Annotated in this window: 47 protein-coding genes and 1 tRNA gene; 15 read left to right on the forward strand and 33 right to left on the reverse strand. The window is 71.5% G+C overall.

Annotation, left to right across the window (positions count from 1 at the left end):
- Positions 1-31 precede the first annotated feature (31 nt).
- Positions 32-931: a pantoate--beta-alanine ligase gene (gene panC, locus OO014_RS03155; protein ID WP_272460816.1), complete on the reverse strand. Its 900-nt coding sequence runs from the start codon at positions 929-931 to the stop codon at positions 32-34.
- Positions 928-1,827, reverse strand: a complete 900-nt coding sequence (locus OO014_RS03160) for a Rossmann-like and DUF2520 domain-containing protein (protein ID WP_272460817.1) — start codon at positions 1,825-1,827, stop codon at positions 928-930. Before OO014_RS03160 ends, panC begins: the two co-directional genes overlap by 4 nt.
- A 32-nt stretch (positions 1,828-1,859) precedes the next feature.
- Here OO014_RS03160 and OO014_RS03165 point away from each other — a divergent pair, with 32 nt between their 5' ends.
- The 4 genes from OO014_RS03165 to OO014_RS03180 all read left to right on the forward strand — a co-directional run bounded on the left by OO014_RS03165 (position 1,860) and on the right by OO014_RS03180 (position 5,015).
- Entirely contained in the window at positions 1,860-2,837 is a 978-nt protein-coding gene (locus tag OO014_RS03165) for an SAM-dependent methyltransferase (protein ID WP_272460818.1), read from the forward strand.
- Between the two features lie 4 nt (positions 2,838-2,841).
- Positions 2,842-3,414, forward strand: coding sequence for a copper resistance CopC family protein (locus OO014_RS03170; protein ID WP_272460819.1), 573 nt, complete (start codon positions 2,842-2,844; stop codon positions 3,412-3,414).
- A gap of 87 nt (positions 3,415-3,501) precedes the next feature.
- Positions 3,502-4,692 carry an NADH-quinone oxidoreductase subunit D gene (locus OO014_RS03175; RefSeq protein WP_272460820.1) on the forward strand — a complete coding sequence of 397 codons (1,191 nt, stop codon included), beginning with the start codon at positions 3,502-3,504 and terminating at the stop codon, positions 4,690-4,692.
- 8 nt (positions 4,693-4,700) lie between these two features.
- Entirely contained in the window at positions 4,701-5,015 is a 315-nt protein-coding gene (locus tag OO014_RS03180) for a hypothetical protein (protein ID WP_272460821.1), read from the forward strand.
- A 6-nt stretch (positions 5,016-5,021) separates the two neighbouring features.
- Here OO014_RS03180 and OO014_RS03185 read toward each other — a convergent pair whose 3' ends face one another.
- The 10 genes from OO014_RS03185 to OO014_RS03230 all read right to left on the reverse strand — a co-directional run bounded on the left by OO014_RS03185 (position 5,022) and on the right by OO014_RS03230 (position 14,853).
- Positions 5,022-6,014 (reverse strand): hypothetical protein, encoded by a 993-nt coding sequence (locus OO014_RS03185; protein ID WP_272460822.1) that lies wholly within the window; start codon positions 6,012-6,014, stop codon positions 5,022-5,024.
- Positions 6,015-6,049: 35 nt separating this feature from the next.
- The gene (locus OO014_RS03190) at positions 6,050-6,553 is read right to left on the reverse strand and encodes a DUF3180 domain-containing protein (RefSeq protein WP_272460823.1); all 504 of its coding nucleotides are present in this window, start codon (positions 6,551-6,553) and stop codon (positions 6,050-6,052) included.
- Complete coding sequence (folK, locus tag OO014_RS03195; RefSeq protein WP_272460824.1) at positions 6,550-7,437, reverse strand: 2-amino-4-hydroxy-6-hydroxymethyldihydropteridine diphosphokinase; 888 nt, start codon at positions 7,435-7,437, stop codon at positions 6,550-6,552. Before folK ends, OO014_RS03190 begins: the two co-directional genes overlap by 4 nt.
- Positions 7,434-8,333, reverse strand: a complete 900-nt coding sequence (gene folP, locus OO014_RS03200) for a dihydropteroate synthase (protein WP_272460825.1) — start codon at positions 8,331-8,333, stop codon at positions 7,434-7,436. Before folP ends, folK begins: the two co-directional genes overlap by 4 nt.
- 34 nt (positions 8,334-8,367) lie before the next feature.
- Positions 8,368-8,940, reverse strand: coding sequence for a GTP cyclohydrolase I FolE (gene folE / locus OO014_RS03205; protein ID WP_272460826.1), 573 nt, complete (start codon positions 8,938-8,940; stop codon positions 8,368-8,370).
- A 3-nt stretch (positions 8,941-8,943) separates the two neighbouring features.
- The gene (ftsH, locus tag OO014_RS03210) at positions 8,944-11,034 is read right to left on the reverse strand and encodes an ATP-dependent zinc metalloprotease FtsH (protein ID WP_272460827.1); all 2,091 of its coding nucleotides are present in this window, start codon (positions 11,032-11,034) and stop codon (positions 8,944-8,946) included.
- A gap of 135 nt (positions 11,035-11,169) precedes the next feature.
- On the reverse strand, positions 11,170-12,030 hold the full coding sequence (locus tag OO014_RS03215; protein ID WP_272460828.1) for a DUF1028 domain-containing protein: 861 nt from the start codon (positions 12,028-12,030) through the stop codon (positions 11,170-11,172).
- 8 nt (positions 12,031-12,038) lie between these two features.
- Positions 12,039-12,590 (reverse strand): hypoxanthine phosphoribosyltransferase, encoded by a 552-nt coding sequence (gene hpt, locus OO014_RS03220; protein WP_272460829.1) that lies wholly within the window; start codon positions 12,588-12,590, stop codon positions 12,039-12,041.
- A gap of 87 nt (positions 12,591-12,677) precedes the next feature.
- Positions 12,678-13,679 (reverse strand): tRNA lysidine(34) synthetase TilS, encoded by a 1,002-nt coding sequence (gene tilS / locus OO014_RS03225; protein ID WP_272460830.1) that lies wholly within the window; start codon positions 13,677-13,679, stop codon positions 12,678-12,680.
- Between the two features lie 19 nt (positions 13,680-13,698).
- Positions 13,699-14,853, reverse strand: a complete 1,155-nt coding sequence (locus OO014_RS03230; RefSeq protein ID WP_272460831.1) for a zinc-dependent metalloprotease — start codon at positions 14,851-14,853, stop codon at positions 13,699-13,701.
- A gap of 238 nt (positions 14,854-15,091) precedes the next feature.
- On the opposite strand from OO014_RS03230, the gene OO014_RS03235 reads away from it, so the two are divergent.
- Positions 15,092-15,541, forward strand: coding sequence for a nuclear transport factor 2 family protein (locus OO014_RS03235; RefSeq protein WP_272460832.1), 450 nt, complete (start codon positions 15,092-15,094; stop codon positions 15,539-15,541).
- A gap of 15 nt (positions 15,542-15,556) precedes the next feature.
- On the opposite strand, the gene OO014_RS03240 is transcribed toward OO014_RS03235, so the two are convergent.
- Positions 15,557-17,023: a D-alanyl-D-alanine carboxypeptidase/D-alanyl-D-alanine-endopeptidase gene (locus OO014_RS03240; RefSeq protein WP_272460833.1), complete on the reverse strand. Its 1,467-nt coding sequence runs from the start codon at positions 17,021-17,023 to the stop codon at positions 15,557-15,559.
- Between the two features lie 132 nt (positions 17,024-17,155).
- Between OO014_RS03240 and OO014_RS03245 the strand changes: the two genes are divergently transcribed.
- Entirely contained in the window at positions 17,156-17,674 is a 519-nt protein-coding gene (locus OO014_RS03245) for an inorganic diphosphatase (RefSeq protein ID WP_272460834.1), read from the forward strand.
- Between the two features lie 104 nt (positions 17,675-17,778).
- Here the strand turns inward: OO014_RS03245 and OO014_RS03250 are convergent, their stop codons facing one another.
- From OO014_RS03250 to OO014_RS03265, 4 genes are all read right to left on the reverse strand, one after another.
- On the reverse strand, positions 17,779-20,067 hold the full coding sequence (locus OO014_RS03250) for a sodium-translocating pyrophosphatase (RefSeq protein WP_272460835.1): 2,289 nt from the start codon (positions 20,065-20,067) through the stop codon (positions 17,779-17,781).
- A gap of 144 nt (positions 20,068-20,211) precedes the next feature.
- On the reverse strand, positions 20,212-20,562 hold the full coding sequence (locus tag OO014_RS03255) for a DUF202 domain-containing protein (protein WP_272460836.1): 351 nt from the start codon (positions 20,560-20,562) through the stop codon (positions 20,212-20,214).
- Positions 20,559-20,957 (reverse strand): YidH family protein, encoded by a 399-nt coding sequence (locus tag OO014_RS03260; RefSeq protein WP_272460837.1) that lies wholly within the window; start codon positions 20,955-20,957, stop codon positions 20,559-20,561. The genes OO014_RS03255 and OO014_RS03260 overlap by 4 nt, the downstream gene beginning before the upstream one ends.
- Positions 20,954-21,325 carry a GNAT family N-acetyltransferase gene (locus tag OO014_RS03265; RefSeq protein WP_272460838.1) on the reverse strand — a complete coding sequence of 124 codons (372 nt, stop codon included), beginning with the start codon at positions 21,323-21,325 and terminating at the stop codon, positions 20,954-20,956. Before OO014_RS03265 ends, OO014_RS03260 begins: the two co-directional genes overlap by 4 nt.
- Positions 21,326-21,361: 36 nt before the next feature.
- Here OO014_RS03265 and OO014_RS03270 point away from each other — a divergent pair, with 36 nt between their 5' ends.
- Both OO014_RS03270 and OO014_RS03275 read left to right on the forward strand, forming a co-directional pair.
- Positions 21,362-22,339 (forward strand): pirin family protein, encoded by a 978-nt coding sequence (locus OO014_RS03270; RefSeq protein ID WP_272460839.1) that lies wholly within the window; start codon positions 21,362-21,364, stop codon positions 22,337-22,339.
- A gap of 64 nt (positions 22,340-22,403) precedes the next feature.
- A complete protein-coding gene (locus tag OO014_RS03275) occupies positions 22,404-23,330 on the forward strand; it encodes an LLM class F420-dependent oxidoreductase (RefSeq protein ID WP_272460861.1) in 927 nt (308 codons plus the stop codon).
- 43 nt (positions 23,331-23,373) lie between these two features.
- Here OO014_RS03275 and OO014_RS03280 read toward each other — a convergent pair whose 3' ends face one another.
- A complete protein-coding gene (locus OO014_RS03280) occupies positions 23,374-24,720 on the reverse strand; it encodes an MFS transporter (RefSeq protein ID WP_272460840.1) in 1,347 nt (448 codons plus the stop codon).
- A 14-nt stretch (positions 24,721-24,734) separates the two neighbouring features.
- Positions 24,735-26,156 (reverse strand): NAD-dependent malic enzyme, encoded by a 1,422-nt coding sequence (locus OO014_RS03285; RefSeq protein WP_272460841.1) that lies wholly within the window; start codon positions 26,154-26,156, stop codon positions 24,735-24,737.
- Positions 26,157-26,331: 175 nt separating this feature from the next.
- Between OO014_RS03285 and OO014_RS03290 the strand changes: the two genes are divergently transcribed.
- Both OO014_RS03290 and OO014_RS03295 read left to right on the forward strand, forming a co-directional pair.
- Positions 26,332-28,752, forward strand: a complete 2,421-nt coding sequence (locus OO014_RS03290; protein WP_272460842.1) for an HAD-IC family P-type ATPase — start codon at positions 26,332-26,334, stop codon at positions 28,750-28,752.
- Positions 28,739-29,947: an MFS transporter gene (locus OO014_RS03295; protein ID WP_272460843.1), complete on the forward strand. Its 1,209-nt coding sequence runs from the start codon at positions 28,739-28,741 to the stop codon at positions 29,945-29,947. The genes OO014_RS03290 and OO014_RS03295 overlap by 14 nt, the downstream gene beginning before the upstream one ends.
- Before the next feature lie 64 nt (positions 29,948-30,011).
- On the opposite strand, the gene OO014_RS03300 is transcribed toward OO014_RS03295, so the two are convergent.
- From OO014_RS03300 to OO014_RS03355, 12 genes are all read right to left on the reverse strand, one after another.
- Entirely contained in the window at positions 30,012-31,550 is a 1,539-nt protein-coding gene (locus OO014_RS03300; RefSeq protein ID WP_272460844.1) for a fatty acyl-CoA synthetase, read from the reverse strand.
- A gap of 24 nt (positions 31,551-31,574) precedes the next feature.
- The gene (locus OO014_RS03305; RefSeq protein WP_272460845.1) at positions 31,575-32,372 is read right to left on the reverse strand and encodes an enoyl-CoA hydratase/isomerase family protein; all 798 of its coding nucleotides are present in this window, start codon (positions 32,370-32,372) and stop codon (positions 31,575-31,577) included.
- Positions 32,373-32,485: 113 nt separating this feature from the next.
- Positions 32,486-33,001 carry a GNAT family N-acetyltransferase gene (locus OO014_RS03310; RefSeq protein WP_272460846.1) on the reverse strand — a complete coding sequence of 172 codons (516 nt, stop codon included), beginning with the start codon at positions 32,999-33,001 and terminating at the stop codon, positions 32,486-32,488.
- Positions 33,002-33,150: 149 nt separating this feature from the next.
- Positions 33,151-34,701, reverse strand: a complete 1,551-nt coding sequence (locus OO014_RS03315) for a M28 family metallopeptidase (RefSeq protein WP_272460847.1) — start codon at positions 34,699-34,701, stop codon at positions 33,151-33,153.
- 154 nt (positions 34,702-34,855) lie between these two features.
- Entirely contained in the window at positions 34,856-37,144 is a 2,289-nt protein-coding gene (gene katG, locus OO014_RS03320; protein ID WP_420485472.1) for a catalase/peroxidase HPI, read from the reverse strand.
- A gap of 57 nt (positions 37,145-37,201) precedes the next feature.
- Positions 37,202-37,861 (reverse strand): potassium channel family protein, encoded by a 660-nt coding sequence (locus OO014_RS03325; protein WP_272460849.1) that lies wholly within the window; start codon positions 37,859-37,861, stop codon positions 37,202-37,204.
- The gene (locus tag OO014_RS03330) at positions 37,851-39,227 is read right to left on the reverse strand and encodes a TrkH family potassium uptake protein (protein ID WP_272460850.1); all 1,377 of its coding nucleotides are present in this window, start codon (positions 39,225-39,227) and stop codon (positions 37,851-37,853) included. Before OO014_RS03330 ends, OO014_RS03325 begins: the two co-directional genes overlap by 11 nt.
- A gap of 102 nt (positions 39,228-39,329) precedes the next feature.
- Positions 39,330-39,674, reverse strand: coding sequence for a hypothetical protein (locus OO014_RS03335; protein WP_272460851.1), 345 nt, complete (start codon positions 39,672-39,674; stop codon positions 39,330-39,332).
- Between the two features lie 225 nt (positions 39,675-39,899).
- Positions 39,900-39,976: transfer RNA gene (locus tag OO014_RS03340), tRNA-Thr, on the reverse strand.
- A 135-nt stretch (positions 39,977-40,111) separates the two neighbouring features.
- Complete coding sequence (locus OO014_RS03345) at positions 40,112-41,770, reverse strand: alpha/beta hydrolase (RefSeq protein ID WP_272460852.1); 1,659 nt, start codon at positions 41,768-41,770, stop codon at positions 40,112-40,114.
- Positions 41,764-43,479 (reverse strand): alpha/beta hydrolase, encoded by a 1,716-nt coding sequence (locus OO014_RS03350; protein ID WP_272460853.1) that lies wholly within the window; start codon positions 43,477-43,479, stop codon positions 41,764-41,766. Before OO014_RS03350 ends, OO014_RS03345 begins: the two co-directional genes overlap by 7 nt.
- Entirely contained in the window at positions 43,473-45,029 is a 1,557-nt protein-coding gene (locus OO014_RS03355; RefSeq protein ID WP_272460854.1) for an alpha/beta hydrolase, read from the reverse strand. Before OO014_RS03355 ends, OO014_RS03350 begins: the two co-directional genes overlap by 7 nt.
- A gap of 152 nt (positions 45,030-45,181) precedes the next feature.
- Here OO014_RS03355 and tmk point away from each other — a divergent pair, with 152 nt between their 5' ends.
- Positions 45,182-45,850 (forward strand): dTMP kinase, encoded by a 669-nt coding sequence (gene tmk, locus OO014_RS03360; protein ID WP_272460855.1) that lies wholly within the window; start codon positions 45,182-45,184, stop codon positions 45,848-45,850.
- Positions 45,847-46,998 (forward strand): DNA polymerase III subunit delta', encoded by a 1,152-nt coding sequence (locus tag OO014_RS03365; RefSeq protein WP_272460856.1) that lies wholly within the window; start codon positions 45,847-45,849, stop codon positions 46,996-46,998. Before tmk ends, OO014_RS03365 begins: the two co-directional genes overlap by 4 nt.
- A 391-nt stretch (positions 46,999-47,389) precedes the next feature.
- Here OO014_RS03365 and OO014_RS03370 read toward each other — a convergent pair whose 3' ends face one another.
- Positions 47,390-48,424, reverse strand: a complete 1,035-nt coding sequence (locus OO014_RS03370; protein ID WP_272460857.1) for an aspartate-semialdehyde dehydrogenase — start codon at positions 48,422-48,424, stop codon at positions 47,390-47,392.
- 41 nt (positions 48,425-48,465) lie between these two features.
- Entirely contained in the window at positions 48,466-49,839 is a 1,374-nt protein-coding gene (locus tag OO014_RS03375) for a phosphoribosyltransferase family protein (RefSeq protein ID WP_272460858.1), read from the reverse strand.
- Positions 49,840-50,002: 163 nt separating this feature from the next.
- Here OO014_RS03375 and OO014_RS03380 point away from each other — a divergent pair, with 163 nt between their 5' ends.
- The 3 genes from OO014_RS03380 to OO014_RS03390 form a co-directional block, all read left to right on the forward strand.
- Complete coding sequence (locus OO014_RS03380) at positions 50,003-50,839, forward strand: tryptophan-rich sensory protein (protein ID WP_272460859.1); 837 nt, start codon at positions 50,003-50,005, stop codon at positions 50,837-50,839.
- A 13-nt stretch (positions 50,840-50,852) separates the two neighbouring features.
- Positions 50,853-52,175, forward strand: a complete 1,323-nt coding sequence (locus tag OO014_RS03385; RefSeq protein ID WP_272460862.1) for an NAD(P)/FAD-dependent oxidoreductase — start codon at positions 50,853-50,855, stop codon at positions 52,173-52,175.
- 215 nt (positions 52,176-52,390) lie between these two features.
- The coding region (locus OO014_RS03390) for a DUF4397 domain-containing protein (protein WP_272460860.1) at positions 52,391-53,186 on the forward strand (796 nt) is incomplete at its 3' end.

The raw sequence follows: 53,186 nt of genomic DNA on the forward strand, positions 1-53,186 counted from the left end.
GTGGCTCAGTCCTTCGGTCGTGCCGGGAGGGTCAGTCGTGGGTGAAGGTCTCGAGGGGCCCGCCGCCGGGGCCGACCATGACGGGCAGGTTGTCGATGAGGCGGGTCGTGCCGACGCGCCCGGCGACCGCCAGGAGCGCCTCGCCGCGATACCACTCGGGCACGTCCTGCAAGGTCTCCGGGTGGACGAGGACGAGGTAGTCGACGAGGGCGAGCGGCTCGTGGACGAGGACCTCGCGGGCCGCGCGTCGGATCGCTGAGGGACCCTCGATGGCGGCGCCGGCCCCGGCCCGGAGGGCGCGGGAGAGGCACAGCGCCGTCTCCCGGTCGGAGGCGGTGAGGTAGGTGTTGCGGCTCGACATCGCCAGGCCGTCGGGCTCACGCACCGTGGGCACCGACACGACGCGGACCGGGAAGTCGAGATCCCGCACCATCCTGCGGATCAGGAGCAGCTGCTGCGCATCCTTCTGGCCGAAGTAGGCGGAGGTGCACCGGGTCAGGTGCATGAGCTTGGCGACGACGGTGAGCATGCCGTCGAAGTGGCCCGGCCGGGACTGGCCCTCGAGGACGTCGCCCAAAGGCCCGGCGGAGACACGCACCCCGGGGTCTCCCTCGGGGTAGATGACGTCCGGGGTGGGCGCGAACACGAGGTCGACGCCGGCCGCGGAGCAGATCTCGAGGTCGGAGTCGAAGGTGCGCGGGTAGCGGGACAGGTCCTCCTTCGGCCCGAACTGGAGCGGGTTGAGGAAGATCGTCACGATGACGTGGGCGTGGGTCTCGCGGGCCCGTCGGATCAGCGTGGCGTGGCCGTCGTGGAGAGCGCCCATCGTCATGACGACGGCGACGTCGCCGTCGTCGAGGGCCGCGCGGGCCGTGCGCAGCTCGTCGCGGGTGCGGGCCACGACGGGGCCGTCCGTTGGTTGCGTGGTCACGACTTGTCCTCCTCGTCGGCGAGCAGATCGAGCAGCGGCTCGGCGGCTGACGGCTTCAACCTGCCGCTGAGCAGTGCTCGTTGTGCGGTAGCGCGGGCGAGCGCCAGATAGGTCGGTCGGATGTCGGGGGCGACGTCCCGGAGCAGCGCCACGTGCCCGGCAACGGTACCGGCATCTCCTCGGGCGACCGGTCCGGTGAGGGCTGCGTCACCCTGTTGCAGCGTGTTGGCCAGGGCCGCCGACAGGAGCGGCTCCAGCACTCGGGCCGGCTCCTCGATACCGGTCGAGCGCAACAGGTCCATCGCCTGGCTGACGAGGGTCACCAGGTGGTTCGCACCGTGGGCGAGGGCCGCGTGGTAGGTCAGCCGCTCCTCCTCCGGCACCCACACGGGGTCGCCGCCCATCTCGATGACGAGCGCCTCGGCCAGGGGGCGCGCCATGTCGACCGTCGTGACGCCGAAGCAGCAGTCCTGGAGTCGCTCGATGTCGACCGCCGTCCCCGTGAACGTCATCGCCGGGTGCAGCGCGAGGGGCACGATGTCCCGCTCGGCCGCCGCCTCGAAGACGGCGATGCCGTGGGCCCCCGACGTGTGCAGGACCAGCTGCCCGGGCGTGAAGGTCGCCGTCGCTGCGAGGCCCGCGATGAGCTCGACCAGCGCGTCGTCCGGGATGGCGAGCACGACGAGGTGGGCGCCGGCGACCACCTCGGGGATCGGCCGCACCGGCACCCCGGGCAGCAGGGCCGCCGCGCGCTCCCGGCTCTGCTCACTGACGGCGGAGACGCCGGTGACGTGGTGCCCCGCCCTGCGCAGCGCCGCGCCGAGCACGGCGCCGACGCGGCCGGCGCCCACGATCCCGACGTCGAAACGGGCGGGGCGATCCTGCGGAGTGGTCACTCACCGCACCGTATCGCCTAGAGTCCGTGACCGTGGATCCCGTTCCCTGGCGTCAGGCGTGGCAGAGCGCGTTGTATGCCGCTGGGCTGGGTTTCTACGTCGCCCGCGGTGGACCCTCGGCGCACTTCACGACCGCGACCCACGGGGTGACCGGGGCGGTGCTCGCGCAGGCCCTGCTGGACCTGTGGCACCGGGAGCGCGGAGTGACGCCGCCCGCGCTCGTCGTCGACGTCGGAGCGGGGCGAGGTGAGCTGGCGACCCACCTGGCCGACGTGGTCGACCCGGTGACGGCCGTTCTCGCGGTCGACGTGGTGGCACGCCCCGACGGTCTCGACCCCCGAGTGGACTGGCTCGAGTCACCGGGGGGCGCAGGGCTCCCGAGCGGCCTCGTGGGCCTGTCCCACGCGCTCGTCATCGGGCACGAGTGGCTGGATGTCGTGCCCTGTGTCGTCGCCGAGGTCGACGAGTCGGGGCGGCTGCGCGAGGTTCTCGTCGATCCCGCCAGCGGCGGCGAGCAGCTCGGCGACGGCCTGCCGGCCGCCGACCTGGCCTGGGTCGGGGAGCACTGGCCCGCCGCAGCACCGGGCGACCGCGTCGAGGTCGGCCGGGCCAGAGACGGTGCATGGGCAGATCTGGTGGCGCGCGTGGAGTCCGGGCTGCTCGTCGCCGTCGACTACGGGCACGTCCGCGAGGCTCGCCCGCCCAGGGGCACCCTGACGGCCTATCGGTCCGGGACCCAGACCGAGCCGGTGCCCGACGGCAGCTGCGACATCACCGCCCACGTGGCGATGGACAGCCTGGACGCGGACCTGGTCACCACTCAGCGCGAGCTGCTCCGGAGCCTCGGGGTTCGCGGTGCGACACCGGACCATGCCCTGGCGATCCGGGACCCGATGGCCTACCTCCGCGCGCTGGAGCGGTCCGCCGCGGAGGCGGAGCTCATCAGGCCGGGCGGGTTCGGGGACTTCTGGTGGGCGCTGAAGCGGGTCGGGGCGCCGGACATACCCTGAGGGCATGCGTCGGCTCGTCACGGTCCTCCTTGCCCTCAGCACGTCCGCGGGGGTGACCATCGGCTTCGCGGCTGCGGCGATCATGGCCTTCCCCAGCACGGCCAGCGCACATGACGTCCTCGAGAAGACGACACCGGGCGAGGGCACCTCGGTCGAGCAGGTGCCGGCGGAGGTCGTGCTGGTGTTCAGCCAGGAACCCCTCGAGATCGGCCTGCAGGTCGTCGTCACCGGCCCGACCGGCAACGTGGCTCAGGGGGCCGCCGTCATCGAGGGGCGGGAGGTCCGTCAGGCCCTCTCGTCCGCAGCTCCCGCGGGCGACTACACCGTGGCCTACCGCGTGACGTCCGAGGACGGGCACCCGCTCACGGGTTCGTTCCGGTTCTTCGCGCTCACCGGGCTCGACGGGTCGACGGCGACAGTGGGGCCGTCGGCCCCCGTCGCCGCGCCGGAGGACCCCGAGGCAGAGGCCGCCAAGGACTCGCAGCTGGTCCCCGTCCTCCTCACCGCGGCCGGCACGGCCATTGCCCTCGGCCTGATCGCCTTCGTGCTGGTCCGAATGCGACGTCGGCAGTCCTGAGCGGCGCCCCGGGCGGCGACGAGGATCACTGAGACTCGGCCGACACCACCCTCTCGAAGCGAGGGGGGACACGGCATACTCGACCACATGACCGAGACCGCCGTGTCACACCGTTCCTCGCGTCAACGCGCCCTCACCGTCGGGGTCGGCGCCGGAGGGCTCGCAACGGCCGACATGGTCCTCAACATCGGCCCCCAGCACCCCGCGACACACGGCGTCCTCCGGCTGCGCATCGTCGTCGACGGCGAGCGGATCGTCACCGCTGAGCCGATCATCGGCTACATGCACCGCGGCGCCGAGAAGCTCTTCGAGGTCCGCGACTACCGGCAGATCGTCGTGCTGGCCAACCGGCACGACTGGCTGAGCGCGTTCTCCAACGAGCTCGGCGTCGTGCTCGGCGTCGAGCAGATGCTCGGCATGGAGGTCCCCGAGCGCGCAGTGTGGGCCCGCACGGCGCTCGCCGAGCTCAACCGCGTCCTCAGCCACCTGATGTTCCTCGGCAGCTACCCGCTCGAGCTCGGCGCCATCACGCCGGTCTTCTACGCGTTCCGCGAGCGCGAGGAGCTCCAGGCCGTCCTCGAGGAGGTCTCCGGCGGGCGGATGCACTACATGTTCAACCGCGTCGGCGGTCTCAAGGAGGACCTGCCCGCCGGCTGGCTCGGTCGGGTCGACAAGGCGATCGTCAACGTCCGCAAGCGGCTGCCGTCGCTCGAGCACCTCCTCGTCGGCAACGAGATCCTCGAGGCCCGCACCAAGGGCGTCGGCGTCCTGGCGCGGGAGACCGCCCTGTCCTACGGCGTGTCCGGCCCGATCGCCCGCGCCAGCGGCGTCGACGTCGACCTGCGTCGAGACGCCCCCTACCTCGCCTACGGCGAGCTGTTCGGGCCCAACGGTCCCGGCCGGGTGGTCACTCGGGAGGCCGGCGACTCGCTCGCCCGCCTCGAGGTGCTGCTCGAGCAGACCCGGGTCAGCCTCGACATCGCCGAGGCCTGCCTGGACCGGCTGATCCAGCTCCAGCCGGGCCCGATCAACGTCAAGCTGCCCAAGGTCCTCAAGGTCCCCGAGGGCGAGATCTACTGCGCGACCGAGAACCCGCTCGGCTTCAACGGCTACTTCCTCGTCTCGCGCGGGGACAAGACGCCGTGGCGGCTCAAGCTGCGCTCCGCCTCGTTCAACAACGTCGCCGTCCTGACGGAGATGCTGCCCGGGCAGCTCATCTCCGACATGGTCTCGATCCTCGGGTCGATGTTCTTCGTCGTCGGCGACGTCGACAAGTGAGGTCCCGTATGCCGCTGGGCTCGCTCACGCGCGCCCGCCGGCTCACGCTGCGCGCCCTTCTCGTTGCCCTGGTGCTGGCCGCGGTCGGTGGCACGGCGGCCTGCTCGGACGAGGACCTCGTGGACACCATCCCGCCCCCTCGCCCCAACCGGGGGGCGACGGCCCCGTCGATCCCGACCGGCCCGTCGGAGGACTCGACGACGTCCTCGACGACCCCGTCAAAGACCACGTCAGAGACCACGTCAAAGACCACGTCGAGGACCTCGACCGTCTCCCTGGTCGACGAGTCCACCGCGCCAGACGCGAGCACCAGCACGCCCTGACCGCCCTCAGGAGACCGGCATCCCCAGGAACCGCGGGGCGCCGGAGGCGATGTCGATGACGACCCGCTCCCCCAGTGGCTCGGCGAGCTGCAGGACCGTCGGGGACAGCAGGTACTGCATCGTGCACATCGTGCCCGGGTCGGGCGGCGTGAACGTGCCCCCGACGACGACGAGGTCGGGGAACTCGACCGCGTGCCCCGTCAGGTCGCGGTCGCAGGCCCCATGGCCGAGCTGCACGGTGATGGTCCGCCCGGAGACCGCCGACAGGGCGTCGGCCGAGCTGAGCCCGGGCTCGGCTGCGGGCAGGGACGGCAGCGGGGCCGGCTGCTGTGCGGGCGGCTCCAGGATCCCGGGCGCCGTGGCGACGATGACGATCGGCCGGGCCATCCCCTGGACGGTGAAGGACCACGCCGGGACCCTGGCCTCGCCCTCCGTCGTGGGCACTCGCGCCGTGGTGAGTTCGGCGTCAGTGAGCGTGAGCCGGCACTCGTCGGACGCAACGCCCGTGCAGTCACCGGTGGCGTCCTGAAGGGCCCTGGCCAGCGACTCATCCGGCGTGATCACGTCGACCGGACGCTCCGTCCCGTCGGGCAGGGTCATCGTCGAGACGCCGATCTCGTCCTTCGGGACGCCGCTGTCGAGCGTCACCCGGCCTGCGGCCCACGCGACCTTCTGGGCATCGGTCTCGAAGCCCAGGTCAACGACCCAGGACCCCAGCAGCACCGGGCCCTCCGGCTGCTGCGGCACCCCAGCCCTGCGGACGGCCTCGGCGACGATCTTCGCCCGGTCGACGAAGGACGGTGGCGCCGGCTCGGACGGAGCCGTCGTGGCCGAGGGGCCGGCGGGAAGGTCGACGGGGGCACCCGGCGTGGACAGGGTCGAACCAGTGGAGGCGGGGGCGGGCGACTCGACCTCGCCGCAGGCGCTGAGGGCCAGCCCGAGCGGGACGGTGAGCAGGACGAGAGTTCGCAGCCGGCGGCCGCGCGTGGGAAACGCCATGTCTCGGAGACCCCTGAGCCAGCGGGTTCGTTGCATCAACGGTCCCGAGCGTGGCCGTCCAGGTGGGGCACCTCGTCCTCGTCGCCCTCGTCCCGAGGTCGGACGCGGCACCACCGCTGGACGACCATGCCGGCGACGGCCAGCGCGAGAGCCACGACGACGTGGAGGGCGAAGGGCCACAGCCGGCTGCGCTGGGACTCGACGTCCGCGTCGGGCAGCAGGACGAGCACGATGGCGGCGTACCACCCGGTGAGGGCTGCGCCGGTCAGGGCCGCGGCCTGGCCGAGCACCAGGGTCCGGGCCGCGCGCAGTGCCGTCATCGACGGGGAAGGGGTGCCGTCCCGGAACTTCCGGACCTGCCAACCGGCCACGAGCACGCCACCGCCGAGGAAGAGCATGGCGGCTGCACCGACCCAGCCCGGGTCGGGAATGTTGCCGGTGGCCCCCTCGACCCAGCGCATCACCAGCCAGGCGAGCACGAGCACCACGAGCCCGGTCAAAGCCAGGGTCGTCACGCGGATGCCGGAGTGCCGCTTCACGGCTGCCCCCATTCGGGTCCGGGGCCGACCCCGGACTGGTCGAGCCCGCCGAGCAGCTCCCGAACGGGACGGATGCGTTCGTCGCCGGGTCCCAGCCGCAGGCGCGCGTGCGGGTCGACCGCGGCCCAGGGCACCAGGACGAAGGCGCGCTCCCCCGCCCGCGGATGCGGGAGAGTGAGTGACTCGTCCGTGCTCACGACCTCGTCCACCGAGCCGGGCGAGCCGAACTGGATCAGATCGAGGTCCAGGGTGCGGGCGCCCCACCGCACCTCGCGGGTTCGCCCGTGGGCGGCCTCGATGCGGTGCAGGGCCTCGAGCAGCTCGCGGGGTCCGAGGCGCGCTCGCCCGATCACCACGGCGTTGAGGTAGGGCGGCTGGTCGGGACCGCCGACGGGCTCGGTCTCGACGAGCGGCGACACGGAGGTCACGGTGAAGCCGGGCAGCTCACGGAGAGCGTCCACCGCGAGCGAGAGGGTCTGGCCCCGGTCACCGAGGTTGGACCCGAGCGCGATGACGGCGCGCGGACCCTGGCTCCTGCGGATCCGGACCTGGACGTCGCTGAAGGGATGGCCCACCGGAGCTTCCGGCTTGTGCACCACGACCTCGACCTCGTCGACGCGGTCGAAGGCGAGCACGTCGTCCGCGATGACCTCGGCCAGGCGCTCGATGAGGTCGAAGGAGGGTCCGGCGATGCGTGCCACGACGAGGGAGGCGACCTCCGCGTAGTTCACCGTCGCGGCGAGGTCGTCGCTGCGGCCGGCCGGCGCGAGGTCGAGCGTGAGGTGCACGTCGACGACGAAGGTCTGCCCGTCTCGTTTCTCCGACTCGAGGACTCCGTGGTGACCACGGGCCGTCACGCCCTGGAGAACGATGGCGTCGCTCACGAAGAGCCCGCCGCGGACGTGTCTGGGGTCTGCAGGTGGTCGAGCGCTGCACCGACGACCGACAGCACCCGCACCGTGGACGCCACGTCATGGACCCGGACACACCACAGGCCGGCCATGGCAGCCATGACCGAGGTCACGGTCGTCTCGAGGTCGCGCTCGGCCGGGGGCCGCGGCGGCTCGCCGGGGGCCAGGCCGACCCGGCCGAGGAACGTCTTGCGCGAGGCACCGAGCAGGACCGGGTGCCCCAGCTCGTGGAACTCCGGCAACGCGGCCATCAGCGCCCAGTTGTGCTCGGCGGTCTTGGAGAAGCCCAGCCCCGGGTCGAGGACGAGCAGGTCCGGGCTCATCCCGGCACCCAGCAGCTCGTCCCGACGGGCGGCGAGCTCACGGGACACCTCCGCGACGACGTCGTCATAGACGGCGAGTGACTGCATGTCGGCGCTGTGGCCGCGCCAGTGCATGGCGATGAACGGCACCCCGGCCTCGACGGCCAACGGGACCATCTCGGGGTCGGCCAGCCCGCCGGAGACGTCGTTGATGATCCCCGCGCCGGCCTCCAGGGCCGCGGCTGCCACGTCAGCCCGCATGGTGTCGATGGAGACGACGGCGCCCTGCTCGGCCAGATCCCGGATGACCGGCAGCACCCGGCGCAGCTCCTCCTCGACGGAGGGTCGGTCCGCGCCCGGCCGGGTCGACTCGCCCCCGACGTCGACGATGTCGGCGCCGGCCGCCAGCACTTCCCGCCCATGGGCGAGGGCCGCCTCGGGCTCGAACCAGACACCCCCGTCCGAGAACGAGTCGGGGGTGACGTTGACGACGCCCATGACGAGGGTGCGGTCACGCTCGGTGACGAGAGCGGCGGCCGCGAGCGCTGCGGCTTCGGAAGCGATCATGACCGCCATTCTGTCGTCGAGCAGGCCCGGGAGGTCACTTGTTGCCCTCGAGCATGAGCGCCATGGCCTCTGCTCGAGTGGCCGGGTTGCGCAGCTGGCCACGCACTGCGGAGGTGATGGTCGAGGCTCCCGGCTTGCGGATGCCGCGCATGGACATGCACAGGTGCTCCGCCTGGATCACCACGATGACCCCCTGGACCTCGAGGTGCTCGACGAGGGCGTCGGCGATCTGGGTGGTCAGTCGCTCCTGGACCTGCGGGCGGCGGGCAAAGACCTCGACGAGCCTGGCCAGCTTGGACAGGCCGGTGACCCGCCCGTCCTTGCCCGGGATGTAGCCGACGTGGGCGACGCCGTGGAAGGGCACCAGGTGGTGCTCGCACGTGGAGTAGAGCTCGATGTCCCGCACGATGATGAGCTCGTCGTGCTCGATCTCGAACGTCTTGTCGAGGACGTCCTCCGCCCTCATGTCCAGCCCGGCGAAGACCTCCGCGTAGGACCGCGCCACGCGCGCCGGCGTTTCCACGAGGCCGTCACGCTCCGGGTCCTCGCCGATCGCGAGCAGCAGCTCGCGGACGGCAGCCTCGGCCCGCGCCACGTCGATCGCCATCGATCAGGCCTTCTCGTCGGGGTTCACCGGCCGGTCGTCGGGGACCTCCACGACTGCCACCGGCGGGTGCTCCTCGGCGAGCGGGTGGGCGCCGACGGACGCCGCCTCGTCGATCTTCTCCTCGAGCTCCGGGTCCGGCGCCGTCGGCGGGGCCAGGTGGCCGTTCTGCTGCGCCGCGACCTCGGCAGGAGTGAGCACGGGCGGCCGGTCACCGGGCACCCGGGCCTGGGACGACAACCAGGTCGGACGCATCGACAGCTTGACGATGTCGTGGAAGACGCGCGCGATCTCGGCCTGGTTCAGGGTCTCCTTCTCGAGCAGCTCGAGCACCAGACGGTCGAGGACGTCGCGGTTGGTGTTGATCGCCTCGTAGGCCTCGTCATGGGCGTTCTCGATCAGCTTGCGGACCTCCTCGTCGACGACGCCCGCGATCTCCTCGGAGTAGTCGCGCTGGTGGCCGTAGTCGCGGCCGAGGAAGACCTCGCCCTGGCTCTGGCCCAGCTTGATCGCGCCGATCCGCTCGCTCATGCCGTACTCGGTGACCATCTTGCGGGCCATGCTCGTGGCCTTCTCGATGTCGTTGGAGGCACCGGTGGTCGGCTCGTGGAAGACGATCTCCTCGGCGACGCGGCCGCCCAGGGCGTAGGCCAGCTGGTCGAGGATCTCGTTGCGCGTGGTCGAGTACTTGTCGTCGACCGGCATGACCATCGTGTAGCCGAGAGCGCGGCCGCGCGGCAGGATCGTCACCTTGGTCACCGGATCGGTGTGGTTCAGCGCGGCGGCGACGAGGGCGTGACCGCCCTCGTGGTAGGCGGTGATCTTGCGCTCCTTGGCCGACATGATGCGGCTGCGCTTCTGCGGGCCGGCGATGACCCGGTCAATCGCCTCGTCGAGAGACTTGTTGTCGATGATCTTGCGGTCGCTGCGGGCCGTCAGCAGGGCCGCCTCGTTGAGGACGTTCGCGAGGTCGGCGCCGGTGAAGCCCGGCGTGCGGCGCGCGACAGCGAGCAGGTCGACGTCGTCGGCCATCGGCTTGCCCTGGCTGTGCACCTCGAGGATGCGGTGGCGGCCGATCATGTCCGGCGCCTCGACGGCGATCTGCCGGTCGAAACGGCCAGGTCGCAGCAGGGCGGGGTCGAGGATGTCGGGACGGTTCGTCGCGGCGATGAGGATGACGTTGGTCTTGACGTCGAAGCCGTCCATCTCGACGAGCAGCTGGTTGAGGGTCTGCTCGCGCTCGTCGTGGCCCCCGCCGAGGCCGGCTCCACGGTGCCGGCCGACGGCGTCGATCTCGTCGACGAAGACGATGGCCGGCGCGTTGGCCTTGGCCTGCTCGAAGAGGTCGCGGACGCGGCTGGCACCGACACCGACGAACATCTCGACGAAGTCCGAGCCGGAGATCGAGTAGAACGGGACGCCGGCCTCACCGGCCACTGCGCGGGCGAGCAGGGTCTTGCCGGTGCCGGGCTGGCCGTAGAGCAGCACGCCCTTGGGGATCTTCGCGCCCACCGCGAGGAACTTCGACGGCTCCTGGAGGAACTCCTTGATCTCCTGGAGCTCCTCGATCGCCTCGTCGCAGCCGGCGACGTCGGCGAACGTCACCTTCGGAGTGTCCTTGGAGGCGAGCTTGGCCCGGGACTTGCCGAACTGCATGACCCGGTTGCCGCCGCCCTGCATCTGCCCCATCAGGAACCAGAAGAGCGCAAGGATGATGATGATCGGCAGGATCGAGACGAGCAGCGTGCCGATCCAGCTGGGCTCCTCGATGAAGTCGGTGTAGTTGTTGGGCGGCATGTGCTTGTTGAGCGCCTCGACGACGTCGTCACCACGGGCCTCGACGTAGAAGGCGAAGACGGTCTTGGCGTCCTGGACCGTCTTGTCGGCCGAGGTGTAGGGCGTCTTGAGCGTCAGCTCCATGCGCTCGTTGTTGAGCAGCTTGGCCGACTCGACATTGCCAGAGGTGATCTGCTTCATCGCCTCGGACGTGTCGATGCGCGGGGCACCGGCATCCGAGAACATCATGCCGAAGACGAGCGCGCTGATGAGGACCATGATCCACACCAGGGGGGTGCGCAGAATCCGCTTTGCGTCCATGTACGTGCGAGGCCTGGCGGCCCCGGTCCTCCTGCTCGTCAGTGTGAGTGCACCGTGGTGTGCACGCGATCAACGTTCGGCGAACTCCCAGTGTTCCGCATCACGGCCCCCTGTGCCCAACCAGCCCACCGACTCTCAGGAGGGTGGGGCGCCTGCCGTTTCGCGGAGAGCCTGCAGGACGCGGCGGTCGATCCCGCCGGGCGCAAGGCGGGCCTCGTAGTTCACCTCGCCTGCCCACGCTGCCAGGGCAGCCTCCACACCAGCGGCTCCCTCACCCGCGGCCGGCGCGTGACCGAGCCGCTCCAGGAGCCGCCCGACCTCGGCGGCCAGCTCACCCTCGAGCGGCTGCACCCCCTCGGGCCGCCCGAAGTACATCTCCCACTCGTCGAGCAGACGGCTCAGCTCCGTGACCGGGTCGGCGTGGTCGTCGACGCGCAGGTCGGCTGCAACGCCGCTGCGGTCGTAGCCCGCACCGGGCTCGACGGCGTAGATTGCGGCGCTCTGCCGGCCGCGCGAGTCACCGCCGGCGGCGTCCCCAGCGACGAGCGCTGCGAGCAGGCGTTGCGGCAAGGTCGACCCGGCCGACGCGAGCCAGGCCCGCTCCATCTCGTCGACGACCTCGGGACCCACGAGGATGTTGCCCTGGATCGCGTAGGCGGACTCCCCGTCGTCGGAGGACCTGGCCACGCCCCCGCACCACGGGATGCACTCGTCCCCGGTGAAGGTCGCCACCGACTCGCGGCCCACGACTCCCACCTGTCGCGTCGCTCCGCCCGGGTCCATCGCCGTCACCGACTCCAGGGCAGAATCCGCCGGCTCGCCGGCCTCGAGCCGGGCCAGCAGCTCGGGGATGTAGGCGACCCGCGCCCACGACTGGGTCGCGACGGCGCCGACGCCGATGCGCGCGCCGGGCACCACCGCGCCCACGGCCAGGAACTTGCTCGCCACGGCCACGCCGTAGGCCTCGCCCAACCGGGCGACGATCGAGAACGTCATCCGGCGGGTCAGGCGTAGACGTGCGGCGCGAGCGTGCCGACGCAACGCAGGTTGCGATAACGCTCGTCGTAGTCCAGGCCGTAGCCGACGACGAACTCGTTGGGGATGTCGAAGCCGACGTACTTGACGGGGATGTCCACCTTGACGACGTCCGGCTTGCGCAGCAGCGTGCAGATCTCCACCGAGGCGGGGCTGCGTGACTCGAGGTTGGCCTTGATCCACGAGAGCGTGAGGCCGGAGTCGATGATGTCCTCGACGATGAGGACGTCCTTGCCGGTGATGTCGGCGTCGAGGTCCTTGAGGATCCGCACCACGCCGGAGCTCTTGGTGCCCGAGCCGTACGACGACACGGCCATCCAGTCCATCGGGGCCGTGCCCGGCAGGGCCCGCATCAGGTCGGCCATGACGACGACGGCGCCCTTGAGAACGCCGACGAGGAGCAGGTCCTTGCCCTCGTAGTCCCTCCAGATGTCCGCGGCCAGCTCCGCGAGGCGGGTCTGGATCTGCTCCTCGGTGAGGAGGACCTGGGCCAGGTCAGCTGCCATGTGCTCGCGGTCCACGAAGGCTCCTTGGAGTGGTGGTGGTGAGGGTTGGCCGTGCGGCACTATTCAACCCCACGCGACGGGGGTGTCCCCACTGCCCGGAGCTCAGTGGGTGTCCGCGGTCTCGCGGATCGGGCTGAACCGGATCGAGTCACCGGTGCGGGACACGGCGATGCCCCCCGGCACGTGGAGCGGCCCCTGCCCGTGCCATGAGGTCAACAGGGCGTCGAGCGACTCGACGTGGGCGGCGGTCACGTCCGAGATCGGCGCGCCCGCCTCGGCGGACAGGATGCGCCACACCCGGGTGCGGATGGCCCGCGGCAGCGCGGCGAGCGCCTGCAGGTCCACGCCAGGGTCCCCCGCCGTCGCCGGGAGGTCCTCGCGGGCGCGGATGGCCAGGCTCTCGAGGTAGTCGGCGTCCTCTCGCAGCAGGTCGGCCGACCGGGCGAGGGCCGCCCCGAAACCTGGCCCGAGATCGCCTTCGAGCGCCTCGAGCAGCCGGCGCGCGCGGACCCGGCGGAAGGAGGGGTCGGCGTTGTGCGGGTCGTGCCAGGGCTCGATGCCCAGCGCCTCGCAGGCGGCTCGCGTCGTCGCCCGCGGCAGGGCGAGCAGGGGCCGGACGAACCTCCCCCGGCGCAGCGGCATACCGCTCAGGGAGCGGGCGCCCGATCCCCGCGAGAGGCCCAGCAGCACCTGCTCGGCCTGGTCGTCCCGCGTGTGGCCGAGCAGGACCTGGCTGGCCCCGACCCGGTCGGCCACCGCATCGATCGCCTCGTAGCGGGCTGCGCGGGCGTCGGCCTCGAGCCCGGACCCGGTGATCCGGACCTCGGCCCGCGCGACCTCGACGGGGTCGAGACCCAGGTCGCGGCAGGTGCGCGCTGCCCGCTCGGCGACGACGTCGGAGTCCTCCTGCAGGCCATGGTCGACGACCACGGCGCCTGCGCGCAGACCCCCGCGAGGAGCCTCGAAGGCCAGTGCGGCAGCGAGCGCGAGCGAGTCGGTGCCCCCCGAGCAGGCGACGAGGACGAGGCCTCCTTCGGGAACGTCGGCGAAGTGCTGACGCACCGCGAGGCGGGTGGCTGCGACCGCCGGGTCCGGTCCGGTCATCTGGTCAAGGCCTCCTGTGTCAGCCGTGGACCCGGCGCACCCACGCGTCGGGGTCGAGGATCTCGGTCGGCTTCGGCAGGGTATCGGGAGCCGACCACACGGCGTTGAACCCCTCCCTGCCGACCTGGTCGGTGACCGCGCGGACGAAGACTGCTCCGTCGCGGTACTGGCGCATCTTGGCCTCGATGCCGAGCAGCTTGCGCAGCAGCCGGTCGAGGCCGACGGCGCCGCTGCGTCGAGCGTTGAACTTGCGCCGGATCTCGTCGACCGTCGGGATGACGCTCGGGCCGACGTCGTCCATGACGACATCCGCGTGGCCCTCGAGCAGGGACATCACGGCGGTGAGCTCGGCGATCCGCGCCTTCTGCTCGGGCGTGGCGAAGAGCTGTCCGAGGCCCTCACCCGAGGAGATCACCCCGGGCAGGTTCCGGGCGAGCTGGTCGAGCCGCTGCCCCACCTCCTCGGGCGTCGGAGCGAGGTCGACCGCGAGCGCCTGCGACGCGGCGATCAGGTGCTCGCGCAGCCACGGGACCGCGGTGAACTGCACGCGGTGGGTCTCCTCGTGCATCGCGACCCAGCGCCGGAAGTCCCGGGGGCTCACGTCGAGCTTGCGCTCGACCTCGACGACGTTGGGGGCGACGAGGAGCAGTCGGGGGGTGCCTCCGGGAGCAAGGTCGTACTGCCCGAGGATCTTGCTCGACAGGTAGGCGAGCAGGCCGCCCATCTCGGCGCCGGTGACCTTGCTGCCGATCGCCTGGGCAGCCGCGCTCTCCGGTCCCTTGCGCTTGGCCAGCAGCTTGTCGACGACCGGGTCGATCATCGCCTTGAAGGAGTCGACGTTGGCGCTGATCCAGCCCGCCCGGTCCACGATGAGGGGTGGCGGCGCGTCCTCCGGGGCGTGGAGGCGACTGGTCGTCGCGACCGGCTCCTGTGCCTCCGCCGCGGCCGCCCGAAGGTCGGCGACGATCTCGTCGGCCTCGTCGCTCGTCACCTGCGGGCCGGGCTTGACGACCGTGCGCCCCGTCCACTTCGCGAACTCGTAGTCGACGTATGCCGCTGAGCTGGCTCCCGGCGCGGCGCCCGGCGCCGTGGGTGGCTGGGTGTCCAGGCGGTCCGGGTCGTGCTTCGGGTCAGGTGCGGGCTCCGTGGCGGAGCCCCTGGCGCTGTCGGTCATGCCTGGCCTTTCATCGATGACGGGGCCACTGCCCCAACCAACGCCCGCTCTGTCCGGAACGTTCCCCCTCTCGTACCCGCTGCCCGAACTCACCCGCCCGTTCGAGGTGCAAACCGACTCCCAGTGGTCGTGGCCCACCTCGAACCGTCACCGTTCTGCGGGACTTCTGACTCTGGCGCGCCGCAGAGGGCGTCCGCACGATCGGTGCACTGAGCAGGGTCGCCGAGAGGAGCGAGCAGTGTTCGTGCAATGGTTCTGGCGCAAACGGATGGCCAAGGTGGCCGAGGCCTTCGAGGCCCGCGACGCCGACCGCCTCGCAGCCCTGTGGCCCGACGACTTCGTCCTCGAGTTCCCGCCGGGGACGCCGATGGCCGGCGAGTGGCGCGGGCGGAGCGCGGCCACCGAGATCATGCGAGCCATCTTCGCCCACAACGCGTCGATGAGGCTCACGGTGCAGGGCGTGGCCATTGACCATCCGTGGTCACCCACGGGGACGTTCAAGGCCTTCGTCGAGTGGGCAGCGGTGGCCAGGAGCGTGGACGGCCACGTCCTCACCGGGACGTTCATCATGGCCTTGGACTTCCGGCGTTGGAAGGCGGTGCGCAACCGGGACCACTTCTTCGACGTGCCGCAGATTGCGGCTCACTACGCCGGGCTTCAGGTGCCGAGCCGGCAGACCGTCGCCTGACCGGCCCCGACGCCGCTATCGACAGCCGCAGGCAGCGATGGCTGCGACGAAGCGGTCCAGGGCCGCCCGTGCCTCCAGCGTCGGCGCGCCGGCGACGAGGCCCGCATAGACGAGCAGTCGTCCGTCGTCGTCGACCACCGACCCGGCGAGCGCGTTGGCCCCGGTCAGGGTGCCGGTCTTGGCGCGGGCTCGCCCGGCTGCGTCGTCGGTGGTGTCGGTGTCGAAGCGGTCTGCCAGAGTCCCGGTCAGCCCACCGATCGGCATGCCGTCCAGCGCGGTACGCAACACCGGGTGCGAACCGGCGTAGCCCAGGGCGAGCACGTCGGTCAGCAGGGTGGCCGTAACGCGGTTCTCGCGCGACAGGCCGCTCGCGTCGGACAGCGTGACGCCCTCAGTGTCGATGCCGAGCGCGCCGATCTGCTCGACGACCCAGGCGCCCACATCGCGGAAGTCGGTGCCCGCACCGGCCCGGAAGGCGGCCTGACGAGCCAGGATCTCGGTCAGGGCGTTGTCCGACTCGGTCAGCGCCAGAGCCAGCTGGTCCCTGATCGGGGCCGACTCCACCGAGCCGAGGAGCTGCACGCCAGGAGCCGGGGTGCCCGTGGCGCTGGTCGAGCCCGTAGCGGTGGGGCCTGCCGCCGGTCCGGTGGTGGTCCGCTTGCCCAGCTCGACCGTGAGGCCGCGCTCCTCCAGCAGCGCTGCGAGGGCCTGCGCCGTCGCCCCGACCGGGTCGGCCGGCCCGGCGTCGCCCGGGGTGGCGCGCTGCGAGCTCAGCCCGAGCATGCCGACCGCGCCGGTGATGCCGAGGCCACGGAAGCTCTCGCCCCACGTCGGCGCGAGCCGGGGCCCGGGGGCGTACGACTCGTCGACGTGCAGGGTCACTGCCCTGGTGCCTGCCTGCTCCAGGGCTGCGGAGACCTGGTCCGCGAGGTCCCCGAGGCCGGCGCGCCCCGAGACGGCACGCGGGTCACCCTTGCCGGGTGCGAGCAACGAGTCCCCGCCGGCCACGAGCACGATCTCGTCCGCGGCAGTCCCCTGGACGACTCTGGTCGTGAGTGTCGCCTCGGGGTCGAACACCTGACCTACAGCCGCGGCCGTGAGCAGCTTCGTGGTCGAGGCCGGGATCCGCAGCTCTGCGCCACGCTCGTCGAACAGCACCTCCCCCGACTGTCCGTCGCGGACCACCAGCGCCGCATCGGCGAGCGCGGGCAACGTCACCACCTTGGCCAGGGCGCGACGGACCCCAGCCGGGCTGGGAGCGGCGCTCTCCCCCGCAAGCGAGCCCAGCGGCATACGGGCCGATGTGGACGGTGACGGCTGCGGGACGACCGGCAGCGTGCGGGTGCCCGGCGTCTCGGTCGGCGGCGGAGGCGGGACCGGGCGGGTCGTGAGGAACCCCGGGGCCCGGTCCGCGATGTCCAGCCCCAGGTAGCCCAGGACGAGCACGGCAGACGCCGTCAGCGCCGCGGTCAACCGCTTCACGACCAGGCCCCTTCATGTCCGCGAGATGGCTGCGTTTTTCGGATCCGTGCCTGCTACGCGACACTGTTCCCCAAGATTCTGTCAGGACCGGCCCCGCGGACCGTCCCGGGGTGAGCCAGAAAGGGCGCAGTCGTGGACTTCGACGTCACCATCGAGATCCCCAAGGGATCACGCAACAAGTACGAGGTCGACCACGAGACGGGGCGGATCCGGCTTGATCGCTTCCTCTACACGTCGATGGCCTACCCCGGCGACTACGGCTACATCGAGCACAGCCTCGGCGAGGACGGCGACCCGCTCGACGCGATCGTCATGATGCCGGAGCCCACCTTCCCGGGCGTCATCATCCACGCCCGCCCGATCGGCGTCTTCCACATGGAGGACGAGGCCGGCGGCGACGACAAGGTGCTGTGCGTGCCGGTCGACCCCCGCATGGACAACCTGCAGGACGTCAGGGACGTCCAGCCCCACAAGCTCGACGAGATCAAGCACTTCTTCGAGCGCTACAAGGACCTCGAGGCCGGCAAGCACGTCGCCGCGGCCGACTGGGGTGACCGGGCGACCGCCGAGCGGATCGTGACCGAGGCCATCCAGCGGGCCTCCGACGAGGGCCACACGACGCATCGTTGGGCGCCGACCACCCCGCACTGACCGCCGACCGGCTGCTCACCCCGAGCGGCGCCCGGACGCCCCGCGAAGCGAAATGCCGCCCACTCCGACGGAGTGGGCGGCATTTGCTGTCTGAGACGGGCCGGTCAGACCGGCTGCTTCTCCGCGGGCACGGGCTCGCTGTGCAGCGACGACTCGCGGCGCTTCGAGACGAGCACCGCACCGACGATGATGGCGACGGCCACCAGCGCGATCGCGTAGCGGATGGCGTCGTTCGCCGAGTCGCCGACCGACAGCGTCACCACTGCAGGGGCGATGAGCAGCGAGACGAGGTTCATCACCTTGAGCAGCGGGTTGATCGCCGGACCGGCGGTGTCCTTGAACGGGTCGCCGACGGTGTCGCCGATGACGGTGGCCTCGTGGGCCGGTGAGCCCTTGCCGCCGTGGACGCCGTCCTCGACGATCTTCTTGGCGTTGTCCCAGGCCCCACCCGAGTTGGCGAGGAAGACGGCCATCAGGGTGCCCGTGGCGATGGTGCCGGCGAGGTAGCCCGCCAGCGGGCCGACGCCGAGACCGAAGCCGACGGCGATGGGCGCGAAGACCGCGAGGAGACCCGGCGTGGCCAGCTCGCGCAGCGAGTCGCGGGTGACGATGTCGACGACCTTGCCGTACTCCGGCTTGCCGGTGCCCTCCATGATGCCGGGGATGTCGCGGAACTGGCGACGGACCTCCATGACGACAGCGCCCGCCGCACGAGCGACGGCGTTGACGGCCAGGCCGGAGAAGAGGAAGACCACCGAGGCACCGATGAGCATGCCGACGAGCGTCTCCGGGGAGACGACGTTGGCGACGAAGAAGCCACCGGCAGCCTCGCCCGCCTCGGCCAGCGCAGTGCCGATCGCGTCGGAGTAGGAACCGAAGAGCGCGGTCGCGGCGAGCACGGCCGTGGCGATGGCGATGCCCTTGGTGATGGCCTTCGTCGTGTTGCCGACCGCGTCGAGCTCGGTGAGGATCGCGGCACCCTCGTCGGAGACCTCGCCACTCATCTCCGCGACGCCCTGGGCGTTGTCGGAGACCGGGCCGAAGGTGTCCATCGCGACGATGACACCGACGGTGGTGAGGAGGCCACAGCCGGCGAGCGCGACGGCGAAGAGCGAGACGATGACCGAGCCGGAGAGCACGAACGCCCCGTAGACGGCCGCGCCGATGACGAGCGCCGTGTAGACCGCCGACTCGAAGCCGACCGAGATGCCGCCGAGGATGACCGTGGCCGCACCGGTGAGGGACGAGCGGGCGACGCCCTGCGTCGGGTTCGTCTCGGTGCCGGTGAAGTAGCCGGTCAGCCAGAGGATGATCGCGGCGAGGACGATGCCGATGATGACCGCGACGGTCGCGATGAGAGCCGGGTTGCCGTCCTGGCCGGCGACGGCGTCGACGCCGAGCTCACCGAAGGTCGACGGCAGGTAGGTGAACGCCGCCACCCCGGAGAGCACGGCCGAGATGACTGCCGAGATGTAGAACGACCGGTTGATCGTGACGAGACCCGGCTCGCCGACCCGTGCCCGCGTGATGTAGACGCCGACGATGGCGGTGAGGACACCGATGGCGGGAACGATGAGCGGGAAGATCAGACCCTTCGTGCCGAAGGCCGAGCTGCCGAGGATGAGCGAGGCGACGAGCGTGACGGCGTAGGACTCGAAGAGGTCGGCCGCCATGCCGGCGCAGTCACCGACGTTGTCGCCCACGTTGTCCGCGATCGTCGCAGCGTTGCGGGGGTCGTCCTCGGGAATGCCCTGCTCGACCTTGCCGACGAGGTCAGCGCCGACGTCGGCCGCCTTGGTGAAGATGCCGCCACCGACACGCATGAACATGGCGAGCATCGCGGCACCGAAGCCGAAGCCCTCGAGGACCTTGGGTGCCTCGCCGGCGTAGACGAGGACGACGACCGCTGCACCGAGCAGGCCCAGACCGGTGGTCGCCATGCCGACGGCCCCGCCGGTGCGGAAGGCGACCTGCATGGCCTTCTCGCGCCCGCCCTCGCCGTTGGCGGCGGCGGCGACACGGACGTTGGCGCGCGTCGCGAGCCACATGCCGAAGTAGCCGATCGAGGCCGAGAAGGCGGCCCCGAGGAGGAAGAAGATGGACCGGCCGATCCGCTCACTCGTGGTGGTGGCGGGCAGCGCGAACAAGAGCACGAAGACGATGACGACGAAGATGCCGAGCGTGCGGAACTGCCGGGCCAGGTAGGCCGCTGCACCCTCCTGCACCGCCGCCGAGATCTCCTGCATCTTGGGCGTGCCCTGGCCGGCTGCGAGCACACCGGCACGCAGCACGAAGGCGATGACGAGGGCCACGAGCGCGACGACCGCGACGCCTATGACGATTCCTTGGTCACTGCCGGTGACGGCGATCTCCGCCGCTGTTAGGGAAGACATCGAACTCCTGATCCATGCAGCATGCATATTCGTGGGACCGGTCGACACCCATGCGGACCGGCACTGGCCGAACGCGTTTCCCGTCGGTGGCCCGACGTGACGCTGCGTACTCTAGGGCATGGCTCCGGTGTGGCGACCGGTGACTCAGGTCACGATGGCGGACACGATTTCGACGAGGCTGACCAGCACCAGCGCGCCGGTGACGAGGGCCGGCAGGGCACCGTCGTGAAGGGTGGGCCGGTCACGCCGGTGGGAGCTGCGCTCTCGGAGTGAGGCGAACGCGACCCACAACCCGGCCCCGACCGCGAGCAGGGTGGGGAGCACGGCGCCCAGACCCACGCCGGTCACGGCCACGCGCCCGACGAACAGCGCGGCGACGGTGATGGCCAACCCGGTGCGGAGCCAGGACAGCGCCGTCCGCTCCGTCGCGAGACCGGGGTCTCGGGGCGGCCGGTCGGGCGGCGAGCGGTCGGGACCGGATGGTGGGCGCGTCATGGTGAGCGCAGCAGTGCCGTGAGGACGAGGCCCAGCGCGACCGCTGCGACGGCAAGAGCGACGACGGCCGCGAACGGCGCGCTCGGGAGCGGCGCCCCGGTCCGCATGGCGCGCTCGGTGCGGGCCCACCCTCGCCAGGCCTGGAGCGCGGCCATGAGGGCGACGAGCGCGAGCAGCAGGGCGATCAGCCGCTGCGCGCTGTCCGGCATGGGCAGGTCGAGCGCATCGAGGGCGGCCGCGCCGGCCAGCAGGGCCAGCGTCGTGCGGATCCACGCGAGGAAGGTTCGCTCGTTCGCCAGGCTGAAGCGGGGGTCGGGCTCGTCGCCCTCCCCGTAGACCGAACGCGGCCAGCGGCGGTCGTCCCGGTGCGGGTCGCTCCCGCTCGCCTCGGTCACCGGGTCGCTCGACGGACGGCATCCAGGGCGGGGGCATCGACGGCGTCCACGATGTCGGTCCAGCCCGGGTGCTGCTGCACGTACCTGGCCACGTAGGGGCAGACGGCGACGATGCGCAGGCCGTGCTCTCGCGTCGCGTTCAGGGCCTGACGCACCAGGATCGCGGCCAGACCCTGGCCTGAGTACTCCTCGTCGACCTCAGTGTGGAAGAAGATGCGCCGCCTGTGCTGCTCGGTGTATTCCGTGAATCCGGCTCGAGTCTCACCGACCGCGATCTCGAAGCGGCTCCGGTCAGGGTTGTGCGTCACGACAGGGTCGGCGGTGCTCTGCTCGGTCACGTCGCCTCCGGTCTGCGGGTCCGTTTGCATGGCCTGAGTCTGCCCGACCGGTCTAGCGTGGTCGAGGTGAGCAACCCGGAGAAGAACCCAGCAGAGGTCGTGTGCGACGAGCGCGAGGCCGACGGCCCCGGAGCGGCGCTCGTGCTCCCCTATCGGAACGTGCCCCTCGGCGGTCCGCGTGCCATGCCGGTGCGGCGCAGCCTGCCGCAGCGGGAGCGTTCCCTGATCGGCGCCTGGTGCTTCGTCGACCACTACGGTCCGGACGACGTGTCGGAGACCGGCGGGATGAAGGTGCCGGGCCATCCACACACCGGCCTCCAGACGGTGTCCTGGCTCTTCACCGGCGAGATCGAGCACCGTGACACGACCGGCGCCCACGCGATGGTCCGGCCCGGACAGCTCAACATCATGACCGCAGGGTCGGGCATCGCCCACTCGGAGTACTCGACCGGCGAGACCACCATGCTCCATGGCGCCCAACTGTGGGTGGCCCTGCCGGACGAGCATCGCTTCGTCTCGCCGGGGTTCGAGCACTACGCGCCGCCGGCCATCGAGATCGAGGGCGCCAAGGTTCTCGTCTTCCTCGGCAGCCTCTTCGGCGAGACGTCCCCCGTCTCCATGTACTCCGACCTCGTCGGCGCGGAGATCAACCTCGCCGCCGGGCAACGTCTCGAGATCGAGGTCGATCCTCGACATGAGCACGGGTTCCTCTGTGACACCGGCACGCTGACGTCGGGCGGGGCTGCGGCGAAACCGGGCGAGATCCTCTTCCATCCGCTTGGACGGGACCGCATCACCGTCGAGGCCAGCTCCTCCGAGGAGACGCGAGTCCTGCTCCTGGGCGGTGCGCCGCTCGGCGAGCAGATCGTCATGTGGTGGAACTTCATCGGTCGCACGCACGACGAGGTGGTGCGCTTCCGCGAGGGGTGGCAGCGCGAGCGTGAGGCTCGTGGCGGGGTGCAGTTCGGCGCCTTCCCCGACGCGTGGCCGGACACCCTCCCCGCGCCGGAGCTGCCGAACGTCCGCCTCCGCACACGCGGCTGAGCCGGCGGCGGCCACCCGCCCGGGAATCGCTCACCGGCGACCCGTGTTGGCCAGTGACGTGACCATCGACCTGCGTGTCTTCACCGAGCCCCAGCAGGGCGCCACCTACGACGACCTGCTCGCGGTGGCCCGCGCCGCGGAGGATCTCGGCTTCGGTGGCTTCTTCCGCTCCGATCACTACCTGCACATGAGCGGTGACGGCGGGCCCGGACCCACGGACGCGTGGACGACGTTGGCGGGGCTGGCCCGAGACACCTCCACGATCCGTCTCGGGACCCTGGTGACCTCGGCGACCTTCCGGCTGCCCGGGCCCCTGTCGGTCCAGGTGGCCGGTGTGGACCAGATGAGCGGTGGCCGGGTGGAGCTGGGCCTCGGGGCCGGCTGGTTCGAGCAGGAGCACACGGCCTACGGCATCCCCTTCCCTGCTCTCGGCGATCGCTTCGACCGGCTCGAGGAGCAGCTCGCCGTCATCACGGGCCTGTGGGAGACGCCGGTCGGACAGACCTTCTCCCACAACGGCGCTCACTACCCCATCGCCGACTCGCCCGCGCTGACGAAGCCCGTCCAGGAAGGCGGGGTGCCGCTCATCATCGGTGGCGCCGGGAAGCGACGGACCCCCGCCCTCGCCGCGCAGTATGCCGCTGAGTTCAACGCCGCTTTCCAGCCGGCTTCGGCTTCGGGCGAGCTCTTCAGACGAGTCCGCGCGGCCTGCGCCGAGCGGGGTCGTGACGGTGACGACCTCGTGTACTCCGCGGCGCAGGTGGTCGTGCTGGGTGACGACGCTGCGACGCTGAAGCGTCGCGCGGACGCCATCGGCCGTGAGGTCGACGAGCTGCGCGCCAATGGCCTGGCCGGGTCTGCGGACGAGATCGTCGACCGGATCGGGGCGTTCGCCGAGGTCGGGGCGTCGCGCATCTACCTGCAGGTGCTGGACCTGGCCGACCTCGACCATCTCGAGGACATCGCGCACCGGGTCGCCCCCCAGCTCTGAGGCCGGCCGAGGCTGCGCGGAGCCCCGCGCTCGGCACCCCGCGTCAGTGGAAGGTGACGTTGTGGCCCGCCTGCATGGCCGCATACGCCTCGGGGTCCGACTCGAGGGCCGCCCGCCGGGTCTTGCGGCGGTATCTCCAGATCTGGGCCAGGCCCAACCCCCACACGGGGAACTGGATCGCCATCGCGGCGCGGAACGCGTCGGTGTCCCACGTCGAGGGCCCCGCCGGGGCCACCTTGTCCAGCACGACGCCGACGAGCGCCACCGCAGTCAGGGTCGCGACGAAGCCGCCGGTGTTGACGATGCCGGAGGCGCTGCCGAGCCGGGTCGGCGGGTTGAACGTGCGGGCCATGTCGAAGCCGATCATCGACCCCGGCCCACCGACCGCGATGGTGATGACGAGGACGACGAGCAGCCACAGCGGCGCCCGTCCGGGCCACAGCAGCACCGCCGCCCAGGCGGCCACGCCCGCCAGCACGATCCAGATGACGAGCGTGCTGCGCGAGAACGGATAGCGCATCACCAGGGTCCCGACGAGCGGGCTCGTCGCCATCGAGGTGGCCGTCATGACCATGAGCAGGATGCTCGCCGACTGGGCGGACAGCCCCTGGCCGGACACGAGGAAGGGGAACCCCCAGAGCATCGTGAACATGTTGGCCGCGAACTGGGAGGTGAAGTGGGTCCACAGCCCCAGGCGCGTGCCCGGCACCAGCCAGGCCTGGCGCAGCGTCCGGGCGAGCGCGGCCAGCCGAAGCTCCTCGCGGTGATGGTCGGTGTAGGGGCTGTCCTTCACGAGCGCGACGAGAAGCACCCCGGTCACGACACCGAGCGCTGAGGCGACGGCATACGACGGCGTCCACCCGAAGGTCGACAGGGCCGCAGCGAGCGGCCCGGCCGCAGCCAGCGCCCCGAGCTGGCCGAGCAGACCGGTCAGCTGCGTCACCATCGGCGTCCGCCGGGGAGAGAACCACAGCGCAGCCAGCCGCAGCACCGAGATGAAGACCATCGAGTCGCCCATGCCGAGGAGGACCCGGCAGGCCAGCGCGGCGGCATACGAGTCGATGAAGGCGAAGGCGAACTGCGCCACGGTGACGAGGGTCAGCCCGACGCCGAGCAGCCGCTTCGAGCCGAACCGGTCGAGCAGTGCCCCCACCGGCAGCTGCATGGCCGCATAGACGAAGACCTGGACGATGGTGAAGGTCGACAGCTCGGCAGAGCTGATCCCGAAGCGTTCGGCCGCCTGCAGGCCGGCCACGCCGAGCGAGGTCCGGTGGAACACCGCGAGGACGTAGACGCTGATCGCGGCGAGCCACACGGCCCAGGCGCGCCGGCCGTCGAGGGCAAAGCTCAGTGCCGGCCGCGCTGGGCCCGCCCCACTCGCTCCCGTCACGACGTCACCTCGGCTCATTCCTCCGCGTCGGGAACCTTCGCGACGCAGTCGACGATCGCCTTGGCGACGGTCTTGCTCATGTCGGGGTGGAAGACGCTGGGGATGATGTAGTTCGGGTTGAGCTGCTCGTCGGTGACGACCGATGCGATCGCCTCGGCGGCCTTGATGAGCATCTCCGTGGTCACGTCGTGCGCCCGGGCGTCGAGCAGGCCGCGGAAGACGCCGGGGAAGGCGAGCACGTTGTTGATCTGGTTGGGGTAGTCGCTCCGGCCGGACGCGACGACGGTAGCGTGCTTCGTCGCCTCGTGGATGTCGACCTCGGGGTCGGGGTTGGCGAGCGCGAAGACGACGCGCTTCGGCGCCATCTCGTCGATCCACGCGGGGTCGAGGATCCGGGGAGCGCTGACGCCGATGAAGACGTCGGCGCCCTGGATCCCGGCGCGCAGGTCGCCGGTGAGGCCGCGGGGGTTGGTCATCTCCGCGAGGTTGCGCCACGCGGGGGTGAGCCGGTCGTCGTCGCGGTGGAGCAGGCCGATCCGGTCATAGACGGTCACGTCGACGGCACCGGCGGCGAGGAGCAGCTGCACGATGGCCGACCCGGCCGCGCCGCCGCCGGACACGAGGATCCGCGCCTCGGGCAGCTTCTTGCCGACCACGCGCAGCGCGTTGGTCAGCGCGGCGAGCACGACGATGGCCGTGCCGTGCTGGTCGTCGTGGAAGACCGGGATGTCGAGCCGCTCGCGCAGCTTGGCCTCGATCTCGAAGCACTTCGGCGCCGCGATGTCCTCCAGGTTGATGCCGCCGAAGCCCGGGGCGATGAGCTCGACGGTCCGGACGATCTCGTCGACGTCGGTCGTGTCGAGGCAGATCGGCCACGCGTCGATGCCGGCGAACCGCTTGAACAGGGCGGCCTTGCCCTCCATCACCGGCAGCGCGGCCTTGGGCCCGATGTCGCCGAGTCCGAGGACGGCGGTGCCGTCGGTGACGACGGCGACGGAGTTGCCCTTGATGGTCAGGCGCCGGGCGTCCTCGGGGTGCTCGGCGATCGCCATGCTGACGCGCCCGACGCCGGGCGTGTAGGCCATCGCGAGGTCCTGGCGGTTGCGCAGGTTGACCTTCGACTCGACGCTGATCTTGCCGCCGAGGTGGAGCAGGAAGACGAGGTCGGACACCTTGTGGACGCGGACGCCCTCGAGCGTCTCGACGGCGGCGACGAGCTCGCTCGCGTGGTCGCCGTCCGAGGCGGAGGCGGTGAGGTCGATGACGAGCGAGTCGGGGTGCGAGTCGACGACGTCGAGCGCGGTCGTGATGCCGCCGCTCTCTGCGATCTTCGTCGCGAGCTCACCGATGACGGCCGGGTCGGTGCCCGTGTGCAGTCTCATCGTGATCGAGTAGGAGGCAGTGGTGGCTCGGGCACGCTGGATCGACTCAGTCACCCGCTGATGGTCCCATGATCGGGCGCTTTCGCCCCCGTCCTGTCCGAAGGGCGACCGCGAGCGGCCGCATCTCACCTCGTCACCGCAGTCCTGGGCACCCGCGTCGACCGCAGGGCGCTCTGGGCGACGGGACCGTCCTCGGGGAGCGAGCCCAGCGGCATACGACAATGGGGTGGTGACGACCACCGGGGAAGCGCTGACCGATCGCGTGACGGGCCTGACCGGCGACCAGGTCGCCGAGCGGGTCGCGCGCGGCCAGGTCAACGAGGTCGGCGAGCGGACCTCCCGCTCGATCGGCGAGATCGTGCGGGCCAACGTCCTCACCCGGTTCAACGCCATCCTCGGGGCGCTCTTCGTCCTCGTGCTGACGACGGGTTCGTGGGCGGACGGCCTATTCGGGATCATCCTGGTCGTCAACTCCGCCATCGGCATCACCCAGGAGTACCTCGCGAAGCGCAAGCTCGACCGGCTCGCCCTGCTGCACGCCCCGACGACCCGCGTCGTCCGGGACGGTCAGACGCTGGACGTGCCGACGCGCGAGGTCGTCCTCGACGACCTCATCGAGCTGCGCGCCGGCGACGAGGTCCCCGCCGACGGAGTTCTCCTCACCTCCGAGGGGCTCGAGCTCGGCGAGGCCAACCTGACGGGTGAGTCGGATCCCGTGCACCACCCGGCCGGCGACGAGATCCTGTCGGGCACCAGCGTGGTGGCGGGGTCGGGACGCTACCGCGCGAAGGCCGTCGGGCGGGACGCCTACGTCAACCGGATCGCCGCCGAGGCAAGGAAGTTCACGCGCACGCACTCGGAGATCCAGGCCTCGGTCAACACGCTGCTGCGCTACATCACGTGGATCATCGTCATCGCCCTGCCCCTGCAGGTCTGGTCGCAGTGGAAGGTCGTCGGCGAGCAGGGCTGGCAGGCCGTCGTCATCCGGTCCGCCGCCGGTGTCGTCGGGCTGGTCCCCGAGGGCCTCGTCCTGCTGACGTCGGTGGCCTTCCTGCTGGCGGCGGTCCAGCTCACGCGGGACCAGGTCCTCGTCCAGCAGCTGCCCGCCGTGGAGGGACTGGCCCGGGTCGATGTCGTGTGCCTCGACAAGACGGGCACCCTGACGGTCGGCGAGATCGCCTTCGAGGACGCCCGGCCGACCGGCGACGCCGACCCCGAGGTGGTGCGTTGCGCCCTGGGCGCCCTGGCCGACGACCCCAACGCCAACGGGACCCTCGCCGCTGTCGGAGCCGCGCTGGACTCCCCCGGCTGGCAGCGCACCGCCACCGTCCCGTTCAACTCCCAGCGCAAGTGGAGCGCGGCCTGCTTCGTCGACCACGACACGTGGGTCCTCGGGGCCCCCGAGGTCCTGCTGGCCGAGCAGGACACGCTCCGCGACGAGGTGGTCGAGCTGGCCCGGCGGGGCCGCCGGGTCGTCCTCCTCGCCCGCAGCACCCAACCGCTGACCGAGCCCGTGCTGCCCGACGACCTCACCCCAGCGGCCCTCGTGACCCTGACGGAGCAGATCCGCCCCGACGCACGCGCCACCCTCGACTACTTCGCGCAGGAGGGGGTCGCGATCAAGATCATCTCCGGGGACAATCCGCAGACGGTCGCCGCGGTGGCCCGCGAGGTGGGACTGGAGCCGGGTGACCCGATCGATGCGCGCACGCTCACGGACGACCCCGACGACCTGCGCGACATCCTCCGGCGCACCATGGTGTTCGGGCGGGTCTCCCCCGAGCAGAAGCGCGCCTTCGTCCACGCGCTCCAGGCAGACGGTCACGTCGTCGCGATGACCGGAGACGGGGTCAACGACGCCCTCGCCCTCAAGGACGCCGACATCGGCGTCGCCATGGGCAACGGCGCCCAGGCGACGAGGGCCGTCGCCGAGCTCGTCCTGCTCGACGGCCGGTTCGCCCACCTGCCCAAGGTCCTCGCCGAGGGCCGCCGCGTCATCGGCAACGTCGAGCGGGTCGCCAACCTCTTCGTCGCCAAGAACGCCATGAGCCTCGTGGCGATCCTCGCCGCCGCCCTGGCCGCCCTCCCCTTCCCGTTCCTCCCGCGCCACCTGACGCTGGTGTCGATGCTGACCATCGGCACGCCCGCGTTCTTCCTCGCGCTCGGCCCCAACCGGCAGCGCTACCTGCCGGGCTTCCTGCGGCGCATCCTGCGCTTCGCCGTGCCGTCCGGGACCATCGCCGGCCTCGCCGTGATCGCCTCCTACGTCCTGAGCGGGCGTGGCCACGGAGTGCCTCCCGAGGAGTTCTCGGCGCGGTGCGAGATCGCCCGTCCCGGTGCGGCGCTCGACCTCGCCTGCGTCCAGCCGAGCACGGGCGCGACGATCACCCTCCTCGTCGTCTTCTTCTGGATCCTCGTCGTGCTCGCCCGGCCCTTCCTCTGGTGGAAGGCCCTGCTCATCGGGGTCATGGCCGTCCTCGCGCTCCTCGCCTTCGTCCTGCCGGCCGGCGACGCGTTCTTCGGCTTCCACGCGCCCTGGACGCTCGTGTGGCAGTCCCTGGCCATCGGACTCGTCGGCGCGGCGCTCATCGAGCTGCTCCACCGCTGGGCCCACCGCCGAGACGCGGGAGCCGCCCGTGTCACCCCTTGACTCCTACCGGAGCCTCTTCGGCCTCACCGGCCCCGCCTACGTCCTCATCGCCTTCGTGGCGCGCCTGCCGCTCGCCATGGGCCAGCTCGGCACCCTGCTGCTCGTCGCTGGCGCAACGGGCAGCTACGGAGCGGGCGGGGCGGCTGCCGGCAGCCTCGCGATCGCCAACGCGGTGGGCGCGCCCGTGTGGGGTGCGTGGGCCGACCGGTTCGGCCAGCGGCGGGTCGTCGCGGTCCAGTCCCTCGCCGGGGCAGCCGGCCTCGCGACGCTGCTCGCCATCGTCCACAGCCCACTCCCCTGGGTCTGGTCAGCCGTGGCGAGCGCCCTTGCCGGCCTCTTCCTCCCGCAGATCGGCCCGCTGGCTCGGGTGCGCTGGCGGCCCATCACGGAGCGGACCGGCCGGCCGCAGCCGCGCCTCGTCGAGACGGCGTTCTCCTATGAGGGCGCCGCCGACGAGGCGTCCTTCGTCCTCGGGCCGGCGCTCATCGGGCTCGGCGTCTCCCTCGCCAGCCCGACGGTGGCCCTCGCGGCGGCGGCTCTCGTCCTCGCCACGTTCGGCACGTGGTTCGCCCTCCACGACACGGCTGCCCTGACCCACGCCGTCACCCGCCGCACGACCGCTGCCGCCGGCCGCCTCCTCACCGGCGCCCTGACGCTGCTCTGCGCGAGCCAGTTCGTCATCGGCACCGTCTTCGGGTCGGTGCAGACCGGGACGACGGTCCTGGCCACCTCCGCCGGGTCCCCCGGGCTCACGGGCTACTTCCACGCCCTCCTCGGCGTCGGGAGCGTGGTCGCGGGCCTCGGGATGGCAGCCCTGCCTCCCACGTGGCCGCTGCCGGCCCGGCTGGGCTGGTTCGCCGTCGCCCTGCTCCTGCTCGCCGTGCCCCTGCTCATCGTCGACTCGCTCGCGGCGCTCGTCCCGGTCCTGCTCGTCCTCGGGGTCAGCATCGCGCCCTACATGATCACCACCTTCACCGTCGGCGAGCGGGTCACGCCCCGTTCCCGCACCGGCGCCGCCATGACCCTGCTGGCCGCAGCGACCGGGCTCGGCTACGCCGTGGGAGCAGCCGTCGCCGGGCGCCTCGCGGACTGGGGTGGGCACACGCCGGCCTTCGCCGTGACGGTTGCTGCGGGCGCATTCGCCGTCGTGCTGTCCTGGGCCGGCCGCGGCGTGCTGGCACGCGCGCTCAGTTGACCCCAAGACCGTATGCCGCTGAGCTGGCTTGCGCTGGAAGCCGGCTCAGCGGCATACGACCTCTTCAGGCTCGTGCGCCCGAGTCAGCCCCCGATCGCAGCTCGCGCTTGAGGATCTTGCCGGACGCGTTGCGCGGCAGGGCATCGACGAAGGTGATCCGCTTCGGGATCTTGAAGGAGGCGAGGGAGCCGCGGACGTGGTCGATGAGGTCCGCCTCGGTCACCTCCGCCTTGGGAACGACGAAGGCGGTCACGGCCTCGACCCACTTCTCGTCCGGGCTGCCCACGACGGCGACCTCGGCGACAGCGGGGTGCGTGTAGAGCGCGTCCTCGACCTCGCGGGAGGCCACGAGCACGCCGCCGGTGTTGATGACGTCCTTGATGCGGTCGACGACGAAGAGGTAGCCCTCCTCGTCGATGCGCACCAGGTCCCCGGAGTGGAACCACTCACCGGCAAAGGCCTCCTCGGTGGCCTCGCGGTTGTCCCAGTAGCCGTCGCAGAGCTGCGGGGAGCGGTAGATCACCTCGCCCGTCCCACCCGGCTCGACGTCGTTGCCCTCGGGGTCGACGACCCGGGCCTCGACGAAGAGCACCGGTCGTCCCGCGGAGTCGGGCCGGTCGGCGTGCTCCTCGGGGCGCAGCACCGTGGCGAGCGGGGCGACCTCGGACTGGCCGAAGCAGTTGTAGAAGCCGAGGTCCGGCGCCTTGCCCTGGATCCGCTGGAGGATCGGCACCGGCATGATCGAGGCGCCGTAGTACGCCTTGTGCAGCCCGTCGAGGTCGCGCGTCTCGAAGTCGGCATGGTTGGCCATCGCCACCCAGAGGGTCGGCGCCGCGAAGAACGCGCGGTGGCCGTCGTGCTCGATGCGCCGCAGGACCTCGCCCGCGTCCGGCACCTCGAGGATCGTGTTGGTCGCCCCCACGGCGAGCCACGGCACGAGGAAGACGTGCATCTGCGCCGAGTGGTAGAGCGGCATGACGTGGAGCGGGTTGTCGTCCGGGGCCAGGTCGAGCGCCACGATGCACGAGACGTACTCGTGGACCAGTGCCCGGTGGCTCATGATGGCGGCCTTGGGCCGGGACGTCGTCCCCGACGTGTAGAGGAACTGCGCGGTGTCGGTGTCGGCGACCTCCACCTCGATCTCGGGGACCGGCCCCGCGAGGGCGACGTCGATGAGCGAGCCCTCGGCGTCGCGGAGCGGGATCCGGTGCTCGAGCAGGTCCAGGGCCTCCGGGTCGAGCAGGTCCACGTGCCCGGCGAGGGCCGGGTCGTGCAGGATCGTCCGGCTGCCCGACTGGGTGACCAGATAGCTGAGCTCCGGACCGGTCAGGTTGTAGTTGAGCGGGACGTGGACGAGACCGGCGCGGGCGCAGGCGAGGAAGCCGATGAGGTAGGCGTCAGAGTTCTTGCCGTAGGCCGCTACCCGGGCGCCCTTGGTCAGGCCGAGGCCGAGCAGATGGGCGGCCGCCCGGGAGACCGCCTCGTCGAGGGCGGCATAGCTGAGCGTCCGGTCGCCGAAGATCGTGGCCGGGCGGTCCCGGAACGTCCGGGCGCTGCGCCGGATGATGCCGTCGACGGTGCTGCTGCGGGTCATGAGCGACATGCGTTCTCCTGGTGCTCGGGTGGGTCAACGGTTGACGAAGCGGGTGATGCGCTCCTGGGCCTCGGCGGAGACGACGGCCCCGGCGATCGTCTCGACCTCGTCGGCGGCGCTCTCGGCGCGGGTCGCGGCCCAGGCACCTCGGAGCAGGCGCTTGGCCTGTCCGAGCGCCGCAGGCCCTCCCGCGGCACCGGTCGCGAGTGCCTCGGCCAGGGCCAGGCCGCGCTCTGCGAGGGTGTCGTCGGGGACGACCTCGGTGACCAGGCCCCAGTCAGCGGCCTCGTCAGCAGCGAGGACCCGACCCGTGAGAGCGAGGGCCAGCGCCCGCTGCTGGCCCACGGCCCGCGGGAGCAGGTAGGAGACGCCGCAGTCCGGGGTGAGGCCGATGCCCGCGTAGGCCATGGTGAAGCGGGTCGAGGCGGCAGCGACGACGACGTCGGAGTTGAGCAGGAACGCCAGCCCGGCCCCGGCCACGCTGCCCTGCACCGCGGCGACCACGGGCACCGGCAGCTCGGACAGGCGCCGCAGCTGCTCCTCCAGGGCGGTGGCGAGCTCGCGGAGGTAGGCGGGCTGGTCGTCCGCTGCGACGAAGGAGCGGACATCGCCACCCGCACAGAAGCGGGGCCCTTCGCCCGTCAGCAGCACCGCGGCGATGTCGTCGCGGGCAGCGTCAGCCGCTGCGGCGTCGATCGCGTCCCGCAGCGCCCACGTCGCCGGGAGGTCGAACGCGTTGGACGCGTCGGGCCGCTCGAGGATGAGCCGGGCCACCTGGCCGGATCGCTCGTAGCGGACCCCACGCGCCTCGCTCGGCGCGCCGTCAGCCATGGTCACCAGCCCTTTCCGGGGTCGTCCGTGACTCCTGCGCCGATCGTAGGACGTCCACGCATCTGTGGGACAAGGGCGGTCCGACCCGTGGACCCACGGCGACCCGCCGCCGCTCATCGCGTGAGGCGCATCCGCATCGCGGGCCAGGTGGTCACCCTGAAGCCGAGGTGCTCGTAGAGCCCAGCGCCTTCGCCGGTCGCGAAGAGCTCGATCATCGAGGCCTCCGTCTCGTGCTGGAACCAGTCGAGCACCCCGACGACGCAGGCGCGAGCGAGGCCCTGCCCGCGCGCCTCCGGGACCGTCGCGACGTTGCTGAGCAGCCCCCAGACGCCGTTGGCGTTGACCGGTGACGGCATCTCGAAGCGGAGTGAGCCCATCGCCCCCGCGAGCACCGTGCCGTCCCGCTCCGCGACGATGGCGCACGTATGCCGCTGGGCCGGCTCCCCCTGGAACCAGCGGACCGCGTCCTGCCGCCACTCCTGCGCGTCGACGCCGCCGACCCCCATTGCCGAGAACATCAGGGCACGGAGCTCGACCACGGCCTGGGCATCGTCGGCCGTCGCACGTCTGATGACGACGTCACCCTCCGGGCGGGTTTGACGCCGGCTGGACCGAGCCCCGGGCTGCATCTGCCCAGCGTAGACCCGCAGCCCACCGACCCCGGGGACGGCGGGTCAGACGTCTGAGAGCTCCGGAAAGACCGCTGGGTTGCCTTGCAGTGCAAGGCAACCCAGCGGCATACGACTCATGGTTGGTGAGTCAGGGATGAGTCACGAGGTCACTCGGTCTCTTCCTCGTGGTCGTGGTCGTCATGCAGGCCACCACCCTCCGTCGTGGTCGTCGTGCCCGAGACCGGGCCCGCCGGGTCAACGAGACCCGCCTTGGCGAAGTCGCGGTTGGCGAAGGTGAGGACCGAGTGGGCGACCGCGTCGCTCATCTCGTCGAGGCCCTTCATGTTGATGTTCGACAGGTTGTCGCAGGCCTGGTGGTAGCAGACGTCGTAGGCGACGCCGGCCTCTCCACCGAAGATCGCTGCCTGCTCAGCCGTCTTGACGCCCTCGGCGCCGGTGAACAGACCACCGGCCGGGATGCCGACACCGATGAACGGCCCGTAGTCCGAACGGCCACTGAACGGCGTCTCCGCGCTGGCCATGCCGGCCTTGGCGAAGTAGTCGTGGAAGACGGCCTCGATCGCGCCGGAACCAGCCGGCCCCTCGGCGGAGACGTCCGTGCCGAAGGCCGAGTTGTCACCGTCGTAGACGAAGCGGACGTAGTTCGGCGAGCCGATCATGTCGAAGTTCAGGTTGAGGCGGATCTTGGCGAGCTCCTCCTCCGACAAGTTGGCGACGTAGTGCCTCGAGCCGAGGAGACCCAGCTCCTCGGCGCCCCACCATGCGAAGCGCAGCTTGCTCTTCGCCTCACGGTCCTGCTGGGCGAAGACCTCCGCGACCTCGAGGATCGTGGCCGAGCCGGACCCGTTGTCGTTGATACCGGCGCCACGGACGACGCTGTCCAGGTGCGCGCCGACGACGACGACGTTGTTGGGGTCGCCCGTCGCGGTCTCCGCGATGACGTTGTATGTCGTCCGGGTCTCGTTGACGCGGTCGACCTTGACACGGGCCGTGGTCGAGGGCTGGGACAGCTCGAGCCCGACCTGAGTCGTCGTGCCGACGACCGGGATCGTGACACCAGGGCCGCCGAGCGTGCCGTTGAGCATGCCGTCGAGGTGGTTGTAGACGACGACGGCGCTCGCGCCCGCCGCCTGTGCGTTGGATCCCTTGGCGAAGAAGGTGCATCCACCACGGGGAATCACCGCGATGTGACCCGCCGGGAAGCCGGCGAAGTCGGCCGGCTCGCACCCGGGCGACGCATCGCCCACGCCGACGACCGTGACAGCGGCCGTGACATCGCCATTGCCGCTGTAGGTCATCGAGGCGAACTCGCTGCCCTCGGAGAAGACCATCGGCGACGGCGACACCCGCTCGAGCTCGGGCAACGTGACGTCCGCGTTGTAGAGGAACTCGAAGGGCTGCACGTCGACGTCGTACCCGACCGCCTCGAGGCGTTCCTGCACGTACGCGACGGACTTGTTGTAGTTCTCGGAACCCGCGATCCGGTTGCCGTCGCCGGCAATCTCGTCCAGGGCCACGAGGTGCTCCTTGATGCCCTGGAGGGTGACCGCCTTCCTGAATCCCTTGCTGATGGCGAAGGCGCCGTCGTCCGACGGCTTTCCGGCCGCGTTGGCCGACGGTGCCAGCGCACTGGCGGCCACGACCCCCGCGACCGCCAGGGTTGCCCCGACACCGATCTTGCGCATGCGACGCTGCATGCCGACTCCCTATCTGTGAACATCGCGGAGCCCGGCGGATCACGCCGGGCACCGCGACGGTGAATTGCCTACTGGCCCGACAGGCGCCGGGCTGCGCACAGACTAGGGGGCGAGACGTCGGGTGGGAAGGTCTTGACCTCAGGACGATTTCGTGTCAGGACAGATCGAAACGATCGAGGTTCATCACCTTGTCCCACGCCGCCACGAAGTCGCGGACGAAGTTCTCGCTCGCATCGTCGGCCGCGTAGACCTCGGCGTATCCCCGCAGCTGCGAGTGGGATCCGAACACGAGGTCGACGGCCGTCGCCGTCCACCGGGTCTCGCCGGTGGCCCGGTCGCGCCCCTCGTAGACGCTCTCGGCGGACTGGGACGTGTGCCACTCGGTGCCCATGTCGAGCAGGTTGACGAAGAAGTCGTTGGTCAGCATTCCCGGCCGGTCGGTGAAGACACCGTGGGAGGTGCCGCCGACGTTGGCCCCGAGTGCGCGCATGCCCCCGATGAGCACCGTCATCTCGGGGGCAGTGAGGCGCAGGAGGTTGGCCCGGTCGAGCAGGAGCGTCTCCGGTGGGAGCTTCTCGCCGGCGCGCAGGTAGCTGCGGAAGCCGTCCGCCTTCGGCTCGAGGACGGCGAACGACTCGACGTCGGTCTGCTCCTGCGAGGCGTCCGTGCGACCCGGGGCGAACGGGACCGTGACGTCATGGCCCGCGTCGCGGGCAGCCCGCTCCACTGCAGCGCAGCCACCGAGGACGATGAGGTCCGCGAGCGAGATGCGTTTGCCGCTCGACTGGGCGTCGTTGAACTCGGCCTGGATGCGCTCGAGGGCCGGCAGGACCGTGTCCAGCCCGCCCAGCTGGTTGACCTCCCAGCTGCGCTGCGGCTCGAGACGGATCCGGGCGCCGTTGGCCCCGCCACGCTTGTCGGTGTCCCGGAAGCTCGCGGCGGCGGCCCAGGCCGTCAGCACGAGCTGCTGGGTGGTCAGCCCACTCTCGAGCAGCGTGGTCTTGAGGCCGGCGACGTCGTCGGCCGAGACGAGCTCGTGGTCGACCGACGGCACCGGGTCCTGCCACAGCTGCGGCTCGGGCACCCAGGGGCCGAGGTAGCGGGTCACCGGGCCCATGTCGCGGTGCAGCAGCTTGTACCAGGCCTTGGCGAAGGCGAGCCGGAACTCCTCGGGGTCCTCGAGGAAGCGGCGGGAGATCTTCTCGTAGTCCGGGTCGACGCGCAGCGCGAGGTCCGAGGTGAGCATTCGCGGCTCACGGCGGGACTGTCCCTCGATGGCGGGAGGGACCATGTCGGAACCGGCGCCGTTCTTGGGCCGCCACTGGTGGGCGCCGGCCGGGGACTCCATCAGCTCCCACTCGTAGGCGAAGAGGATGTGGAAGAACTCGTTGTCCCAGCGCGTCGGGTGGTAGGTCCACGTGACCTCGAGCCCGGACGTGATCGTGTCAGCACCCCTGCCGATGCCGTGGCGGTTCTTCCAGCCGAGGCCGAGGTCCTCGATCGGCGCGCCTTCCGGCTCGGGGCCGACGTTGTCGTCGGCCGGCGCGGCCCCGTGGGTCTTGCCGAAGGTGTGCCCGCCGGCGATGAGGGCGACGGTCTCCTCGTCGTTCATCGCCATCCGGCGGAAGGTCTCGCGGATGTCCCGGGCGGAGGCGAGCGGGTCGGGGTTGCCGTTGGGTCCTTCGGGGTTGACGTAGATGAGACCCATCTGCACCGCGCCGAAGGGGCCGGTCAGCTGCCGGTCGCCGCTGTAGCGCTCGTCGCCGAGCCAGGTGTCCTCCGGCCCCCAGAAGATCTCCTCCGGCTCCCAGATGTCCTCCCGGCCGAAGCCGAAGCCGAACGTCTCGAAACCCATCGACTCGAGCGCGCAGTTGCCGGCGAAGACGAGCAGGTCGGCCCACGACAGGGCTGCGCCGTACTTCTTCTTGACGGGCCAGAGGATGCGCCGGGCCTTGTCGAGGTTGGCGTTGTCGGGCCAGCTGTTGAGCGGGGCGAAGCGCTGCGAGCCGTCGCCTGCCCCGCCCCGGCCGTCCTCGATGCGGTAGGTCCCGGCTGCGTGCCAGCTCATCCGGATGAAGAGCGGTCCGTAGTGGCCGTAGTCGGCCGGCCACCAGTCCTGCGAGGTCGTCATCACCTCGTAGACGTCGCGCTTCAGGGCCTCGACGTCGAGGCCCTGGAAGGCCTCGCTGTAGTGGTAGCCCGCTCCCATCGGGTTGGACACCGGAGTGTGCTGGTGGAGGACCTGGAGGTTGAGCTGGTTGGGCCACCAGTCCTGGTTGGTGCGGGGCCGGTGGGGCGTCGGGGTGGGGGCCTCGATGACCGGGTTCTCGCTCTCGCTGCCGCGTTCAGACACGTCGATCCTCCTGAGGTCGTGGACCTCGCACCTCGAGGTCCGAGTGGGCGCGTCGCCACGCCTCAGTCTGCATGGGCTTGGCGAGGGCATCAACCGCTGTGACCAACCAGTCTCGGTCTCTTTCGCCGACCCTGCAGCGTCCAGCCCTCAGGTGAGGTCGGCGAAGCGCGTCACGTCCCTCGATGCGCCGGAGACGACGATGACGTCGTCCGGCCCGAGCCGCGTCTCGGCGGTGGCATAGCTGAACTGGCCGCCGGCGTGCTTGATGGCCACGACGGTGACCCCGTAGCGCGACCGCACGCCCGCCTCTCCGAGCACGTGGCCGGCGAGGGTCTTGGGGACTCTCGTCTTGATGAAGGCGAAGTCCTCGTCGACCGACAGGAAGTCGAGCATGTGACCCGTGACGAGATGCGCCAGCCGGGCGCCCGCCTCGTGCTCGGGGAGGATGACGTGCTGGGCGCCCATCCGCTTGAGGATGCGGGCGTGCTGCTCGGATGATGCCTTGGCCCAGATCTCCTGGACACCCAGGTCCGCGAGGATGGACGTCGCGAGCACGCTCGCCTCGAGCGCCTCGCCGATGGCGACGACGGCCCGCTCGTAGCCGTCCAGCTCGAGCTGGCTCAGCGCCTCCGGGTCCGTGGCGTCGGCGACGACGACGTTGGGCAGCGTCTCGGAGAAGGTCTGGACGACGTCGGGCCGCCGGTCGATGGCGAGCACGTCGACCTCCCTCGCCGCGAGGGCCGCAGCGAGCGAGCCGCCCATCCGGCCCAGGCCGATCACGACGACGCGAGGTCTCTCAGCCGACAATGGTCCTCTCCTCCGGGAACTCGAAGCGGCGTGGCCTGGTCCGCAGCGCGAGCGACGCCCCCACGGTGAGGGGGCCGAGGCGGCCGACGAACATCAGGACGGTGAGCAGCAGCTGACCGTGGGTGGGCAGGCTCGCGGTGATCCCCGTGGAGAGACCGACAGTGCCGAAGGCCGACACGACCTCGAAGAGCACGACATCGAGGGAGAACGCAGACGTCGACAGGAGCAGCCACGTGGAGACGGCGATGGCGGTGACACCGAAGAAGGCGACCGTGAGTGCCTGGCGCTGCACGTCCGCCGGGACGGTCCGCCGGGAGGCGATCACCTGGCGCTCACCCCGCAGCTCGGCCCACATGATGTAGCCCATCAGCACGAACGTCGTCACCTTGATGCCGCCCGCCGTGCCGGCGCTGCCGGCCCCGATGAACATGAAGACATCGCTGGCGAGGAGGCTCTCCGAGCGCATCTCGCCGATCGGCACGCTGTTGAAGCCAGCGGTTCGCGTGTTGACCGCGTGGAAGAAGCCGGCCAGGAGCTTGCCGGGCCCCGAGAAGGTGCCCATCGTCGCGTCGTTGCCCCACTCGGCGAAGGTGATGACGACCGTGCTGACTCCGAGGAGCGCCGCAGTGGCCGCCACGGTCATCCTGGTGTGGAGGGACCATTCACGCGGGCGGCGCCAGAGGCGCCGCAGCTCCCAGAGCACGGGGAACCCGAGGCCGCCGCAGATGATCGCCCCCGCGATGGTGAGCGAGATGACGGGGTCCAGAGCGAACCGCTCGAGGCTGTCGGCGTAGAGCCCGAAGCCGGCGTTGTTGAAGGCGGACACGGCGTGGAAGACACCGAGGTAGAGCGCTCGGCCGGGGGCCTCGTCGTAGGTGATCAGGAACCGCACGATGAGGATCAGGGCGACGGCAGCCTCAAAGAGCAGGCTCGTGCGGACCACGCCGACGACGACCTCACGGGCGTTCATCGCCACACCGCTGCCACGCCTGGCCTCCGCGCCGGACAGGAGACTGGCCCGGACGCCGATGCGGCGACCGATGAGGACCGCGAGCACCGAGGCCAGCGTCATGATGCCGAGCCCGCCCATCTGGATGAGCACGAGGATGACGCCCTGCCCGAAGCCGGACCAGTAGGTGCCCGTGTCCACGAGCACGAGCCCGGTGACGCACACCGCCGAGGTGGCCGTGAAGAGGGCCGTCACAGGGTCGGTGCTTTCGCCGCTCGCCGCGGCCAGCGGGATCATCAGCAGCGCCGTGCCGCCGAGGATGGCAGCGAGGAACGATGCGACGACAACACGGATCGGGTGGCTCAGTGCCTGCGCCACCCGGGACCATGCGCCGACGGGCGCCTCCATCGAGGCCATGCCAAAACCGTATCCGGCACCCGGGATGACCCTGCTCAGGATGCGTTAAGGCGACGTCAAGATTCGTCCCAACCCCTTACGGCCGTCTCGCGGCGGGCGTGGTCAGTAGCTCGCGGTCGCGATGAGGGTGACGAACCCAACGACAGCCAGCCCCGCCAGGGAGAGCCCGACGACCGACCACCGGCGACCGGGACCGCGCAGACCCAGCAGGCCCGCCCATCCCGCACCCACGACGCCGACGGGCAGCCAGAGGACCCCGAGGATGCGGACCCAGTTGGGCGGGTTGACGTTCGGGAGTGTGAGGGCCCACAACCAGATGAGGGCGGCCACGGCCGCGAAGCCCAGCACGAGAGCCACCAGCCCGATCAGGTCAGCGCGCCGGCCAGCAGCCCGGTCCGGGTCCTGAAGATCTGGTCGGCCAGCTCCCGCGTCTCGTGTTGAAGCCATCACCGCTCCTTTCAGACAGCACGATACTGACCGAGGGGTCAGCTACCCGCCAGGTCCAAAGGTCCCGCGCCGATGACGCTCGCGCAGCGCGGGCGCACCGGCCTGACCTGAGCCGCCCACGGTGACGCGCAGAGCAGGCCGAGTCACCGAACTGAGCCCTTGATCGCTGGATCGGCCGCAACGCGAAACGCCCCCGACCGGAGTCGAGGGCGTCGCTGTCACCACTGGAGCCGCCTATCGGAATCGAACCGATGACCTATTCATTACGAGTGAATCGCTCTGGCCGACTGAGCTAAGGCGGCATGTGCCGAGGCACGGTTGATGAGTATACGCATGGCCCCGGCCGCGTGAGAAATCGTCCGTACCCCTCGTGGAGCGACGCCGAGTTGATGCCACATCGGGACCTCCGGGGTTGCCGATGTGGCATCAGACCGAGGTCACGTAGCCGGGCACTCCGTGCCGTCCCGGGGCGCGAGGCTGCGGGCCAGGTAGTCCTCCACGACCTCGTTGACGCAGGCGTTGCCCATCGCGTAGGCACCGTGCCCCGTGGCGTCGACCGTGACGAGCCGCGAGCCGACCAGCATCTCGGCGAGGTACTCGGTGTCCTCGATCGGCGTCACGGGGTCGTGCTTGTTGCCGATGACGAGGATCGGGGTGGCGGGTTCGGCACCGACCAGCAGGTTGGTGCGCAGCTGCCCCTTCCAACCCGCACACTCCGAGGGCAGCGGCGCCTGGATCCGGGCGAAGAGCGGATGCTCCTCGAAGATCGCGCTACTGGGCGTCAGCTCGGCCCAGGTGCGGACGGGCCAGTCGGCACAGGTCACGGGCAGGTGGCTCTTGCCGTAGGTGGACCCGGGATACGACCCGTCGACGTCGCGTCCGACAGCGACCATGGCGAACCACGCGAGCTCGGTGCCGTCGCCGTCATCGATGGCAGCCTCCAGCGCGTCGACGAGGTAGGGCCACGAAGTCGGGTCGAGCAGCCCCTCCCCGATCGCGGTGACGGCCCAGCCCTCGGTCACCTGGGGCAACGACTCGAAGTCGGTCGGCAGTGGCACGGACTCGAGAGCGTCGAGCAGACCGATGATCGCAGCCTCGGCCTCCTCCGGTGTGTCGCCCAGGACGCAGCGCTTGCCGCACTCCTCGACGAAGTCGGCGAAGAGCGCGTCGAACTCCGCACCCCAGTGGCGGGCGTTGGCGTCCACGTCGCGCTGGGTGACGGTGGAGCTGTCCAGCGCGTCCGGGGAGACGGCCGAGTCGAGCACCATGAGCCCGACCCGGGAGGTGAAGTGGTCGGCGTAGATGGCGCCGATGAGGGTGCCGTAGCTGACGCCGTAGTAGTTGAGCCGCTCGTCGCCGACGGCCTCGCGCAGGATGTCGAGGTCGGCCACGACCGCCTCGGTGCCCATGCGGGCCGCGAGCGCACCGCCGCGGCGCAGGCAGCCCTCCGCACGCTCGGCCGCCGCCTCCTCGAGCAGTTGGCGGCCCTGGGCCGACTGCGGCGTCGGGTCGGCGGCGTACATCGCGTCGAGCTCCTCGTCGGTGAGGCACTCGACGGGGGTCGAGTCCCCGATGCCCCGCGGGTCGAAGCCGACGAGGTCCCACGCGGCGAGCAGGTCGTCACCGAAGAGGTCAGGCTCGCGCACGAAGTCGGTGCCGGAGCCCCCGGGGCCGCCGGGGTTGACGAAGAGGGTGCCCCGCGGCCGGTCCGAGGTCGACGGGAGCCGCCGCAGCGCAAGAGCGATCGTCTCGCCGGCCGGGTCGGCGTGGTCCAGGGGCACGGTGACCCGGGCGCAGTCGAACTGGCGGTCGTCGGTGCAGCGCTTCCACGCGACGCGCTGGGCATAGAAGCGCTCGAGGGCGGCCGGGTTGGGCTCCGGCGTCGCCGTGAAACGGATCTCGCCGTCCGACCCGTTCGTGCCCGTCGCGGACGCCACCGCCGTGGACGTCGGCCGGACGCCCGGTGATGTCGTATGCCGCTGGGCCGGCTTCGCGCCCACGGTCCCTGCCTCGTCGGCGGGCCCCATCGTCGCGAACGCGATGAGGACGGCGAGCACCCCGGCGGCCACCGCGCCACGGCGCAGGACGGTCAGCATGCCCGGTCGGAGGACGGCACAGTCCCCTTGATGAGGTAGCTGTCGACGATGGCATCCACGCACGAGTTACCGGCGTAGTAGGTGCCGTGCCCGTCGCTGTCGCTCGTGACGAGGACCGCCGAGGCGAGGTCCGCGGCGAGCTGCTTGGTGCCCCCGATCGGGGTGGCCGGGTCGCGGAGGTTGCCGATGACCAGGACCGGCGCGGCGCCCTCGGCGAGGGTGTCACCGGAGGGTTGTCGCGGCTCACCCGGCCACGCCGCGCACATGTCGTAGAGCTCGCCGGCGAGGCGCGACCACAAGGGGTGCTCCGCTCGGGCCGCCCGCTGGGCCCTCGACAGGGAGGCGCTGTCGCTGCGCGGCCAGTCGGCACACCGGACCGGGATCATCGCGTGCAGGTAGGAGGAGTCGTCGTAGTCGCCCGAGGCGCTCCGGCCGACGACGTTCATCGCGTAGGCGAGCAGCACGTCGCCCTGCCCCTCGAACGCCTCGGCCAGCCCCTTGTTGAGGATCGGCCACGACTGCTCCGAGTAGAGGCACATGAAGATGGCGAAGCCGAGCCAGCCCTCGCCGATCGAGTCGATGTCCCCACGGGACGTCTCGAGCGGTTGCCGCTCGACGTCGTCGAGCAGATCGGCGATCCGGTCCCGGGCCCCGGCCTCCTCGGTCCCGAGGGCGCAGTCGTCGCGGGCGACGCACCACTCGATGAACGCATCGATCGAAGCCTCGAAGCCCTCGATGTCATAGCCGAGCTTCTGCTCGTCCGTCTGGTTCGGGGAGACGGCCGAGTCGAGGACGAAGCGGCCGACCCGGTCGGGGAAGAGGTCTGCGTAGAGGGCCCCCAGAACAGTGCCGTAGGACACCCCGAAGTAGTTGAGCCGCTCGTCGCCGACGAGGGCCCGCATGACGTCCATGTCCCGGGCCACCTCGGTGGTGCTCATGTGCAGCGCCCGGTCGCCGCCCTCGCGGGCACACCGCTCGGTGATGTCGTCGGTGTCGCGGATGAGCTGGTCCCGCTCCGCCTCGTCGTCCGGCGTCGGGTCGTTCTCGAAGAGGAGATCCATGTCCTCATCGGACAAGCACGCGACCGGGTCGGACGCCCCGATCCCGCGAGGGTCAAAGCCGACGATGTCGTAGGACTCGCGCAGCCGCTTGCTGAAGACGAAGCTGGAGAACTGGGCGTACTCCAGGCCGGACCCGCCCGGGCCGCCCGGGTTGATGATGAGCGTGCCGACCTTCTGCTCCGCTTTCAGCGCCGGCACCTTGCGCAGGGCGAGCTCGAAGGTGTCCCCGTCCGGGTCGGCGTAGTCGACGGGCACCTCGATGCTGGCGCACTGGTGGGCCGGGCTGCCCTGGCACTCCTGCCAGTCGACCTGCTGCGTGTAGAAGGTGGCGAGATCCTCCGGGTGGCCCCCGACCGGCGCGGACGTGGCGCTCGGCCCGGAGCTGGGTGTGTTGCTCACCGCCGGCGTGGCGACCGGACCGGCCACGGGCGGAACCGGCCGCAGGGCACCCCAGGAGAGGAGCCCGACGGCCGTCACCAGGGCCAGCGCGACCACCGCGGCGACCACGGATCGGGCCCGCCGAGCACGACGTGACCCAGCCGCCCGGGGAGGAGGTGGATCCGCGGGACCGAGCCCAGCGGCATACGGCATCGTGGTGTCCTCCGCCTCGGGGAGGTCCTCGGGTCGACGCGGCTCGTCGTTCAGCACGTCAGCCCGTCCTGCGGGACGGTGCCCTTGACGAAGTAGGCGTCGAGGGCGTCGTCGATGCACTGGCTGCCCCGCGTGTAGGCGGTGTGGCCGTCACCGTCGAGCGAGACGAGGACGGCGTTGGCGAGCTGGTCGCGCAGCTGCTTGGACCACTCGTAGATCGTCGCCGGGTCGCGGGTCGTCCCGACGACGACGATGGGGTTGCTCCCCTCCGCGGTGATCCGGTGCGGCGGGTTGTCGCCCTTGACCGGCCAGACACCGCAGGCCAGCGACCCCCAGGCGAGGAACGGGCCCCACGTCGGCGCGACCTCCGCGAAGTCCTTCTCGTAGCCCTCGTAGGTCGCGAGGTCGGGGCTGTCGGGCCGGTCGAGGCAGTTGACGGCGAAGATCGCCTCCATCATGTTGCCGGAGTAGCCCCCGCCGGGCGCCCGGTCCGCATAGCTGTTGGCGAGCGCCATGAGCGAGGCACCGCTGCCGGACTCGGCCTCGCGGATGGCGTCGGTGAGGATGCCCCAGGCGCCCTGGTCGTACATCGCGACGGCCAGCCCGAGCGACCCCCACGCCTCCGTCAGCTCCGGCACCGCCGGGTCCCCGGTGGGGAGGGGGTTCTGGTCGAGGTCGGCGAGGAAGCCGCGGATCCACTCCATGCCGGCGTCGACGGAGCCGCCGAGCGGGCAGTCGCCCTCGCTGACACAGTCCTCCACGTAGGCCCGGGTGGCCAGCTCGAAGCCCCGCGCCTGGCCCTCGGCGAGCTGCGCGCTCGTCAGGTCGGGCGGGACGACGCCGTCGAGGACGAACCGGCCGACGCGTCCGGGGAACAGGTCGGCGTAGGTCGAACCGAGGAAGGTGCCGTAGGACTTGCCGAGGTAGTTGAGGTGGTCGTCGCCGAGGGCGGCCCGCAGGACGTCCATGTCCCTGGCCGCGTCGGCCGTCCCGACGTGGGCGACGAGCTCGGGGTTGTTGCGCTCGCAACCCTCGGCCATGCCGGTCGCTGCCTCGAGCAGTCCGCGCTGCTCAGCCGGGTTGTCGGGCGTGGGGTCGGTGCCGAGGAACTCGTCGAGGTCCTTGTCGTCGAGGCAGTCGATCGGCGCCGACTGTCCGACGCCGCGCGGGTCGAAGCCGACGACGTCGAAGGTGGAGCGCACCGACGGCCCGACGATCTGGTCGGCGGCCGTGGCGTAGTCGACGCCCGAGGCGCCGGGCCCGCCGGGGTTGACGACGAGCGAGCCGAGGCGCTTGCCCTGGTTGCGGGCCGGGACCTTGAGGACCTTGATCTCGATGTCGCCGCCGCTCGGCTTCGCGTAGTCGATCGGCACCGTCAGGTCCGCGCACTGGAACTCGGCGCAGGGCTTCCAGTCGAGCTTCTGGTCGTAGTAGGCCGCGAGCGCGGGCTCGGGGGCGGAGGTCGCGGCGTTGGCCGGGCCCGTCACCGGGACACCCGCCGGCTCGGGCGTCGTGCACGCTGCCACGGTCGCGAGGGCGGCTGCGGCAGCGCTGAGGCGCAGGGCCGTCCGTCGGGCACGAGAAGTGGCGGCGGGGCGAGACGTCATGCCGGAAACCGTAACCTGCCCGGCTGGGACACGCCTGTCCGTATGCCGCTGGGCTCGCTTCATGGGACGGGCTCGCCCTGTGCCCCTTTCGTCGCCGTGCTCCTGTTGTGGCCGGCCGCCTGCTGTCCGCCACGTCGCATAGGCTCGGCTCCGTGACCGAGACCCCCGCCGCGCCGCCGCAGCCCCCTGCGCCGGAGGTGCGCCGGCAGGGCCTCTTCGTGTGCTTCGAGGGTGGCGACGGCGCCGGCAAGTCAACCCAGGTGCAGCTGCTCCTGTCGGCGCTCGAGCGTGCTGGGCGGGACGTCGTCGTGACCCGGCAGCCCGGCGGCACCCCGCTCGGGGCCCGGATCCGCGAGCTGGTCCTGCACGGCGACCACGTGTCCCCGCGAGCGGAGGCGCTGCTCTTCGCCGCCGACAAGGCACACCACGTCGAGGAGCTGATCCGGCCGGCGCTGGCCGCGGGCCGGGTCGTCATCACGGACCGCTACACCGACAGCTCGATCGCCTATCAGGGCGCCGGGCGGGACCTCGGGGCGGGCGAGATCCGCCAGCTCCAGCACTGGGCCGTCGGCGGGGTGCTGCCGGACCTCACTGTCCTGCTCGACGTCAGCCCCGAGATCGGACGAGCTCGGCGCGGCGACGTCCACGACCGGCTGGAGTCGGAGGCCGACGACTTCCACGCCGCGGTCCGGCAGGGCTTCCTCGACCTGGCGGCCCTGGAGCCGGAGCGCTACCTCGTCCTCGACGCGGGGCTTCCTGCCGAGGAGATCCATCGAAGGGTGCTCGCCTGGCTCGAGGACGTCCTGGAGGTGCGGGCATGACGGTCTGGCGCGACCTCGTCGGCCAGGAGCCGACCGTCGAGGTGCTCTCCCACGCGGTGCGCACCGAGGGCGCGATGACGCACGCGTGGCTCTTCACCGGCCCGCCCGGATCGGGTCGCTCCACCGCCGCCCGGGCCTTCGCCGCTGCGCTGCAGTGCCCGCAGGGCGGCTGTGGGGAGTGCCGCGAGTGCCGCACCGCCCTCGACGGGTCGCACGCCGACGTCAAGGTCGTCGCGACCGAGGGCCTGTCGATCCAGGTCCGCGACACCCGCGACCTCGTGCAGGAGTCCGCGCTGCGGCCGTCAGTCGGTCGCTGGCGCGTCATCATCATCGAGGACGCCGACCGTCTCACCGAGCGCGCCGCCGACGCCCTGCTCAAGGCCCTCGAGGAGCCGACGCCCCGCACGGTCTGGATGCTGTGTGCGCCCAGCCTCGAGGACGTCATCATCACGATCCGCTCCCGCTCCCGGCACATCCGGCTGCGCACCCCGCCGGTGCAGGCGGTCGCCGAGCTGCTCGAGCGTCGCGACGGCGTCGACGGCCCGATGGCGCTCCACGCCGCCCGGGCGGCCCAGTCCCACATCGGCCTCGCCCGGAGGCTGGCCCGCGACGAGGGCGCCCGGATCCGCCGGCGCGACGTCATCGCCATGGCGACGAGGATCGTCGGCGTCGGCGACGCCATCGACGCAGCCGCCGACCTCGCCCAGATCGCCGACGAGGAGTCCACCGCGAGCACGGCCGAGCGCGACGCCGCCGAGCGGTCCCGGCTGCTCGAGACGCTCGGTGCGGACCCGACGGCCCGCACCCAGCCGCCGCACATCCGGTCGCAGCTGGCCGCGCTGGAGAAGGAGCAGAAGACCCGCGCCACCCGGCACGCCCGCGACATGGTCGACCGCTCGCTCGTCGACCTGATGTCGGTCTACCGCGACGCGCTCGTGCTGCGGCTCGGCTCGACCGTCGACCTCATCAACCCCGACGCCATGGACAAGGTGCGCGGCCTGTCGGCGGTGTTCTCCGCCGAGCAGCTGCTCGGCTGTCTCGACGCGATCACCGAGGCACGCGACCGGATCAACGCCAACGTGCCGCCCCTCCTCGCGCTCGAGGCGATGGCGCTACAGCTCCGGGTGCCCCGCGACCTCAACCACTGACCTCCCCCGCAACACGCCCGGCGCCTCGCAGCTCCCCCTGTAACTACAGGGTGCGGAGGGCAGGTTCCGGGCGTGTTGCGGGTGGTCGGCGGTTGCTGGTTCCCGGCTGCGGCGCGTCCGTCGAGAAGCGCGCAGTTGTGGTTGGGGTGCGCGTGAGGGCGAGGGGTGCGCGTTACAGCACGCACTTCTGCCCGGCCGGAGCACCGCTGCCAGATGAGCGCAGTTGTCGCCGGCGCCTTGGCCCGCAGACCCGGGCGGCGCCACGGGCCACGCAGGCTGGTCAGGCGCACGCGAAAGCCAGCCCAGCGGCATACGGCAACACGCCCGGCGCCTCGCAACTCCCCCTGTAACTACAGGGTACGAAGGGCAGCTTCCGGGCGTGTTGCGGAAGTCAGCGGCGGGCGAGCAGCTCCTCGGCGATCTGCACGGCGTTGAGGGCCGCGCCCTTGCGCAGGTTGTCGCCGACGACGAAGAGCACGAGCCCCTTGCCCTCGGGAGCCGCCTGGTCCGCGCGCACCCGACCGACGAAGACCTCGTCGCGGCCCGCCGCCTCGAGCGGGTTGGGCACGTCGGTGACGATGACGCCGGGGGCGTTCTTGAGCAGGTCGAGGGCCTCATCGGGCGTGATGTCGCGCTCGAACTCCGCGTGGATCGCGAGGCTGTGCCCGGTGAAGACCGGCACGCGCACGCACGTCCCGCTCACCCGCAGGTCGGGGATGTGCAGGATCTTGCGCGACTCGTTGCGCAGCTTCTGCTCCTCGTCCGTCTCGAGCGAGCCGTCGTCGACGAGCGAGCCCGCGAGCGGCACGACATTGAAGCCGACGGGGACGGCATAGATCTGGGCCTCCGGGACCTCGACCGAGCGCCCGTCGAGGGCCAGGCCGGTCGGGTCGCCCGCGTCGTAGGTGCCGCGCAGCTGCCGGTCGAGCTCCTGCACGCCCTTGCCGCCCGAACCGCTCACCGCCTGGTAGCTCGACACGTGCAACCGGACGAGGCCGGCCTTCTCGTGGAGCGGCTTGAGGACCGGCATCGCGGCCATCGTCGTGCAGTTCGGGTTGGCGACGATGCCCTTGGGGATGTCGCTCAGGTCATCGGCGTTGACCTCGGAGACGACGAGGGGCACCTCGGGGTCCTTGCGCCACGCGCTCGAGTTGTCGATGACCGTTGCACCCGCGGCCGCGACCTTGGGGGCGAGCTCGCGCGACGCCGCGCCGCCGTTGGAGAAGAGCGCGATGTCGATGCCGGAGAAGTCGGCCGTCGCGGAGTCCTCGACGGTGACGTCCTGGCCCTTGAACGGCAGCGTCGTGCCGGCCGACCGGGCCGACGCGAAGAACCGCACCTCATCGACCGGGAAGTCGCGCTCCTCGAGGAGAGCGCGCATGACGCCACCGACCTGACCCGTTGCACCGAAGACACCAACTCGCATGGACCAAGGCTACGCGTCGGCGCGAGGCTGCTCCGACCCGTTCACTCCTCGGGCAGACCTGCGGCGCGGTCGGCGACCGGCAACCCGCCAGCGAGGTGGCGCACGAACCAGTCCCTCGCGTGGCCGGCCGCCTCGGCCAGCGTCCCCGGCTCCTCGAAGAGATGCGTCGCCCCCTCGATGAGGACAAGGCGGCTCTCACACCCGGTCAGCCGGGCCTGCGCCTGACGGTTGAGGTCGATGACGACGTCGTCACGCCCGCCGACGATGAGCAGCGTCGGGGCGCGGACCTGCTGGAGGTGCGCCGCGGCCAGGTCCGGGCGGCCACCCCTGGAGACGACCGCGGCCACCGGCGAGTCCGGGCCGCCGGCGGCCCACAGTGCCGCACCGGCGCCGGTACTCGCCCCGAAGTAGCCGATCCGTGCCGCCGCCGTGTCCGGCCGCTGGGTGAGCCAATGCGTCGCCGCCTCGAGACGCCCGGCGAGCAGCTCGATGTCGAAGACGTTGGCGCGGTCGGCCTCCTCCTCGGAGGTGAGCAGGTCCATCAACAGGGTCCCGAGCCCGGCCTCCTGCAGGACCCGGGCGACATACCGGTTGCGCGGACTGTGGCGGCTGCTGCCGCTGCCGTGGGCGAAGACGACGACCGCGGCAGCCCCTGCCGGCATGGTCAGATGGCCCCCCACGGACACCGCCCCGGTCTGGATGACGACGTCCTCGTCGGTGTCAGCGACCGAACCCAGCGGCCGTTCCGGCCCAGCCGTCTTCGTCGCCGCCCGCCGCCGGGCCCGCTCGAGGTGGTCGGCCACCTCGTCGTCGGTCGTCGGCCGGAAGTCCCGATAGTGCGCGCCGACCGCGTAGAACGACTCCGGCGCGGCGACGTGGACGACCTCGTCCGCCTCGCTCCCCGCCATCAGCTGGCGGACCGACTCCGCGGCCGCGACGGGAACGGCGAGGACGACGCGGACCGCCCCCAGATGGCGGGCGAACCGGCACGCGACCCGAGCGGTGGCACCCGTCGCGATGCCGTCGTCGACGATGACGGCGATCTTGCCCGTCAGGGCGAGTCGCGGCCGGCCCTGCCGGAACCGGGCCACTCTGGCCTCGAGAACTGCACGCTCCCGATGCTCGACGGCCTCGACGTCCGACGGACTCACGCCGACTCGCTCGACCAACGCCGAGTTGAGGAAGCGCACGCCGTCCTCACCGATCGCCCCCATCGCCAGCTCGGGTTGGGACGGGACACCGAGCTTCCGCACGACGATGACGTCGAGCGGCAGGTCCAGCGCCTCGGCAACGACGGCGGCAACCGGGACGCCGCCGCGGGGCAGGCCGAGCACGACGGCGTCCGTGCCACGCAGCTGCTCGAGCCGCTCCGCCAGCTGGGCGCCGGCGTCGGCCCGGTCCCTGAACTCGGCCATGGGGGCCTCCTCCCTCGGGGACGCGTCCGCGCCCCCGCGCCTGTCCCCTCCAGCATCGTCCCCTCCCGCGCCAAGAGCGAGGGGAACAGGCCGATGAGACCGATGAGGGGGCCAGCCGCGGTCGGCCGGAGTGTGACCGTGGCTCGCGGGGTAGGGCCAAGGCATGGCGTCGCAATCCGTCCCCGCATCGGCCCGAGGCTCGTCTCGGACCACGAGCCTCGACCTGACCCCCGTCGACCAGGTGCGGCGCCTCGCGGTGCTGGCCGCGGAGGTGTTCTGCATCCTCGGCACGCTCGTCGGGACCGGGGTGATCGGGCAGCGCGTCGAGGACTCGGCCGGTGGAGCCCTGTCCGACGAGGCCACCCTCATCGCCCCCGCGGGACCGGCCTTCTCCATCTGGACGCCGATCTATGTGGGCCTGCTCGCCTACACCGTCTGGCAGCTCGGGCCGAGGAACACCGCGCGTGACCGGACGCGCGCGACCGGGTGGCTGGCCGCAGCGTCGATGGTCCTCAATGCGACCTGGCTGCTCGTCACCCAGCAGGACTGGATCTGGGCCAGCGTCGTCGTGATCGTCGTGCTGTGGGGCGTGCTCTTCGTCCTCGTCTCCCGCCTGGGTCGGCACCCGGCCAGGGGCTGGGTGGAACGCCTCGTCGTCGACGTGACCTTCGGGCTCTACCTCGGCTGGGTCACCGTCGCCACCGCGGCGAACGTCGCCGCTGCACTGCTTGCCTCCGGCACGGAGCTGGGCGTCCGCACGAACCCGGTGGTCGCGGTCGGGGCGCTCGTCCTCGTCACCGCGGCGGGAGTCTGGCTGGCGGGGCGCCTCGGAGGACGCTGGCCGGTCGCGGCCGCGCTGGCGTGGGGCCTCGCGTGGATCAGCGTCGGCCGCCTCGTCGGCGAGCCGCGATCTGCGCTCACCGGCCTCGGCGCGGCGGTCGGTGCCGCCGTGGTCCTTGCCGCGTCAGCGCTTGCTCGTCGCCGCCGAGAGGCAGGATGAACTCGTGAGCACCATGGACACCGATGTCGTGATCGTCGGCGCCGGCCTGGCTGGCCTCCGATGTGCGGGCCGCCTGCGCGAACTGGGTCAGGAGGTCCTCGTCCTCGAGGCTGCCGACGAGGTCGGCGGCAGGGTCCGGACGGACCTCGTTGACGGCTTCCGGTGCGACCGCGGCTTCCAGGTCCTCAACCCCGCCTACCCGGCCGTGCGGGACTGGGTCGACCTCGCTGCCCTGGACCAGCAGCCGTTTCGCGCCGGAGTGCTCGTGCGCACCGAGGACCGTCTCGCGACGCTGGCCGACCCAGCCCGCGAGCCCGGCCTGCTGACGGCGACGCTGCGTAGCGGGCTGCTCCGACCACTCGAGCTCGCCGCCCTCGCCCGATGGGCGGCCCGCGTGCTCGTCGATCCGCGAGGAGTCATGCGCAGCACCGACACCGACCTCAACACCTCCCTCGACGCGGCGGGCGCTCGCGGCCCGATCCGCCGGGCGGTGCTCGAGCCCTTCATGGCCGGCGTCCTCGCGGACAGCCACGGCCTGTCGTCGGCGAACTTCACCAAGCTGCTCATCCGGATGTTCGCGCTCGGCCGCCCGGGCCTGCCCGCCGACGGCATGAGCGCCCTGCCGCGACAGCTCGCGGCGCCACTCGGTGATCGCGTGCGGCTGGCCGAGCGCGTGCTCGGGGTGAGAGCGGACGACAGGTCCGCCGGGGGTGCATCGGCCGAGCGGAGCGGCGAGGTGTCGGTGCGGTCGGAGTCCGGCACCATCCGGGCCCGCGCCGTCGTCGTCGCCACCGACCCGGTGACGGCCGGCGCCCTCGCGCCGATCCCCGCCCCGGCCATGAAGGGGCTCATCACGTGGTGGTTCGAGGCACCCGAGGCGCCGACGGCCGAGGCCCTGCTGGCCATCGACGGTCGTCGTCGCGCCGGCCACTTCCAGGGCAGCCCTGGCCCCGTGTGGAACACGGCCGTCGTCAGCAACGCGGCCCCCACTTACGCGCCACCCGGTCGGCATCTGGTCCAGGCGACGACGCTGCTCGACCGGCCCGACGGGGACGCCCCCGAGGATGCAGTGCGACGGCACGTGGGCGAGATCCTCGGCTGCGACACCAGCGGCTGGCAGGTCGTCGTGCGCCACCGCATCGACGGGGCACTACCGGCCGTGCCACCGCCGCTCCGGCCGCGGTCGGAGATCTCGCTCGGCCACGGGCTCTTCGTCTGCGGGGACCACCGGGACACGGCCTCCATCCAGGGCGCCCTCGTCTCCGGCAACCGCACGGCCGAGGCGGTGGCCCGTTTCCTCCAATCACCCCCCTCCCCCACTCGAGTGGCCCCGTGATCCACAAGCAGGACCGGCCGCAGGTGTGGACGGTGGGGCCACTCGAGTGAGCGGTCTGCCGGGGAGCGAGCCCAGCGGCATACGGTCGAAGTAAAAAGATTGAAGAATCTTTGTCCAAGGTGCATCCAAGGTTGTGGCTCGGACGGAAGAAGGGGCAAGGACGGCCACCGAGAGCCGTCCCGCAGCACCCCACCTCCGTCCCGGAAGGACCGACCATGAAGATCCTGCGCACCTCCGCCGTCCTCACCCTCGCCCTCGCTCCGGCCGCCTTCGCCGTGCCGGCCCACGCTGCCGAGGAAGCCACCGTGTCCATCCTCCACGGGGTCCCCGGAGCCACCGTCGACGTCTACGCCAACGGCGACTCCCTGCTCACCGACTTCGAGCCCGGGACCCTCACCGACCCGGTCATGCTGCCCGCCGGCGAGTACGACCTGAAGGTCACCGCTGCCGGTGCCGGCGCCGACGGTGACGCCGTCATCGAAGCGAACGACGTCGCCGTTCCGGCAGGGGCCAACATCACCGTGGTCGCACACCTCGACGAGGCCGGCACGCCGGTGCTGACGCCCTTCGTCAACGACACCGCGCCGCTCGACGCCGGTCAGGCACGCATCACGGTGCGCCACACTGCGGCGGCACCCGCCGTCGACGTGCGCGCCAACGGCGACGTCGCCTTCGAAGGGCTGAGCAACCCCGACGAGGTCAAGACCGACCTGCCCGCGGGAACGATCTCCGCCGACGTCGTGCTCGCCGGCACCGACACCGTGGCGCTCGGCCCGGCCGACGTCGAGCTCAAGGAGGGGACGAACACCATCGTCTACGCCTGGGGCAGCGCCGAGGACAACAACCTCGAGCTCGCGGTGCAGGTCGTCGATGGAATGCACTCCTCACCGAGCGGCGTCCCGGCCGGGGGCGGGACCGGGACGACGAACGACGCGGCCCGCTACGCGCTCATCGGCGGCACCGCGGCCCTGGCTGGCGGCATTGTCCTGATCAGCCGGCGGCGTGCGACGT

This window comes from Intrasporangium calvum, from assembly GCF_028446585.1.
Taxonomy (GTDB): domain Bacteria; phylum Actinomycetota; class Actinomycetes; order Actinomycetales; family Dermatophilaceae; genus Intrasporangium; species Intrasporangium calvum_A.

Coding starts and splice junctions, on each gene's coding strand:
- OO014_RS03300 (WP_272460844.1), bottom strand. CDS start 31,550: ATGTCGCTCATGACCCGCAGCAGCACCGTCGACGGCATCATCCGGCGC.
- OO014_RS03175 (WP_272460820.1), top strand. CDS start 3,502: ATGACCGAGACCGCCGTGTCACACCGTTCCTCGCGTCAACGCGCCCTC.
- OO014_RS03180 (WP_272460821.1), top strand. CDS start 4,701: ATGCCGCTGGGCTCGCTCACGCGCGCCCGCCGGCTCACGCTGCGCGCC.
- OO014_RS03335 (WP_272460851.1), bottom strand. CDS start 39,674: ATGGCTTCAACACGAGACGCGGGAGCTGGCCGACCAGATCTTCAGGAC.
- folP (WP_272460825.1), bottom strand. CDS start 8,333: ATGATCGCTTCCGAAGCCGCAGCGCTCGCGGCCGCCGCTCTCGTCACC.
- katG (WP_420485472.1), bottom strand. CDS start 37,144: ATGCCCTCGCCAAGCCCATGCAGACTGAGGCGTGGCGACGCGCCCACT.
- tilS (WP_272460830.1), bottom strand. CDS start 13,679: ATGACCGGACCGGACCCGGCGGTCGCAGCCACCCGCCTCGCGGTGCGT.
- OO014_RS03215 (WP_272460828.1), bottom strand. CDS start 12,030: ATGACGTTCTCGATCGTCGCCCGGTTGGGCGAGGCCTACGGCGTGGCC.
- OO014_RS03375 (WP_272460858.1), bottom strand. CDS start 49,839: ATGGCCGAGTTCAGGGACCGGGCCGACGCCGGCGCCCAGCTGGCGGAG.
- OO014_RS03185 (WP_272460822.1), bottom strand. CDS start 6,014: ATGGCGTTTCCCACGCGCGGCCGCCGGCTGCGAACTCTCGTCCTGCTC.
- OO014_RS03355 (WP_272460854.1), bottom strand. CDS start 45,029: ATGACGTCTCGCCCCGCCGCCACTTCTCGTGCCCGACGGACGGCCCTG.
- OO014_RS03265 (WP_272460838.1), bottom strand. CDS start 21,325: ATGCAAACGGACCCGCAGACCGGAGGCGACGTGACCGAGCAGAGCACC.
- OO014_RS03365 (WP_272460856.1), top strand. CDS start 45,847: ATGACGGTCTGGCGCGACCTCGTCGGCCAGGAGCCGACCGTCGAGGTG.
- OO014_RS03330 (WP_272460850.1), bottom strand. CDS start 39,227: ATGGCCTCGATGGAGGCGCCCGTCGGCGCATGGTCCCGGGTGGCGCAG.
- OO014_RS03370 (WP_272460857.1), bottom strand. CDS start 48,424: ATGCGAGTTGGTGTCTTCGGTGCAACGGGTCAGGTCGGTGGCGTCATG.
- OO014_RS03255 (WP_272460836.1), bottom strand. CDS start 20,562: ATGACGCGCCCACCATCCGGTCCCGACCGCTCGCCGCCCGACCGGCCG.
- OO014_RS03385 (WP_272460862.1), top strand. CDS start 50,853: ATGGACACCGATGTCGTGATCGTCGGCGCCGGCCTGGCTGGCCTCCGA.
- OO014_RS03310 (WP_272460846.1), bottom strand. CDS start 33,001: ATGCAGCCCGGGGCTCGGTCCAGCCGGCGTCAAACCCGCCCGGAGGGT.
- OO014_RS03315 (WP_272460847.1), bottom strand. CDS start 34,701: ATGCAGCGTCGCATGCGCAAGATCGGTGTCGGGGCAACCCTGGCGGTC.
- OO014_RS03230 (WP_272460831.1), bottom strand. CDS start 14,853: ATGACCGACAGCGCCAGGGGCTCCGCCACGGAGCCCGCACCTGACCCG.
- OO014_RS03380 (WP_272460859.1), top strand. CDS start 50,003: ATGGCGTCGCAATCCGTCCCCGCATCGGCCCGAGGCTCGTCTCGGACC.
- folE (WP_272460826.1), bottom strand. CDS start 8,940: ATGGCGATCGACGTGGCGCGGGCCGAGGCTGCCGTCCGCGAGCTGCTG.
- OO014_RS03170 (WP_272460819.1), top strand. CDS start 2,842: ATGCGTCGGCTCGTCACGGTCCTCCTTGCCCTCAGCACGTCCGCGGGG.
- ftsH (WP_272460827.1), bottom strand. CDS start 11,034: ATGGACGCAAAGCGGATTCTGCGCACCCCCCTGGTGTGGATCATGGTC.
- OO014_RS03345 (WP_272460852.1), bottom strand. CDS start 41,770: ATGCTGACCGTCCTGCGCCGTGGCGCGGTGGCCGCCGGGGTGCTCGCC.
- OO014_RS03250 (WP_272460835.1), bottom strand. CDS start 20,067: ATGTCTTCCCTAACAGCGGCGGAGATCGCCGTCACCGGCAGTGACCAA.
- OO014_RS03305 (WP_272460845.1), bottom strand. CDS start 32,372: ATGGCTGACGGCGCGCCGAGCGAGGCGCGTGGGGTCCGCTACGAGCGA.